Annotated in this window: 58 protein-coding genes, 1 tRNA gene and 1 pseudogene (2 of these 60 cut by a window edge); 26 read left to right on the top strand and 34 right to left on the bottom strand. The window is 69.0% G+C overall.

The window, feature by feature from the left end:
- The 4 genes in view from nadB to PIR02_14485 are tightly spaced (each overlapping or abutting the next) and all read left to right on the top strand, a layout consistent with a single transcriptional unit that may run on beyond the window.
- Positions 1–279, top strand: the 3' portion of a protein-coding gene (gene nadB / locus PIR02_14500; protein WZH35964.1) for an L-aspartate oxidase. Its footprint begins 1,254 nt before the window's first position; only the last 279 of its 1,533 coding nucleotides appear in the window; its start codon lies off the left edge, out of view; it ends in the stop codon at positions 277–279.
- A complete protein-coding gene (gene nadC / locus PIR02_14495) occupies positions 273–1,130 on the top strand; it encodes a carboxylating nicotinate-nucleotide diphosphorylase (protein ID WZH35963.1) in 858 nt (285 codons plus the stop codon). Before nadB ends, nadC begins: the two co-directional genes overlap by 7 nt.
- Positions 1,127–2,257, top strand: a complete 1,131-nt coding sequence (locus PIR02_14490; protein ID WZH35962.1) for a cysteine desulfurase family protein — start codon at positions 1,127–1,129, stop codon at positions 2,255–2,257. Before nadC ends, PIR02_14490 begins: the two co-directional genes overlap by 4 nt.
- Complete coding sequence (locus PIR02_14485; protein WZH35961.1) at positions 2,254–3,150, top strand: glycosyltransferase family 2 protein; 897 nt, start codon at positions 2,254–2,256, stop codon at positions 3,148–3,150. Before PIR02_14490 ends, PIR02_14485 begins: the two co-directional genes overlap by 4 nt.
- A 106-nt stretch (positions 3,151–3,256) precedes the next feature.
- Here the strand turns inward: PIR02_14485 and PIR02_14480 are convergent, their stop codons facing one another.
- Positions 3,257–5,200 (bottom strand): ABC transporter ATP-binding protein, encoded by a 1,944-nt coding sequence (locus tag PIR02_14480; GenBank protein ID WZH35960.1) that lies wholly within the window; start codon positions 5,198–5,200, stop codon positions 3,257–3,259.
- A gap of 201 nt (positions 5,201–5,401) precedes the next feature.
- Between PIR02_14480 and PIR02_14475 the strand changes: the two genes are divergently transcribed.
- Entirely contained in the window at positions 5,402–6,880 is a 1,479-nt protein-coding gene (locus PIR02_14475; GenBank protein WZH35959.1) for an MDR family MFS transporter, read from the top strand.
- Positions 6,881–6,902: 22 nt separating this feature from the next.
- Here PIR02_14475 and PIR02_14470 read toward each other — a convergent pair whose 3' ends face one another.
- Entirely contained in the window at positions 6,903–7,040 is a 138-nt protein-coding gene (locus PIR02_14470) for a hypothetical protein (protein WZH35958.1), read from the bottom strand.
- 141 nt (positions 7,041–7,181) lie between these two features.
- Here PIR02_14470 and PIR02_14465 point away from each other — a divergent pair, with 141 nt between their 5' ends.
- Positions 7,182–7,730, top strand: coding sequence for a type 1 glutamine amidotransferase (locus PIR02_14465; GenBank protein ID WZH35957.1), 549 nt, complete (start codon positions 7,182–7,184; stop codon positions 7,728–7,730).
- Positions 7,731–7,801: 71 nt separating this feature from the next.
- On the opposite strand, the gene PIR02_14460 is transcribed toward PIR02_14465, so the two are convergent.
- Both PIR02_14460 and PIR02_14455 read right to left on the bottom strand, forming a co-directional pair.
- Complete coding sequence (locus PIR02_14460) at positions 7,802–8,632, bottom strand: Fpg/Nei family DNA glycosylase (protein WZH35956.1); 831 nt, start codon at positions 8,630–8,632, stop codon at positions 7,802–7,804.
- 13 nt (positions 8,633–8,645) lie between these two features.
- On the bottom strand, positions 8,646–10,079 hold the full coding sequence (locus PIR02_14455) for an SPFH domain-containing protein (GenBank protein ID WZH35955.1): 1,434 nt from the start codon (positions 10,077–10,079) through the stop codon (positions 8,646–8,648).
- Between the two features lie 172 nt (positions 10,080–10,251).
- Between PIR02_14455 and PIR02_14450 the strand changes: the two genes are divergently transcribed.
- The gene (locus PIR02_14450) at positions 10,252–10,659 is read left to right on the top strand and encodes a glucose-6-phosphate dehydrogenase (protein WZH35954.1); all 408 of its coding nucleotides are present in this window, start codon (positions 10,252–10,254) and stop codon (positions 10,657–10,659) included.
- Between the two features lie 58 nt (positions 10,660–10,717).
- Here the strand turns inward: PIR02_14450 and PIR02_14445 are convergent, their stop codons facing one another.
- Together PIR02_14445 and PIR02_14440 are read right to left on the bottom strand one after the other, a co-directional pair.
- Positions 10,718–11,686, bottom strand: a complete 969-nt coding sequence (locus tag PIR02_14445) for an aldose 1-epimerase family protein (protein WZH35953.1) — start codon at positions 11,684–11,686, stop codon at positions 10,718–10,720.
- A 100-nt stretch (positions 11,687–11,786) separates the two neighbouring features.
- Entirely contained in the window at positions 11,787–11,957 is a 171-nt protein-coding gene (locus PIR02_14440) for a CsbD family protein (GenBank protein ID WZH35952.1), read from the bottom strand.
- A 135-nt stretch (positions 11,958–12,092) separates the two neighbouring features.
- Between PIR02_14440 and PIR02_14435 the strand changes: the two genes are divergently transcribed.
- From PIR02_14435 to PIR02_14425, 3 genes are read left to right on the top strand one after another with little or no spacing between them, the layout of a single operon-like run.
- Positions 12,093–12,746, top strand: a complete 654-nt coding sequence (locus PIR02_14435; protein ID WZH35951.1) for a hypothetical protein — start codon at positions 12,093–12,095, stop codon at positions 12,744–12,746.
- On the top strand, positions 12,743–14,065 hold the full coding sequence (locus tag PIR02_14430; GenBank protein WZH35950.1) for a D-alanyl-D-alanine carboxypeptidase: 1,323 nt from the start codon (positions 12,743–12,745) through the stop codon (positions 14,063–14,065). Before PIR02_14435 ends, PIR02_14430 begins: the two co-directional genes overlap by 4 nt.
- A gap of 52 nt (positions 14,066–14,117) precedes the next feature.
- The gene (locus PIR02_14425) at positions 14,118–15,140 is read left to right on the top strand and encodes an ECF transporter S component (GenBank protein ID WZH35949.1); all 1,023 of its coding nucleotides are present in this window, start codon (positions 14,118–14,120) and stop codon (positions 15,138–15,140) included.
- Here PIR02_14425 and PIR02_14420 read toward each other — a convergent pair.
- Both PIR02_14420 and PIR02_14415 read right to left on the bottom strand, forming a co-directional pair.
- Positions 15,137–15,877 (bottom strand): hypothetical protein, encoded by a 741-nt coding sequence (locus PIR02_14420; GenBank protein ID WZH35948.1) that lies wholly within the window; start codon positions 15,875–15,877, stop codon positions 15,137–15,139. The two genes, PIR02_14425 and PIR02_14420, sit on opposite strands and share 4 nt — an antisense overlap.
- A 48-nt stretch (positions 15,878–15,925) precedes the next feature.
- Positions 15,926–16,207 carry a hypothetical protein gene (locus PIR02_14415; protein ID WZH35947.1) on the bottom strand — a complete coding sequence of 94 codons (282 nt, stop codon included), beginning with the start codon at positions 16,205–16,207 and terminating at the stop codon, positions 15,926–15,928.
- A gap of 79 nt (positions 16,208–16,286) precedes the next feature.
- On the opposite strand from PIR02_14415, the gene PIR02_14410 reads away from it, so the two are divergent.
- A complete protein-coding gene (locus PIR02_14410) occupies positions 16,287–17,252 on the top strand; it encodes an ADP-ribosylglycohydrolase family protein (GenBank protein ID WZH35946.1) in 966 nt (321 codons plus the stop codon).
- A 36-nt stretch (positions 17,253–17,288) separates the two neighbouring features.
- Here the strand turns inward: PIR02_14410 and PIR02_14405 are convergent, their stop codons facing one another.
- Positions 17,289–17,777: a DUF4279 domain-containing protein gene (locus PIR02_14405; protein ID WZH35945.1), complete on the bottom strand. Its 489-nt coding sequence runs from the start codon at positions 17,775–17,777 to the stop codon at positions 17,289–17,291.
- 347 nt (positions 17,778–18,124) lie between these two features.
- Between PIR02_14405 and PIR02_14400 the strand changes: the two genes are divergently transcribed.
- Positions 18,125–20,239 carry an AAA family ATPase gene (locus tag PIR02_14400; GenBank protein ID WZH35944.1) on the top strand — a complete coding sequence of 705 codons (2,115 nt, stop codon included), beginning with the start codon at positions 18,125–18,127 and terminating at the stop codon, positions 20,237–20,239.
- 59 nt (positions 20,240–20,298) lie between these two features.
- On the opposite strand, the gene ychF is transcribed toward PIR02_14400, so the two are convergent.
- Positions 20,299–21,372: a redox-regulated ATPase YchF gene (ychF, locus tag PIR02_14395; protein ID WZH35943.1), complete on the bottom strand. Its 1,074-nt coding sequence runs from the start codon at positions 21,370–21,372 to the stop codon at positions 20,299–20,301.
- Between the two features lie 39 nt (positions 21,373–21,411).
- Positions 21,412–22,161: a class I SAM-dependent methyltransferase gene (locus PIR02_14390; protein WZH35942.1), complete on the bottom strand. Its 750-nt coding sequence runs from the start codon at positions 22,159–22,161 to the stop codon at positions 21,412–21,414.
- Between the two features lie 267 nt (positions 22,162–22,428).
- Between PIR02_14390 and PIR02_14385 the strand changes: the two genes are divergently transcribed.
- Both PIR02_14385 and PIR02_14380 read left to right on the top strand, forming a co-directional pair.
- Positions 22,429–23,025 carry a 3'-5' exonuclease gene (locus tag PIR02_14385; protein ID WZH35941.1) on the top strand — a complete coding sequence of 199 codons (597 nt, stop codon included), beginning with the start codon at positions 22,429–22,431 and terminating at the stop codon, positions 23,023–23,025.
- Between the two features lie 54 nt (positions 23,026–23,079).
- Positions 23,080–24,444, top strand: coding sequence for a DNA recombination protein RmuC (locus PIR02_14380; protein WZH35940.1), 1,365 nt, complete (start codon positions 23,080–23,082; stop codon positions 24,442–24,444).
- Positions 24,445–24,465: 21 nt separating this feature from the next.
- On the opposite strand, the gene PIR02_14375 is transcribed toward PIR02_14380, so the two are convergent.
- Positions 24,466–24,675 carry a UDP-N-acetylmuramyl pentapeptide phosphotransferase gene (locus PIR02_14375; protein ID WZH35939.1) on the bottom strand — a complete coding sequence of 70 codons (210 nt, stop codon included), beginning with the start codon at positions 24,673–24,675 and terminating at the stop codon, positions 24,466–24,468.
- A 368-nt stretch (positions 24,676–25,043) separates the two neighbouring features.
- Positions 25,044–26,033: a class II fructose-bisphosphatase gene (gene glpX / locus PIR02_14370; GenBank protein WZH35938.1), complete on the bottom strand. Its 990-nt coding sequence runs from the start codon at positions 26,031–26,033 to the stop codon at positions 25,044–25,046.
- A 177-nt stretch (positions 26,034–26,210) separates the two neighbouring features.
- Between glpX and fbaA the strand changes: the two genes are divergently transcribed.
- Entirely contained in the window at positions 26,211–27,239 is a 1,029-nt protein-coding gene (fbaA, locus tag PIR02_14365; GenBank protein WZH35937.1) for a class II fructose-bisphosphate aldolase, read from the top strand.
- Between the two features lie 273 nt (positions 27,240–27,512).
- Here the strand turns inward: fbaA and PIR02_14360 are convergent, their stop codons facing one another.
- The 5 genes from PIR02_14360 to PIR02_14340 are packed head-to-tail and all read right to left on the bottom strand — an operon-like array spanning position 27,513 to position 30,947.
- Positions 27,513–28,058, bottom strand: a complete 546-nt coding sequence (locus PIR02_14360; protein WZH35936.1) for an MOSC domain-containing protein — start codon at positions 28,056–28,058, stop codon at positions 27,513–27,515.
- Positions 28,059–28,067: 9 nt separating this feature from the next.
- Entirely contained in the window at positions 28,068–28,769 is a 702-nt protein-coding gene (locus PIR02_14355; protein WZH35935.1) for a zf-HC2 domain-containing protein, read from the bottom strand.
- Entirely contained in the window at positions 28,766–29,272 is a 507-nt protein-coding gene (locus PIR02_14350; GenBank protein WZH35934.1) for a sigma-70 family RNA polymerase sigma factor, read from the bottom strand. The genes PIR02_14355 and PIR02_14350 overlap by 4 nt, the downstream gene beginning before the upstream one ends.
- Positions 29,273–29,325: 53 nt before the next feature.
- Positions 29,326–29,889, bottom strand: a complete 564-nt coding sequence (locus PIR02_14345) for a DUF6264 family protein (GenBank protein ID WZH35933.1) — start codon at positions 29,887–29,889, stop codon at positions 29,326–29,328.
- Positions 29,886–30,947 (bottom strand): 4-hydroxy-3-methylbut-2-enyl diphosphate reductase, encoded by a 1,062-nt coding sequence (locus PIR02_14340; GenBank protein ID WZH35932.1) that lies wholly within the window; start codon positions 30,945–30,947, stop codon positions 29,886–29,888. Before PIR02_14340 ends, PIR02_14345 begins: the two co-directional genes overlap by 4 nt.
- Positions 30,948–31,003: 56 nt before the next feature.
- On the opposite strand from PIR02_14340, the gene xseA reads away from it, so the two are divergent.
- From xseA to PIR02_14305, 7 genes are read left to right on the top strand one after another with little or no spacing between them, the layout of a single operon-like run.
- On the top strand, positions 31,004–32,323 hold the full coding sequence (gene xseA, locus PIR02_14335) for an exodeoxyribonuclease VII large subunit (GenBank protein WZH35931.1): 1,320 nt from the start codon (positions 31,004–31,006) through the stop codon (positions 32,321–32,323).
- Positions 32,324–32,333: 10 nt separating this feature from the next.
- Positions 32,334–32,564 (top strand): exodeoxyribonuclease VII small subunit, encoded by a 231-nt coding sequence (locus PIR02_14330; GenBank protein ID WZH35930.1) that lies wholly within the window; start codon positions 32,334–32,336, stop codon positions 32,562–32,564.
- Positions 32,564–33,196, top strand: coding sequence for a DUF4245 family protein (locus PIR02_14325; protein WZH35929.1), 633 nt, complete (start codon positions 32,564–32,566; stop codon positions 33,194–33,196). Before PIR02_14330 ends, PIR02_14325 begins: the two co-directional genes overlap by 1 nt.
- A gap of 8 nt (positions 33,197–33,204) precedes the next feature.
- Positions 33,205–33,849: a carbonic anhydrase gene (locus PIR02_14320; GenBank protein ID WZH39019.1), complete on the top strand. Its 645-nt coding sequence runs from the start codon at positions 33,205–33,207 to the stop codon at positions 33,847–33,849.
- A 31-nt stretch (positions 33,850–33,880) separates the two neighbouring features.
- Positions 33,881–35,275: a class II fumarate hydratase gene (locus PIR02_14315; GenBank protein WZH35928.1), complete on the top strand. Its 1,395-nt coding sequence runs from the start codon at positions 33,881–33,883 to the stop codon at positions 35,273–35,275.
- A gap of 52 nt (positions 35,276–35,327) precedes the next feature.
- The gene (locus PIR02_14310) at positions 35,328–36,743 is read left to right on the top strand and encodes a HAMP domain-containing sensor histidine kinase (GenBank protein WZH35927.1); all 1,416 of its coding nucleotides are present in this window, start codon (positions 35,328–35,330) and stop codon (positions 36,741–36,743) included.
- Positions 36,740–37,396: a response regulator transcription factor gene (locus PIR02_14305; protein ID WZH35926.1), complete on the top strand. Its 657-nt coding sequence runs from the start codon at positions 36,740–36,742 to the stop codon at positions 37,394–37,396. Before PIR02_14310 ends, PIR02_14305 begins: the two co-directional genes overlap by 4 nt.
- Before the next feature lie 286 nt (positions 37,397–37,682).
- Here the strand turns inward: PIR02_14305 and PIR02_14300 are convergent, their stop codons facing one another.
- On the bottom strand, positions 37,683–39,032 hold the full coding sequence (locus tag PIR02_14300; protein ID WZH35925.1) for a PhoH family protein: 1,350 nt from the start codon (positions 39,030–39,032) through the stop codon (positions 37,683–37,685).
- Between the two features lie 210 nt (positions 39,033–39,242).
- Positions 39,243–40,016 (bottom strand): isoprenyl transferase, encoded by a 774-nt coding sequence (locus tag PIR02_14295; GenBank protein ID WZH35924.1) that lies wholly within the window; start codon positions 40,014–40,016, stop codon positions 39,243–39,245.
- A 163-nt stretch (positions 40,017–40,179) separates the two neighbouring features.
- Here PIR02_14295 and PIR02_14290 point away from each other — a divergent pair, with 163 nt between their 5' ends.
- Positions 40,180–40,872, top strand: coding sequence for a hemolysin III family protein (locus PIR02_14290; protein WZH39018.1), 693 nt, complete (start codon positions 40,180–40,182; stop codon positions 40,870–40,872).
- A 91-nt stretch (positions 40,873–40,963) separates the two neighbouring features.
- Here the strand turns inward: PIR02_14290 and PIR02_14285 are convergent, their stop codons facing one another.
- Positions 40,964–41,221, bottom strand: coding sequence for a hypothetical protein (locus tag PIR02_14285; GenBank protein ID WZH35923.1), 258 nt, complete (start codon positions 41,219–41,221; stop codon positions 40,964–40,966).
- A 63-nt stretch (positions 41,222–41,284) separates the two neighbouring features.
- Between PIR02_14285 and PIR02_14280 the strand changes: the two genes are divergently transcribed.
- Positions 41,285–41,680 (top strand): DUF4307 domain-containing protein, encoded by a 396-nt coding sequence (locus PIR02_14280; protein ID WZH35922.1) that lies wholly within the window; start codon positions 41,285–41,287, stop codon positions 41,678–41,680.
- 102 nt (positions 41,681–41,782) lie between these two features.
- Positions 41,783–42,274, top strand: coding sequence for a transcription elongation factor GreA (greA, locus tag PIR02_14275; GenBank protein ID WZH35921.1), 492 nt, complete (start codon positions 41,783–41,785; stop codon positions 42,272–42,274).
- A gap of 190 nt (positions 42,275–42,464) precedes the next feature.
- On the opposite strand, the gene ilvA is transcribed toward greA, so the two are convergent.
- The gene (gene ilvA, locus PIR02_14270) at positions 42,465–43,694 is read right to left on the bottom strand and encodes a threonine ammonia-lyase (protein ID WZH35920.1); all 1,230 of its coding nucleotides are present in this window, start codon (positions 43,692–43,694) and stop codon (positions 42,465–42,467) included.
- Entirely contained in the window at positions 43,691–44,881 is a 1,191-nt protein-coding gene (locus tag PIR02_14265) for an AI-2E family transporter (GenBank protein ID WZH35919.1), read from the bottom strand. The genes ilvA and PIR02_14265 overlap by 4 nt, the downstream gene beginning before the upstream one ends.
- Positions 44,882–44,951: 70 nt before the next feature.
- Here PIR02_14265 and PIR02_14260 point away from each other — a divergent pair.
- A pseudogene (locus PIR02_14260) lies at positions 44,952–46,229 on the top strand (winged helix DNA-binding domain-containing protein).
- 2 nt (positions 46,230–46,231) lie between these two features.
- Here PIR02_14260 and PIR02_14255 read toward each other — a convergent pair.
- The 11 genes from PIR02_14255 to PIR02_14205 all read right to left on the bottom strand — a co-directional run.
- Positions 46,232–46,801, bottom strand: a complete 570-nt coding sequence (locus PIR02_14255) for a LemA family protein (GenBank protein ID WZH35918.1) — start codon at positions 46,799–46,801, stop codon at positions 46,232–46,234.
- 105 nt (positions 46,802–46,906) lie between these two features.
- Positions 46,907–46,979: transfer RNA gene (locus PIR02_14250), tRNA-Leu, on the bottom strand.
- A gap of 214 nt (positions 46,980–47,193) precedes the next feature.
- Positions 47,194–48,594 (bottom strand): FAD-dependent oxidoreductase, encoded by a 1,401-nt coding sequence (locus PIR02_14245; protein WZH35917.1) that lies wholly within the window; start codon positions 48,592–48,594, stop codon positions 47,194–47,196.
- Positions 48,591–49,892 (bottom strand): S8 family serine peptidase, encoded by a 1,302-nt coding sequence (locus PIR02_14240; protein ID WZH35916.1) that lies wholly within the window; start codon positions 49,890–49,892, stop codon positions 48,591–48,593. The genes PIR02_14245 and PIR02_14240 overlap by 4 nt, the downstream gene beginning before the upstream one ends.
- Positions 49,889–50,407: a DUF501 domain-containing protein gene (locus PIR02_14235; GenBank protein WZH35915.1), complete on the bottom strand. Its 519-nt coding sequence runs from the start codon at positions 50,405–50,407 to the stop codon at positions 49,889–49,891. The genes PIR02_14240 and PIR02_14235 overlap by 4 nt, the downstream gene beginning before the upstream one ends.
- A 59-nt stretch (positions 50,408–50,466) precedes the next feature.
- Positions 50,467–51,153, bottom strand: coding sequence for a septum formation initiator family protein (locus tag PIR02_14230; protein WZH35914.1), 687 nt, complete (start codon positions 51,151–51,153; stop codon positions 50,467–50,469).
- Between the two features lie 168 nt (positions 51,154–51,321).
- Positions 51,322–52,602 (bottom strand): phosphopyruvate hydratase, encoded by a 1,281-nt coding sequence (gene eno, locus PIR02_14225; GenBank protein WZH35913.1) that lies wholly within the window; start codon positions 52,600–52,602, stop codon positions 51,322–51,324.
- A gap of 193 nt (positions 52,603–52,795) precedes the next feature.
- Positions 52,796–53,464 (bottom strand): O-methyltransferase, encoded by a 669-nt coding sequence (locus tag PIR02_14220; protein ID WZH35912.1) that lies wholly within the window; start codon positions 53,462–53,464, stop codon positions 52,796–52,798.
- A gap of 31 nt (positions 53,465–53,495) precedes the next feature.
- The gene (locus PIR02_14215) at positions 53,496–54,287 is read right to left on the bottom strand and encodes a cytochrome c oxidase assembly protein (protein WZH35911.1); all 792 of its coding nucleotides are present in this window, start codon (positions 54,285–54,287) and stop codon (positions 53,496–53,498) included.
- Positions 54,288–54,561: 274 nt separating this feature from the next.
- Complete coding sequence (locus PIR02_14210; protein WZH35910.1) at positions 54,562–55,392, bottom strand: SGNH/GDSL hydrolase family protein; 831 nt, start codon at positions 55,390–55,392, stop codon at positions 54,562–54,564.
- 105 nt (positions 55,393–55,497) lie between these two features.
- Positions 55,498–55,888: the final stretch of an MFS transporter gene (locus tag PIR02_14205; GenBank protein WZH35909.1), read on the bottom strand. It continues 1,091 nt past the right edge of the window; only the last 391 of its 1,482 coding nucleotides appear in the window; its start codon lies off the right edge, out of view; it ends in the stop codon at positions 55,498–55,500.

Below are 55,888 nucleotides of genomic sequence, written 5' to 3'. Positions count from 1 at the left end.
AACGAGGCCGGACTCGTCCGCGACGGAGTCGGACTGGCACGTGCCGCCGGCGTCCTGGCCGCGTGGAGTGACGACCGGTCGCCGCGATCGATCGAAGACGCGAACCTGCTTCTCGTCGCGAGCCACGTCGTCGCGGCAGCGCACGCTCGCACCGGCTCCATCGGTGCGCACTATCGTTCGGACGCTCCGGATGCCGCGGCCCCCGCGCCCCGATTCGACGTGGTCGCCGCTGACACGCCGACATCCGTCCCCGCTCCCCAGGAGGTCCTGGCATGCTGACCCGCGCCACGATCGATCGCGTCGTCACCGCCGCCCTCGAAGAGGACGCCCCGTGGGGCGACCTGACCAGCGAGACCCTCATCCCCGCGGAGGCCACCGCCCACGCCGAGCTCGTCGCCCGCGTCGACGGCGTCTTCAGCGGCGCCGCGGTGTTCGCCGCGGCGTTCACGCTGACGGATCCGTCGATCGTGGTCGAGCAGCTCGTCCGCGACGGCGAGCGGTTCGCCCCGGGCGACACACTGGCCGTGGTGACCGGCGCCGCGCGGGCCGTCCTGACCGCTGAGCGCATCGGACTGAACTTCGTGCAGCGGATGTCCGGGATCGCCACGCTGACCAACCGCTACGTCGCCGAGGTCGCCCACACCGGTGCGCGCATCGTCGACACCCGCAAGACCACGCCGGGTCTGCGCGCCATCGAGCGGCAGGCCGTGCGCGACGGCGGGGGGCACAACCACCGCTTCTCCCTCTCCGATGCGGTGATGGCAAAGGACAACCATCTCGCCGTGCTGACGAAGAGCGGACTGTCCGTGACGCAGGCGCTGGAGAGTGCGATCGCCCGGCTTCCCCACACGACGCACGTCGAGGTGGAGGTCGACCGCCTCGACCAGATCGACGCGGTCCTCGCGGCGGGTGTCGGAACGATCATGCTCGACAACTTCTCGCTCGACGATCTGCGCGTCGGGGTCGCCCGGATCGCGGGGGCGGCGACCGTCGAAGCCTCGGGTGGCGTCACCCTCGAGACCGTCCGGGCGATCGCCGAGACCGGCGTCGACGTCATCTCCGTCGGCGCTCTCACCCACTCGGCGTCCTCGCTGGACCTGGGGCTGGACATCCGCATCGAGACGGCGTGACCCTCTACCTCGACAACGCCGCCACCACGCCCGTGCGGGCGGAGGTGCTCGAGGCGATGGCGCCGTACCTCACCCGCTACTTCGGAAACCCGTCGAGCCATCACGAAGTAGGCGAGGCTGCGGCATCCGCTCTCGACGACGCGCGAGCGCGAGTAGCCGCCGTCCTCGGGGTGCGCGCGGGCGACGTGATGTTCACCTCCGGTGGCACGGAGTCGAACAACGCCGCGATCAAAGGCCTCGTCCTGGCCTCGGGCAAGAAGCACGTCGTCACCACGGCGATCGAGCACGAGTCCGTGCTTGCGTCGATGGACTATCTCGCGCGATTCCACGCGGTCGAGGTCACTCTGGCACCCGTCGACGAGACCGGCACGCTGAGCCCGGCCACCTTGGCCGACGCCCTCCGCGACGACACCGCGCTGATCAGCGTCGGATACGCGAACAACGAGATCGGCACGATTCAGGATGCCGCCGCCCTCGCCGCCACCGCGCACGAGCACGGTGTCCCGCTGCACCTCGACGCCGTGCAAGCGGCCGGCTGGCTGCCACTCGGGGGACGGGGAGCGGATGCCATCACCGTCGCAGGACACAAGATCGGTGCCCCGAAAGGCACCGGCATCCTGGCACTGCGCGGTCGGCTGCCCTTCGAGCCCCTCCTCCATGGCGGCGGTCAGGAACGGGGCCGCCGCTCGGGCACGCCCGACGTCGCCGGTGCGGTCGCCATCGCCCGCGCCCTCGAGCTCGCCGAGGCGGAGCGCACGGACGAAGCGGACCGGGTGTCGGCGCTGCGTGACGCTTTCATCGCGCGAGTGCTCGCCCTCGTCCCCGGTGCGCAGCTCACGGGGCACCCCTCCCGGCGTCTCCCGGGCACGGCGAGCTTCGTCTTCCCCGGGGCCAACGGCGAGACGGTGCTGCTCGAGCTCGAACGTCGGGGCATCGTCTCCTCCAGCGGGTCCGCGTGCGCGGCGGGCAGCGACGAGGCATCGCATGTCCTCCTCGCCCTGGGTGTCGCTCACGACGAAGCGCGCACCGCTGTGCGGTTCACCCTGCCGCACGGGCTCACGGCATCCCTCGATCCGGTTGCGAACGCCGTCGCAGAAGCGGTGACAGCCGTACGATCACGCGGGTGAGCTCCACCCCCATCACGGTCATCGTCCCCGGCTTCGACGTCGTCGAGTACGCGGAGGAGGCTCTCGATTCGCTCCGCGCGCAGACGCACGCGCACTGGACCGCCGTCCTGATCGATGATGCGTCCACCGATGACACGGGGCGGCTCTTCGCCGACGCGGCGGCGGCCGACCCGCGCTTCCGCGTCGTCCGTCATGCCGAGCAACGCGGGCTCGGGGCCGCTCGGAACACCGGCCTCTCCCTCGTCGACACGCCGTACACCGCCTTCCTGGACGCCGACGACCGGATGCGTCCCGATGCCCTGACCGTTCTCGCCGACACGCTCGACCGCACCGGCAGTGACGTCGTCGTCGGGGCATACGTGCGCCTACGGCCGGATGCCGAGGGCCTCGGCTACACCGCGGGAGAGGTGCAACCGTGGGTCACCGCCGCCACCGCGCCCGCGCGCGAGCGGACGTCGCTGGCCGCGCACCCGGCGGCATCCGGGAACATCGTCGCCTGGTCGAAGGTGAGTCGCACGGCGTTCTGGAAGGCGCACGATCTCCGCTTCCCCGAGGGGCGTTACTACGAAGACCAGGTACTCGCGCAACGCATGTACACGCTGGCCGCGACCTTCGACGTGGTGCCCGACGTGATCGTCGAGTGGCGTCAGCGGCGCGACGGCGGATCGATCACCCAGCGCCTGGGCGAGCTGGTCGTCCTGCGCGACTATCTGGAAGCGCTGGGCGAGGGCATCGCCGTCCTCCGCGCCGCCGGCGCCGAGGCCGCGGTCGCGGAGCGGGGGGCCCTGATCCGCACGCTCGACCTTCCCCCGCTGTTGCGCCTCGCCGAAACGCATGCCGACCCCGCGTACCGCATCGCCCTCGAGGCGTTCCTGGAGACGCTGCCCGGCTGAGCGCCGTCGCGGATCCCGCGGCTGACTCGGCGAACCCCGCGGCGGGGTGGCTGAGCCGGTGCGAGGTGGCTGTGCCCGTCGAAGCCACCGACACCGCGAGTGCGGATCACGCAGGCGCTTGATCGGCGCGGCGCGCGGGAAGCGCGGCTCGCGCGAGACCGGCGGCGTCGCGCTCTTCGTCGGCGAGGACGAAGGAGGCCGCGAGTTGCTCGGCGGCGAGACTCGCGTACAGCCCGCCCGCGGCCAGGAGCTCGGCGTGGGTGCCCGATTCGACGATGCGGCCCGCATCGACCACATGGATCTGATCGGCACCGATCACGGTCGACAACCGGTGCGCGATCGACAGTGTCGTCCGTCCGTGGGAGGCCGTCTCAAGAGCCTCTTGCACGATCCGCTCCGACACGGTGTCGAGGGCGCTCGTCGCCTCGTCGAGGAGCAGGACGGGCGGATCCTTCAACAGCACGCGCGCGATGGCGATGCGTTGCTTCTCGCCGCCCGACAGGCGATAGCCGCGCTCGCCCACGACAGTGTCGTAACCGTCCTCGAAGCCCGCGATGACGTGGTGGATGTTGGCGGCGCGACACGCGGCCTCGATCTCGTCGTCGGTGGCGTCGGGCCGCGCGTATCGCAGATTCTCTCGTACGGTCGCGTGGAAGAGATAGGTCTCTTGCGAGACAATCCCGATCTCGTCGATGATCGACGCCCGGTCGAGGCTGCGGACATCGGCGCCGGAGAACAGCACGGCGCCCGCGCTCACCTCGTACATACGGGGCGTGAGATAGAGGATGGTCGTCTTCCCCGCACCCGACGGGCCGACGAATGCCACGTGCTGGCCTGGTTCGACGGTGAAGGACACGCCATCGAGCGTGGGCCGGGCGTGCGCGGGCGCATCGGGATAGCGGAACTCGACGTCGCGGAACTCGATCTGACCGAGCGGGCCTGGAGCCGCAGACACGGGGAGAGCGCCGGGGGCATCCGCGATGGCCGGTCGCAGATCGAGGTACTCAAAGATGCGCGCGAACAGCGCCGACGACGTCTGCACGTCGAGGGCCACGCGCATGAGACCCATGAGCGGCATGAGCAGCCGGGCCTGCACCGTGGTGAACGCCACGATCGTGCCCGCGGTGATCGCACCGGTGCCGCCTGCGATGAGGTAGCCCGACACCAGGTAGATGACCGCGGGCACACTCGACATGATGACCTGCACCACCGCGAAGAAGCCCTGGCCGCTCATCGCGCGTCGCACCTGCAGGTGCACCTGGTTGTCGTTCTCGGCGTCGAAGCGAGCCGACTCGGTGCGTTGCCGATTGAACGATTTCGACAGCAGGATTCCCGACACGCTCAACGTCTCCTGCGTGATGGCGGAGAGCTCCGACAGCGACTCCTGCGTCTCCCCCGCGATGCGCGCGCGTACCTGCCCCACGCGCCGCTGGACGAAGATGAGGAACGGCATGAGGGCGACCGCGATGAGCGTGAGCCGCCAGTCGATGAGGATCATCGCGACCAGCGACGCGATCACGGTGACGGCGTTTCCGAGGATGCTGGTGACGGTGTTCGTGAGCACCCCCGACACCCCGCCGACGTCGTTCTGCAGTCGCGACTGGATCACGCCCGTCTTCGTCCGCGTGAAGAAGCCGAGCTCCATCGCCTGCAGATGCTCGAACAGGCGCGTGCGCAGGTCGCCCGTCACGCGGTTCCCGACCGTCGCGGTGAACCAGGTCTGCCCGACGTTGAGTGCCGCCGACAGGAGGAAGAGCGCGATCATCAGGCTCACCAGCACCGCCAGCAGCGAGAGGTCGGGAGCGGATCCGTCGACCGGGAAGAGCGCGTCGTCGAAGATGCGCTGCACGAGCAGGGGCGGGATGACGCCCACTGCGGCGCCGACGACGACGAGCAGCACGGTCACCGCGATCTTCCCGCGGTACGGGCGGAACAGTTCGACGACCCGGTTCCACAGGTTCGCGACGCGCGGGGCCTCGGCGTTGCGACGGCGCTGCTCGGCCGAATCCACGCCGCGGAACATGCTTCCGCCCACTCCACCCGGGTTCATGCGGGCCAGCCTACGTCCGACTTCCGACACCGGCGCCGCCCTGCGGCGCGTCACCGGCGACGGCTAGAATCGAGGTCCGCTCCCGTCATCCTCGTTCCGAGAATCTGTCGATGTCGGAATATCTCGGCCGCGCGCCCCGTTGTCGCCGAGGAAGTCGCCGCTCTGGCGCCACGAAGCCCCCCGCACGAATAGGACCTCGTCATGGCCGCCACCGGTACCCCCGTCGCCTCTCCGCCCACCACCTCGGGCGTAACGAGCTCCCAGAGCCGCGTCATCTGGCTGCTGTTGACGGCGGCGTTCGTCGCCATCCTCAACGAGACGACGATGAACGTGGCGATCCCGTTCCTCATCCGCGACCTCGGCATCACCGCCGTCGCCGCGCAGTGGCTGACCACGGCGTTCATGCTGACGATGGCGGTCGTCATCCCGATCACGGGCTTCCTGCTGCAGCGCTTCACCACGCGCCAGGTGTTCATCGCGGCGATGACGCTGTTCTCGGCGGGAACGCTCGTCGCCTTCCTGTCCCCCGGCTTCGAGCTCCTCGTCGTCGCCCGCGTCATTCAGGCTTCGGGCACCGCGATCATGATGCCGCTGCTCATGACCACGATCATGACGATCGTCCCGCCGCAGCACCGCGGCCGGATGATGGGCCGCGTCAGCATCGTCATGGCCCTCGCGCCCGCGATCGGACCGACGATGTCGGGGCTCGTGCTGCAGTCGCTCGGTTGGCACTGGATCTTCGGCATCGTCCTGCCCATCGCCCTCGTCGCCCTGTTCGTCGGCGCGCGCTGGATCCAGAACCTCGGCGAGACGCGCACGGCGCCGATCGACGTGGCATCCGTGACCCTGTCGGCACTCGGCTTCGGTGGCCTCGTGTTCGGCCTGAGCCAGATCGGCGGGGGCCACGGAGGAGATGCGGCCGCCGAATCGGCCTCGCTCGTGACCCTGGTCGCGTCCCTCGCGGTCGGCGTGATCGGTCTCGGCGCCTTCATCTGGCGTCAGATCCGTCTTCAGCGCTCGGATTCGGCCTTGCTCGACCTGCGCGTCTTCCGGTCATCGAACTTCACGCTGTCGGTGACCCAGCTCGGTGTGATGTCGATGGCCTTCTTCGGGGCGATCACCCTATTGCCGCTGTACCTGCAGACAGTACTGGAGAAGAGCCCGCTCGAGACCGGCCTGGCCGTCTTGCCGGGCTCGCTGGCGATGGGACTCGCCGGTCCCGTGATCGGACGGATCTACGACCGTTTCGGCACGCAGGTGCTGCTCGTTCCCGGGGCCGTGATCACGAGCGCGACGCTCTGGTTCTACACGACCGTGGGCACCGAAACGTCCTTCGTGCTGCTGATCGTCGTGCAGACCGTGATGATGATCGGTCTCGCGCTCTCATTCACGCCACTGTTCACGGCGTCGCTCGGGTCGCTCGAGCCGCGGTTCTACTCGTACGGCTCGGCGATCGTCGGCACGGTGCAGCAGGTGGCGGGCGCAGCGGGCATCGCCCTGCTCATCACGGTGATGTCGTCCGCCTCAGCCGCCGCGGGCGGGGGGCTGCAAGCGGATGCCACGGGCACGCGCGCCGCTTTCCTGATCGCCGCGATTCTCTCCGTCCCCCTGATCGTGGGGGCCTTCCTGATCCGCAAGCCGGCTGATCAGCTCGACAGGGTAGCCCCCGTCGCGCACTGACGACGCGCGTCCTCATCGGGGCTCAGAGCGAGCAGGACCCGCCGCCGCAGCACTGAGACGCGGGGCGCGAGGACTCCTTCGCCTCCTCGCGGGAGGAGTTCAGGAGCGTGAGGAGCGGCTTCGACGTCGAGGTCGTCTCAGACGTGGTGTCACTGGACATGCGCTCCATGTTACGCCCGCGTTTCGGTGCGGGCACCGGAGCGCGTGATAACGCCGGAGTGCGGCATCCGCAACCCCCGTTTCGGGTGCCGCGGCGGTTCTTAGCGTGGAGACGACCCCGATCGAGAAAGAGAGTCGACCCATGACCGATCTCAGCGGCAAGCGCATCGCATTCCTGCTCACCGACGGCTTCGAAGACAGCGAGTTGACCAGCCCCTGGGAGGCGGTGACCTCAGCGGGCGCGGAGGCCGTGCTCGTCTCCCCGAGCGAGGGCAGCATCACCGGAGAGAAGGGCCACGAACAGAAGGTCGACCTCGCCGTCGCCTCCGCGTCCGCGGGCGATTTCGATGCCCTCGTGCTCCCCGGGGGCGTGCAGAACGCCGACGACATCCGCATCGTGACGGATGCCGTCAGCTTCACCCGTGACTTCTTCCAGCAGCACAAGCCCGTCGCCGTCATCTGTCACGGCGGGTGGATCCTCACCGAGGCCGACGTCCTGAAGGGCCGCACGCTCACCAGCTATCCGACGCTGCAGACCGATCTGCGCAACGCGGGCGCAACCTGGGTCGACGAAGAAGTGCACGTCGACCAGGGTCTCGTCTCGAGCCGCAACCCCGACGACCTGCCGGCGTTCAACGCCAAGCTCGTCGAGGAGGTCGCCGAAGGCGCGCACTCGGGCCAGACCGCCTGAGCCCCCTTTCACCAGCGACGGCCCTCCACGACGGTGGAGGGCCGTCGTTCGTGTGCACGGCGGCGTGCCTGTCACACACCGCCGTGGGGGAGCGTCTGACAGGACGGGCACCACTGACCAGCGCCTTTGGTACCGGGAATGTCTTCGATCGTGCCGTCGCCGTCGGGGCACGGTTGACCGGTGCGCCCGTGCACGCGCATCGCGGCGACCTTCGCAGCCTTCTGCTCCGAGATCGGGACTCCGCGCCGCGCGATGACGGCCGCGGTCAGCGTGTCGTGCAGGGCGAGGTGGAGCCGGGTGATGTCGTCCTCGCTCAGCGCCGCCGCATGCGCGGTGGGCGACAGCCGAGCTGCGAAGAGGATCTCGTCGGAGTAGGCGTTGCCGATCCCCGCGAGTGTCTCCTGCTCCTGCAGGAGCGCTTTGAGCTGCTTGCGTCGGCCGCGGAGCGCCTCCGCGAGCATCGCCCTCGAGTACCCGGGATCGACGGCGTCCGGCCCCAGCTTGGCAACGGCCGGCACGTCATCGGGCGCGTCGACGAGGTGCAGGTGCACCGACAGCCAGTCGCCTGCATCGGTGATGCCCAGAACGCCGTCATCGAAGACGATCCGCGCGATCTCGGGCGCCGACGAAACGGGCGCCGCATCGGCGCGGTCCGTCTCGGTCCAGGTAGCCCACCCGGCCCGACCGAACCCGATCCCGAGGTGGATGCCATCGAGATCGAGGTCGACGTGCTTGCCGTGCCGCGTCACGCCGGTCACTGACCGCCCGAAGAGTTCGCCGGGTGGCCGGGAGCGGGTCTTCCATGACCGACCCTCGACGAGGTCGACCTCGCGCACGACACGACCCGTCAGGCGCTCACGCAGAAACAGCGTGAGCGCCTCGACCTCGGGTGCCTCGGGCATCGGGCCGACCTGTCTACGCGCCCGGCTCGGACGCGGTCGGCGGCGTCGCCGCGGTCGGCACCGAAGCCGGAGAAGACGGCGACGGCGCGGCAGGCGCGCCTTCCCCCGAACGCTGCGCCGTGGCGAACGCGTCCGCGACGGCGCGTCCCTGGATGATCTGCGTCAGATCGATGCCGGTGGCCGCGCGCACGGCCTCGAACGACGAACGCAGACCCGTCGCCGACTCGGTCGCGAGGTGGCCGCTGGCACCCTCGCCGCCGAGCACGGTGATGTTGCCCACGCGGTCGTACCCCTTGGCGAACTCCGCCATCATCGGCACGAGCGACTCGAGCGCACGCTGTGCGAGCAGCGCCTCCTGGTTGTGCGAGAGAGCCTCGGCTTCCGCGCGGATCGCCTCGGCTCGCGCCTCACCGGCCAGGCGCACCGCCTGCGCGTCGGCTTCGGCGCGCACCCGGACGGCGGCAGCTTCCTGCTCCGCGATCTGGGCGCGGGCCTCGGCCGCCTTGATCTGCGCGTACGCCTCGGCGTCGGCGTCCTTCTGACGCTGGTAGAGGTCGGCGTCGGCGACGCGGGCGACCTCAGACTCCAGGCGCGCCTGCGTGTTCTGCGCCTCCTGCTGGAGCACGGCCTGTCGACGCTCGGCGCGCGTAAGCGCCTCGGCCTGCTCGGCCTCGGCGTTGGCACGGCCGACCTCGGCCTTGGCCGCGGCACTGTTCTTGTCGAGCTTGGTCTGCTCGATGAGGTTCGCCTCGTCGGTGGCGATCTGGCGCGCGCGGATCTCGCGGACCGCGTTGATGCGCGCGACCTCGGCCTCGCGCTTCACGCGCTCGACTTCGGTCGCACCCAGGGCCGAGATGTACCCGTTGCTGTCGGTCACGCCCTGGATCTGGAACGAGTCGAGGATCAGCCCCTGCGACGACAGGTCGCCCTTGATCCCCTCGGCGATCTGGTCCGACAGGCGCTGCCGGTCGCGCATGAGCTCCTCGACCGTCAGCGTCGCGACGACACCGCGCAGCGCACCCTCGAGCTGCTCCGTGGTGAACTGTTCGATGGCCTTGTCCTGCGAGGCGAAACGCTCGGCCGCACGACGCACCTGCTCGGGGTCGGAGCCGATCTTCACCAGAGCCACACCGCTGACGTTGACGGTGACGCCGTTGGACGACTGGGCGGTGGGCTCCATCTTGATCTGACGGGCGCGGAGCGAGATCATCTCGCCGCGCTGCGTGAGCGGGTTCACGATGGCTCCGCCACCGGTGATCACGGTGATGCGCGACGACTCACCATCCGCGCTTCTCTGACGCTTACCGACGATCACCAGGGCTTCATCGGCCTTGGCGACGCGGTACCAGCCGCGGATCAAGCCCGCGATGATGAGGAAGACGACGATGACGACGACGAGTGCGATGACCACGACGATGCCGATCGCCCCCAGAGCAGCAAATTCCATGGTTCTCCTTCGACAGGCACCGCCGAAGCGGCGCGGGGGAATTCCTTCCAACCTATCGGCCGACTCCGAGGCGGTGTCCACCCCCTCCGGGTGGAGAAACCGTCACGCGACGCTCCACCGGGGCGTACCGTTAAGAGGCAGGCGGCCCGAACCGCCTCCGGAAGGGTCCCCCATGAAGATCGTCTCCTCGTCCGACTGGCGGGATGCCATCGCCTTCGACGTCCCGGTCCTCGTCGCCGACGTGGTTCCGGGTGAGCCCACGCGATGCGTGGCGTGCGGCACGGACGGTGCGCTGATCGAGCGCACCGAGCTCTGGGCGGTCAAGCATCGCCACCCGAAGCACCACGGGGGCTTCGTCCGTTTCTACTGCGAGGCTCACAAGCCGGCGGCCGCTCCCCCGCCGCCCGCGCCTGTCGAGCTGAAGCGCGCCCGGTCCAGCGCCCCTCGGGCAGAGCGGCGTCCGAGCAGCCCGAAGGCCGTCGCTGTCACCGACCGTCCGATGCGCACGATGTGCCCCGACTGCTTCGTCGAGGTCTCGGCGGGCGGCGACTGCGGGATGTGCGGCGCGCAGGTCGTCTGACCACGCGAAGAACCGCCCCGTCGCGACGTCGGCGGGGCGGTTCTTCGCGTGCGAGGTTTCAGCGGGCCGAGATCGTCCAACCGGCCTCGTGTGAGGCACCGGGTCCCAGGGCGATCACACCGGTGTCGTAGTCGTAGGCGGCGTCGTTGAACGCATCGGGTGCGCAGGTCATCGGCTCGACCGCGAGCCCGGCCCGGTGTCCGGGTGTTCCCGGTCCGGCGGGCAGATCGGCGGTGTGGATCTGCACCCAGGGGCAGGCCTCGTCCCAGCTCATCGCGACACCGGTTCCCGACGGATCGGTGACGACGACGGTCGCGCGAGCGCCGGCATCCCGGATCAGGTCGGTGTAGGCGTGATCGATCTCGACGGCGCCGAGCACGCGCGGGGCACGGTAGTCGAAGCGCTCCGCGTCGACGGAAACGGATGCCGGCGCCACGGGAGCCAGCCGGTCCGGCGTGACCTCGAGCACGGTGTCGGCCGGGAGGGTGAGTGTCCACTCGTCGAGGATCGACGGCCCCGCGACGAGATAAGGGTGAGGTCCGGTTCCCCAGGGAGCCGGAGTCTCGGACAGGTTGGTGGCCCGGACCGTCTGGGTCAGACCGGAGGCATCCACGCGGTACGTCGTGGAGACGACGAGCCACCAGGGATAGCCCGCCTGGGCGGGAACGGTCGCGGTCAGAGTGACGGCGTCGTCGGTCGCGTCGAGGATGTTCCAATTCGCCCACGACAACAGTCCGTGCAGGGCATGTCCGCGGTCGGGCTCGGTGAGGGCGAGCTGGTGTTCGCGCCCGTCGAAACGGTGGATGCCGTCGACGACACGATTCGGCCACGGGGCGAGCGTGGTGCCCCGGTAGGCGGGGCGCATCTCATCCGCGGCGAAGGGCACGACGAGATCACGACCCTCGAACGTCAACGAACGCAGAGAAGCGCCGACGCTGGCGATCGCGGCCTCGTAGCCGTGGGCGCGCAGGACGACAGGGGTACCGGAGACGAGCGTGGGTGTCTCGGTGGGAACGGCATCGGTCATGCCGTCATTATCGCGGGCGCGGGGTCGCCCCTCCCTCATCCTCCGGCCGAAAACGACGAATGCCCCGACCGTGAAGGTCGGGGCATTCAGGGAGGGCGACTTACTTGAAGGCGTCTTTGACGTTCTCGCCGGCCTTCTTGACGTTGGCCTTGGTCTGCTCGGCCTCGCCTTCGGCTTCGAGTCGCTCGTTGTCCGTGGCCTTGCCCCAGGCTTCCTTCGCCTTGCCGGTGAGGTCTTCAGCGGCGTTCTTGATCTTGTCGTCGAGTCCCATGTCGGCTCCTCCCGCGTCATGCTCGGGTCTTTCCCGATTCGTCCACGGTATGTCGCTCGGTGTCGTGCACGAGGGGGCTTGATATTCCGAACCGGGTGAGGAAGAGCGGACCCCTCACCCGCTAGGTTCGAGAGCGTGCGCCCCTCTCGAACCGCTCTCGCCGGCACCGCCGCACTCCTCGCTCTGCTGTTTCCCCTCGTCTCGTGCAGCGCGGCATCGAGTTCTCTCAGTTTCCGCGACGCGCAGGGGCTCCCGACGGCGACATCGAAGACCCTGCCGTCGGTCGAGGTCGTCTCGGCTGCCTCCGTCATCGTCCTCGCCATCGACCATGCGGTCGTGGAGGGCGGATCGGCGCAAGAACCCCTCGCCTACACCTCGGCCGCCGTCGACGGCTGGCGCTCCGCCCTGGGCGCCGACTCGACGAGCTCGAATGTCCTGGCACCGACCGGGTGGGACACGGAGGTCGTCGCACACGACTGGCCCGGTCTCCGCCTGCTCACACCGCCGGACGGCCCGGGGTGGCTGTCGGTCACCGCCACTGAGGTGAACGGCCATCCGGTGCGCACCGCGCACGGGATCGGCGTCGGTTCCACCCGTGCGGACGCCCTCGCCGCAGGCGCCACGGAGGGCTTCTCCGCGGATGAACTCCGGCTCGACGTTCGCCAGGTCGCCGGCACCTCGTCTCTGCAGCACCCGGGCAGCGTGGGTGAGGAGTTCATCTCGCTCGTGATGCAGGGCGACACCGTGGCATCCGTCCTCGTCCCTGCCAACGACTACAGCGACCTGTGAGCGACATCGAGGACCGCAGCCCCTTCGCCGACCTCGTCGACGGCGATGGAGCGATCGATTACCCCCGCGGGAGGGGCGGGCGTGTCGCCCTCATCGTCTTCCTCGTCGTCCTCCTCCTCGTCTTCGGCGGGGGCGGAGGGTATGTGTGGTGGGCCTCCACGGCTCCGGTCGGGCCTCCCACCGTCACGTCCAACGCACCGACCGCCGCCGCGGGAGCGACCGCAGCGATCAAGCTGCCCGTCTCCGGGTCGGCCCTCGTGAGTGTCGAGGGTGGAGAGACCTACCTCGGTCCGGATGCCGCGGGCGGCTGGGTCTCGTCGGGCGGAGACGACGCGCGTCCGATCGCGAGCGTCACGAAGCTCATCACGGCGCTCGTCGTCCTCGACGCGCACCCGCTGACCGACGCGAACGATCCCGGACCGTCCATCTCCTACACCGACGCCGACACCGACCTGTACGACCAGTACTACGTCCGCGGCGCGACGATCGCGCGGATGCCGGACGGGCTCACACTGTCGTTGCACGACTCGCTCGCGACCATGCTCATCCCCTCGGCGAGCAACTACGCGACGGCGATCGCCCGCTGGGCGTACGGGTCGGAGGGCGCCTTCCTCGACGCCGCGCGCTCGTGGTTGAGCGCGAACGGACTGAACTCCACCCGGATCGTGGACGCCACGGGTATCGACGACCGCAACACGAGTACGCCGAGCGACCTCCTCGCCCTCGCGAAGATCGCGGCGGCCAACCCGACGATCGCCGCGATCGCCGCCACGCCGTGGGTCAACCTGCCCGCGGGCCCCGGGAACATCGAGAACACGAACAGCCTCCTCGGCACCGACGGGGTCACGGGACTGAAGACGGGCAACCTCGGCGACGGCACGTTCAACCTGGTCTTCACCTCCGTGCTCGACGTCGGTATCGGCGCGCCCCTGAAGATCACCGGTGTGCGCCTGGGCGGTGAGACCCGGGCAAGCACCAACCAGGATGTCGTCACGATCCTGGACAGCATCCGCGACGGATTCCACACCCTCCAGGTGGGGACGGTCGGTGTCGAGATCGGCGAGATCACGACGGCGTGGGGATCGACCGCCGAGGTGGTCGTGGGTCAGAACGCCTCTCTGATGACGTGGTCGGACACGCCCGTGTCGACGTCACTCGACGTCACCACCCCGGAGACCTACGCCAACGGCGAGAAAGTCGGAACGATCACCTGGACGGCGGGGCCCAACACCGCTTCGGCGGACGTTGAGATCTCCGGGGCGATCGAGGAGCCGACCCTCTGGTGGCGCCTGACGCATCCGAGCGAGCTCGGCCGCTGATCGGCCCCCGTCCGGGGTCGGCTTGAGCACCGTCATATGGCATAAATGGCAGGTGGGGATTTCGGGGGACGACGCGGACGAGCGGAAGAGCGGGGAGGACTCCTTCGATCGGATCGCGGCCGACCTCCAGGCGCTGCGCGACGAAGCCGGCCCGGTCTCCTACGCCGAACTCGTGCGGCTGATCACCGAGCTGCGCCTCGGTCGGGGAATGTCCGCGGCGGCAGCGGCACCTGCGCGCTCCACCGTCTACAACGTCTTTCAACCCGGACGGGCCCGCATGGACCCGCTGCTGGTGCGAGACGTCGTCCGTGCGCTCGGGGCGGACGACGACGCGGCCGACGGGTGGGTGCGCCGGTGCCGTTCGGCGCGCCGAGTCGCCGAAGCGTCCGCTCGCTCCCGTGGGAGCGGTCCTCCGCGGGTCGTCGCGCCCGCGCTGGCTGCTCCTGCGCTCGGTCGCGCGTGGCATCCCGTCTCCGTAGCCGCCCTGCTCGTGTCCTGCGTCGCCGTGAACCTGCTCGGCCTTTTCACGGTCCACGTCTTCAAGCTGTCGATGTACCTCGATATGGTCGGAACCGCCGTCGCGGCCCTCGTGCTCGGCCCCTGGTCGGGTGTCGCCGTCGCGGTCGCCTCCAACGGTCTCGGATTCCTCACGGGCGACCCGTCGACGATTCCGTTCACGCCCGTCAACGTCGTCGGCGCTCTCGTGTGGGGCTACGGCATCCGACGCCTCCGGCTGGGGTCGCGGCTCACCGGCTTCGTCACGCTGAACCTCGCCGCGGCGCTCGCGTGCTCGCTCGTCGCGACTCCGATCGTGATCGCGGTGTTCCACGGCGGAGAAGGTCACGCCTCGGAACTCGCGGTGCTGTCACTGGAGGCCACCCGATTGCCGTTCTTCGTGTCGGTGTTCTCCGCGAACATCGTCACGTCGGTCACCGACAAGCTGCTCACGGGTTTCATCGCCCTCGGTGTCTTCGCGGTGCTGCACAGTCGGTGGGCGGTGCCCGCAGCGCACATGCCGCTCGTCGAGAGGCTGGCGCCCCGAGCCGAGGGACGCCCGCAGCAGGTGGCGGGTTAGCCGCGCGGGGCGACCGTCGTCGGGGCGTAGCCGGCGAATCCGTCGATTCGCTGCTGCGCCAGGGTGGTCCCGAGCTCGCGACGAGCGCCGACGTTCACCCAGTAGAAGTGCAGCGCGGCATACGTCGCCTGCGGGGCGGCATCCAGAGCGAACGGAGCGATGTTCCAGGTGCCCTGCACGCCCTCCGTTCCGTCGCCCGTGTCACGCTCGATCCGCAGCACGGGTGTCTTGATCAGGCGGGCTCGCGACGCTCCCGTCGAGTTCGTCGTCGTCGCCCAGATTGCGGTCACTTCGTTCCACGGGATGTTCACCGCAGCGCCCTGGAACCGCACGGCGATTCCGCTGCGTCCCACGGCCACGCACTGACGGTTGCCCCACGACGCGCGGCTCCTCGACGCCGCGAGGAGATTCAGGAACACGAAGACGGAGAACAGCCCCAGGATGCCGAACATCACGGCGATCACGTACGGCATGGGGCCCTGCATCGACGGCGTCGTTCCCGCCTGGGCGAGCACCGCCCACACGATCCACCCGCTCATCAGCGTGATGAGCGCGAACGCGATCGTCAGGATGAGCGGCGGTTTGCGCAGCGGAGCGACGTGCAACCAATCGTCGGGCGCTCGCTCGAAGGTCCGGTTGAACATCTCGGCGGGGAGCAACCGCAGCCGCTTGCGCGACGCGAAGGGCGTTCCCCAACCGGGCGGGACGAAGGCGGTGCGAGGGTTCGGCGCGTTCACGGCCGACAGTTTACGGATGTCGCGGCAACCGGGCACGACATCGTTCGGTCAGATGACGTGTCCGCGGAAGCCTTCGATCGGACGAGCGTCCCACTCATCGAACGGATCACCGCCGACCTCGTCCATCAAGGCTGGTCTCGCCGCCGCCGCGGCATCCTCGGATTCCCAGAGGGCGATACCCACCAGCCGTCCGCTGCCGTCGTCGACCACGCCCGTCCAGAGGAGTCCCTGCTTCTCTCGAGCGACGCGACTGTACCTCTGCATCGAGTCCACGACCACGTCGCGGTGTTCGGATCGAGGAGAGTGGATCGAGACGACGGCGTAGGTCATGCCTGATCGTGACACGGACCGCGCGCGGTGACCAGCATCGCGCGAGGCAGGGCGAGCAGCCTCCTCGTACGCTGGTGCGATGGCACACCTCTCCCCCGCGCAGATGGACCGCGCTGTCGGAACCGTGATCGTCTCGGCCGTCGGCGACGCCCTGGGCTCCGCCTACGAGTTCGGCCCGTCCCTCCCCGACGAGGTGACGCCTGTGTTCGGCCTGGGACATTTCGGCCACGGACTCGCGGAGTGGACCGACGACACGAGCATGGCCGTCCCCGTGCTCGACGAGCTCGCCGCCGGCCGACGGCTCACCGACCCCGGCGCTCTCGAGCGCATCGTCGCCGCGTGGCAGGGCTGGGCGCGGACCGCCCTCGACGTGGGTGCGCAGACCCGCCACGTCCTCGGCCGGATCCCCGCGCCCGCGGAATTGGGTGCCATCCGCTCCGCCTCTCGCGCGGTCCATGGTGAGACCGGGCGCAGCGGAGGCAACGGCTCGCTCATGCGTACCGGTCCCGTCGCGCTCGGGTACCTCGACCGCCCCGCGGATGAGTTGACAGCCGCCGCAGCCGCCGTCGCCCAGCTCACCCACTGGGAAGACGACAACATCGACGCGTGCGCGCTCTGGTGTGCGGCGATCCGCCACGGCATCCTGACCGGCGATCTCGACATGCGCGGGCAGCTGGAGGTGGTGCCCTCGAGCCGTCGCGATCGCTGGGCTGCGTTCATCGACGACGCTCTCGCTCCGGGCGCGCATCCGCGCGACTTCCGTGAGGCGAACGGCTGGGTCGTGCGGGCCTTCCAGGGCGCGCTGGCCGCTGTCGGCGGCGCCAGCGGACCCCTGGATGCCATCGAGCGGGCGATCCGCGGAGGCAACGACACCGACACGGTCGCCGCGATCGCCGGGTCTCTCGCCGGTGCCGTCTGGGGAGCCGAGGCGCTTCCCGCTTCGTACACGGAGGGACTGCACGGGTGGCCGGGCATCGATGCAGCGAAGCTCGCACACCGGGCGCGGGTCGCGGTGGGGGCGTCGGAGGTGTCGGCTCGGGGCTGAGGTCAGGCCCTGGCCCTATGACCGGCGTCCACCCGATCAGATGTCGGGCTGGAACACCGCCGCGTCACCGTCGCTCGGCGGGTGCTCCGCCTCGTCCCCATCTAGGTATGCGGTCCCGTAGAGGGAGCATCCCAGTGTCGCCAGGCCGCGAATCAGGTCTTCCTCCAGCACGAATCCGCCTTGCGTGCTGTCGGAGTCTCCCGACCACCACAGCACGGTGTCCCCGTCGTGGCGGAGCTCAGCGAGAGCCTCAGCTCTGGGCTCGAGTTTTCTCACCAGCGCCCTCAGCGCAGAAAAGCCGGTCTGATCGTCGGCGCCCGGGTCATAGACGGTCTCGGTGAGCGACCAGAAGGTCCGCTCGTACGTCAGACGCTCCGGTGAAGAACTCCGACCAGCCCGCCCCGCGGGAGTGAGATCTCCTCTGTCACCCCAACGGTCTGGCTGCATCCCCAGCAGGGCGGAGATCTCGCCCACCGTCTTCGTGTCGCTGGAGACGCTGAAGGACGCCCTGTTGCCACGGATCATGGGGATCCCCCGTCGAAACGCTCAGTTGTTGAAGCGGAAGTCCACCACGCTACGCCGTCGATAGGCGCATATGCGCGACGGGTCGCGATGTTCAGCTTGAGAGATACCGCCGATTTGCCCGTGGTCTGGAACCTTCCGCGCTCCGTTGCCTTTCCGGATGTCGGAGGCGTGGCCGCAAGCCCGGACCGTTACCGCCGGCGCCTGAGCCCCGATAGGCGTCAGGTCAACCGCTCCCTGTCTCGCCTGGATCACCGATCAATCATCGCCACCCCGGGCACTTGAATACCGAACTAGGACGGGAGCTGCACGAGTGTCAATCAGGGTCCGTGCCGCAGAAAGTCGCTACCGTGGCAGCACAGAGCGTGAGGGCAATCGTCGAAGGGGAGAACATGCGCTTCAATAGCTTGCTGGTGTCGAATCTTCGGGCGGTCGAACGCTTCGAAGTCGAGGAGCTTTCGAGCTTCGTGATGATCGCGGGGCAAAACGGATCCGGCAAGTCGTGTGTGTTCGATGCGGTTCGACTACTCAAGTCCTTGTACGGCGGGTATTCAGCGAACGAGTACCATCAATGGTTCGGCGAATTCGCCATCAACCTTCAAGACCGACACGCACTCCGAAGAATGTTTCGCGACCCAGATCGCGCTTTGGAGGTGCGCGCACAACTGGAGCTATCAGCGTCAGAGCTTCGGTATATTCAGCAGAACGCTGAGGAACTCGCGTTCCCTCTCGCTTGGCAGGAGGTGACAGGACAGGCAACCGACCATTGGAGTTTTAGCCGAGTCTCCGTTGCAACTCAGATTGCAGCCTTTCAGCCACAACTTGACCAGGTGATCCAGCGTCTCGGTGCGGCAGTTCGCGCTGCAGCCGCTGTCCAGGAGCTTGCGGTGACCATTCGCCCCAGCGGGGATCTCGTACTACAGGACTCCGTCATCGCGCAGCTGGCGTTCCAGACCTATGCACCACATGCGATTGGAACCATCGAGTACCACAGCGCGTCGCGCACTTACACTCGCCAGGACCTCGGTGGCGTAACCCTAGACACGCGGGCGTTTGAAGATCAGCGGCGACAATCTGGTCTTTACAACTGGCAGGCTAAGTATCAGGACATTAAGACCGAGCTCGCGTCCAGCTACATACGCGATCTGATCGCGAGAGAGTCGGGAAACGAGCCAAACGGCGAAAGCGTCAACGACACACTGTCCGAGTTGTTTCGGACATTCTTCCCGGACAAGCGTTACGCAGGCGTGCGCCCACTGGACGGTGGAAGCCTGGAGTTTCCTGTAGAGGTGCCAGGAGGCGGATCACACGATATAGACGATCTCAGTTCCGGGGAGAAGGAAATCCTCTACGGATACCTTCGGCTTCGTAACGCGACCCCTCGTGGTTCGATCATTCTGCTGGATGAACCAGAGTTGCACCTGAATCCAGGACTACTCCATGGGTTTGCTGATTTCTATTACCGACACCTGGGCGTCGCCCAGGACAATCAACTTTGGTTGGTCACTCACTCAGACACGCTCCTGCGTCAGGCCGTAGGCAACGCCAATTACCGCGTTTTTCACATGACGCCCGCGTCGGCTAGCGACAGCAACCAAAACCAGGCTAATCCGATCCACCTGAACGATGAACTCGACCGAGCAGTCATCGATCTCGTCGGCGACCTAGCCGCGTATCGGCCAACGGCGAAGGTCGTCATTCTGGAGGGCGAGTCAGATAGCGGCGACGGATTTGACGTGACGGTCGTGCGACGCCTGTTTCCCGACATAGCTAAGCGGGTGAACCTAGTTAGTGGCGGATCTAAGAGTCGTGTGCGCGGCCTTTATGGACTCTTGGCTAGTGCATCGAGCCAGCTCGGCCAGTCAAACCGCTTCTACAGCGTGACGGACCGTGATCGCGATCCTGAAAGCGATATTAGCCACGTCAAGCAGTGGGACCGGTATCACATCGAGAACTATCTCGTGGAGCCGCTATACATTCGGCAAGCCGTACAGGCCCTGACCGGTAACGACCCATTCGGTAGCGACGAAGGCGCTCTGGAAGCGCTACGCATCGCCGCGCGCGAGATCGTCGATGAGATAGCCCTGCAACTGGTTCGAGCTGACCTCAATGATCGGGCTGTCACCTCTCTGCGTGTTGGAGCCCGTGCAGGCACTACCGCCGCCGAAGATCTAGCGTCGTCCATGCGGGCGAGCGCCGCACGAATCGAAATCTTGACCAATGCGACCACCGTTGGTGCTGTAGAGGCTCAGCTCGATCGGGAAAGGCGTCGTCTACATGAAGCGTGCGAATCAGACGCTTGGCTAGCAGAACTCCCTGGTCGAAACATTCTGAAGCGATTCGTACGCGACAACACCACCGTGAATTATGAAGCGTTCACGAATGTCGTTCTCGACAGGATGGTGCAATCGAGCTTCGAACCAGCCGGGATGAAAGAAACGCTCGAAGCGATTCTCCTCGACTAGACCAGGGGCTGTGTAAGCACGTTCAGCTCGCGTCGCTAGTTCAGCGACCTTCGCGCCATTCAGTTGTTGAAGCGGAACTCCACCACGTCGCCGTCCTGCATGACGTAGTCCTTGCCCTCGAGGCGCGCCTTGCCCTTCGCGCGAGCCTCGGCGACCGAGCCGAGCTCGACGAGGTCGGCGAACGAGATGACCTCCGCCTTGATGAAGCCTTTCTCGAAGTCCGTGTGGATCACACCGGCCGCCTGCGGGGCCTTCGCACCCTGCGGGATCGTCCACGCGCGCGCTTCCTTCGGACCGGCCGTGAGGTAGGTCTGCAGGCCGAGGGTGTCGAAGCCAATGCGGGCGAGCTGGTCGAGGCCCGACTCATCCTGGCCGGTGGAGACGAGCAGCTCGGCGGCATCCTCGGGGTCGAGGTCGATCAGCTCGGACTCGATCTTGGCGTCCAGGAACACGGCCTTCGCGGGCGCGACCAGCGCGGACAGCTCGTCCTTGCGAGACTGGTCGGTGAGCACGGCCTCGTCGACGTTGAACACGAAGATGAACGGCTTGGCCGTGAGCAGGCCGAGTTCGCGGATCGGCGAGAGGTCGAGACCGGATGCCGACAGCAGCACGCCGCGCTGCAGGGCATCTTGCGCGGCCTTCGCGGCGTCGAGCACCGAGGGATCGAGCTTCTTGCCCTTGACCTCTTTCTCGTAGCGCGTGATCGCCTTCTCCAGCGTCTGGAGGTCGGCGAGCTGCAGCTCGGCGTTGATGGTCTCCATGTCGCTCGCCGGGTTCACGGCTCCGTCGACGTGGACCACGTCGTCGTCGGCGAATCCGCGGACGACCTGGGCGATGGCATCCGCCTCACGGATGTTCGCGAGGAACTGGTTGCCGAGACCCTCACCCTCGCTCGCCCCGCGCACGATCCCGGCGATGTCGACGAACGACACCGCGGCGGGCACGAGACGCTCACTGCCGAAGACATCGGCGAGCCGCTGCAGGCGGACATCGGGAAGGTTCACGACCCCGACGTTGGGCTCGATGGTGGCGAACGGGTAGTTCGCCGCGAGCACCGAGTTCTTGGTCAGGGCGTTGAAGAGGGTCGACTTTCCGACGTTGGGAAGGCCGACGATTCCGATGGTAAGAGCCACGGGAGTCCAGGTTACCCGGCCCGCGCGTCGCTCACGGCGTCACGGCCGGCGGGCGCGGAACGCGTGGGTCACATAGGGCAGCGCGATCGACCCGCCGTCGGCGAGTTCAGGGAGGGATGCCACGACTCCGTCGACCGCGGCGTCGATGCCCGCGCGCTTGTCCGGGCTCGCCGTGATGATGTCGCTGCGCGACACGACGAGGTCGCGCAACTGGTCGAGAGTGATCGTCCGTTCCCATCGCCACTCGCGGTGCTCCAGCTCAGCGAACGGATCGGCGACGCGGGGTCCGGTCGTCGCGAGGAGCACCTCGGCATTCGAGCCACCCATCGCCGCGGTGAGCCGCCGCACCCAATCGACGCTGTCGTCGCGGATGTTCCAGATGAGGCCCAGCGCTCCCCCGCTGCGCAGGACGCGAGCGACCTCGCGCGACGCCCGCTCGACATCGACCCAGTGCCACGCCTGACCCATGACCACGGCGTCGAGGCCGGAGTCGGGGAGCGGGAGGCTCTCGGCCGTCCCGACGAACGTGGGCACGCCGGGGACGCCGGCGCGCAGCGTCGCGAGCATGTCGGCATCCGGATCCACGGCCACCACGTCGGCGCCCAGCTCGACGACGGCACGCGTGAGCTTGCCGGTGCCGGCACCCACATCGGCGACGCGCAGCGCGCGCCCCGGCTCGCGGACGGACTCGAGCAGCCACGCCACAGCTTCGTTCGGGTACCCGGGTCGCCCGGATTCGTAGGCGGATGCCGCCTGTCCGAACGACGTCGACTTCTCGCGATCGGTCATGCCCCGACCCTACGCTGCCCGTCCGACACCACCACCGCGCTCCGTCGTGCGGAGTTCCCGCCGCGATCCGGTGTGTCGTCGGTGACGTTCCGGCGTGTCCGGCCCCGGCTCCGCACGACGGCTCGCACTCCTCTCATCCTGCGGAGCGACTCGACACACTGCTTCCCACACATCGATCCGCCTGAACGGTGCCCGCCGCAGCCACGGGATGCCACTCGCCCCGGCGCGCCTCTCCGTGTCGGCGGTTCCGCGGGTGAGGGTGGAGGCGTGGGACTGGACTTCACGGCGATCGACTTCGAGACGGCGAACTCCAGCGGAGCCTCGGCCTGTGCGGTCGGTCTCGCCCGGGTCCGCGACGGCCGCGTCGTCGCCACCGCCGCCTGGCTCATCAAACCGCCTCCGGGCCACGACCATTTCGCCCCGATCAACGTCGGGATTCATGGCATCCAGCCCGCCGACGTCGTGAACGCCCCCGACTGGAGCACGCAGCTCGCGCGGCTCACGGCCTTCGCGGGTGCGGACGTCCTTGTCGCCCACAACGCCGGTTTCGACATGTCGGTCCTTCGTCGCGCGTGCGCCACCACCGGCGACGCCTGCCCGCCCTACCGCTACCTGTGCAGCGTCCAGATGTCGCGCAAGACGTACACCCTCGCCTCGTATCGGCTCCCGCTGGTGGCCGAGGAGGCCGGCTGCTCGCCCTTCGCGCATCACGATGCACTCGCGGATGCCGTTGCCTGCGCGGAGATCACCATCGACTGCGCGCGCCGCGCCGGGGCCGACGACGTGCACGCCCTCGCCGCTCACCTGGGGGTCCGGATCTCGCAGATCGCCGCCGAGCCGGTGGTCGAGCGCGCCGTCGCCTGAGCCTTCCCGGCCCGTCTTTCCGGCGATGTCGGAGGTCTGGTGCATGCTGACCCCATGGATGCCATCGCCCTCGTTCTCGTGATCCTCGCCCTGGCGCTGGGTGCCGTCGGCGGGTGGTTCGTCGGGGCCGCTCGATCCGCAGCGCGTACAACGCTCGAACGCGGTGAGCTGTCGGCGCGGGTGGCCGCCGCCGACGCCGCACGCGCGGGGCTCCAGGCGCAGCTCGACCACCAGATCGGCCTGTACCGCGAGCTGGTCGGGCAGACGCGCAGCGACCAAGCTGCCCGGGAAGAGCGCGAGCGCCGCGACCAGACGGTCCTGCGCGCCCTCGACCCGGTACGAGAGACCCTCGACGCCATGCAGCGCAAGGTCGATGGGCTCGAGCGCGACCGCGTCGAGCAGTATTCGGCACTCGGCGAGCAACTGCGCCAATCCCGTGAGGCCGACGAGGCGTTGCGGGCGACGACCGAGGCGCTGGCGTCGGCGATGCGCTCCGGCAGTACGCGCGGTGTGTGGGGCGAGACCCAGCTGCGCCGCGTCGTCGAGGCGGCGGGGCTCACCCGCTACGTCGATTTCGACCTCCAGGCGTCCGTCTCCTCCGACGCGGGCGCGGGCCGGCCCGACATGGTCGTTCGCCTCCCCGGCGGAAAGGCCCTCGCGGTGGATGCCAAGGTCCCCCTCGACGCCTACCTGCAGGCCAGTGCCATCCCGGTCACCGCGCACGGCGATGAAGGCGCGCGCCGGGCGACGTTGCTCACCCGTCACGCGAAGGCGGTGCGGGCGCACGTCGACGCCCTTGCCCGCAAAACCTATTGGGCGGGACTGGAGAGCAGCCCCGAGTTCGTCGTGTGCTTCATCCCGAGCGAATCGCTCCTGTCCTCGGCCCTCGACGAAGACCCGACCCTGCTCGACTACGCCTTCTCGCGCCGGGTGGCGCTGGCCTCGCCGGTCAACCTGTGGGCGGTGCTGAAGACCGTCGCCTTCACCTGGACCCAGCAGGACGTGTCCGACGAGGCTCGCACCCTCTTCACCCTCGGCACCGAGCTCTACGAACGAGTCGGAACGCTCGCCGGACACGCGACCGACCTCCGGCGCGCGATCGAACGCACCGTCGACAGCTACAACAAGTTCGCGGGGTCCCTGGAGTCGCGTGTCCTGGTCACGGCGAGGAAGTTCCCCGGCATCGACGAAACGAAACTCGATGCCGTCGCCGCCCCCACCGCGCTCGAAGCCACGCCTCGCCGCTGGGCCGCCCCGGAATTCATCGACTCGGGCGCAAGCATCTCCGACGGCAGGGAAGGGGCGCAGTCCGTCCGCACGCAGGACGACGACGCAGAACGCCCCGAGAACCGGCCTCTCGCGGCCGCCGACCTCGGCGACGTGCGGGCTCGGGCGGGGCTCAGCGACGGCGAGCGGTAGCGGTACGCGGCCCGCGCGGGATCACGACCCGCCGGGGACCCAACTCAGGAGGCTGATCACCGCGGCAGACGCACCGACGAATGCGCCGACCATCCACCAGGCGCTCACCTCGTGGCCCTCGTCGCGGCGCACACGCAGAAGGACGTCGGGACGGCGGGCAGGGTCGACGGCGTCGGCGATGACCGCATGCGCCCCCGTCTGGGGCGCGGCTTGGTTCGTCGGAGCTGCCATGGACGATCCCCCTTCGGGTCTCGGAAGAACACAGCGTCGCCGTTGACACTGCAGACGATTCTGCCAGACGACCCCCGCCGGACCGGTCACGCTTGCGTCACGACACGCCCGGCTGTAGGTGTGCATCAGGGCACCACCGGCGAGCCGTTCGCCGGATCCGCTTCTCACGGAGCCGTGGCGTGGCGTACGCCATCCAGCCTCGCCTGCGCGAGGCGACGTTCCGCTCCCGCGGCCCCCGCCGGGTTTCACGCCGTCGAGCGTCCGCGAAACGCCGCAGGAAGCCTGTCCCTTACAGCTTTCCGCGGGCGTTCAACGTCGGCCCGGCTGGAGACGGGTCGTACGCGCGGTGCCGCGCAGGTACTCGCGCGTTACAGCCACTTCGACGTGAGGTGCTCCGACGAGATACGACGCAGAGTGCCCGAAGCGCCGCGCAGCACGACGCTCTCGGTGTACAGGAAGTCGCCCTCGCGGCGAACACCCTGCACGAGCTGGCCATCGGTCACACCGGTGGCGACGAAGATCGTGTTCTTCCCCGTGACCAGTCCGTCGGCCTCGTACACCTCACCGTCGACCTTGAGCCCGGCATCCAGACCCTTCTGCTTCTCGTCGTCGTTGCGCGGCGCGAGGACACCCTGGATGTGCCCACCGAGAGCCTTGATCGCGCACGCCGTCACGATGCCCTCGGGGCTGCCGCCGATACCGACACACATGTCGGTACGGGCATTGTGACGGGCCGCGTTGATCCCGCCGGCGACGTCGCCATCGCTCATCAGGCGGGTCCCGGCGCCCGCTGCGCGGATGTCGGCGATGAGCTGTTCGTGGCGAGGACGGTTCAGCACAGATACGACGATCTCGTCGACCGGCTTGCCGAGGGCCTTCGCGAGAAGGCGGATGTTCTCTCCGATGGGCAGGCGGATGTCGACGACACCGACGCCCGCGGGGCCCGTCACGAGCTTGTCCATGTAGAACACGCTCGACGCGTCCAGCATCGTTCCCTGGTCGGAGACGGCAATGACCGAGAGAGCGTTCTGACGCCCCGCCGCGGTCAGTGACGTGCCGTCGATCGGATCGACGGCGACATCGCACTGCGGCCCCCGGCCGCTGCCGACACGCTCGCCGTTGTAGAGCATGGGCGCGTTGTCTTTCTCGCCCTCTCCGATCACGATCGTGCCGTCGAAGTTGACGGTGCTGAAGAACGCTCGCATCGCGTCGACGGCTGCGCCGTCGGCGGCTTCCTTGTCTCCGCGCCCGATGAAGGGCACGGCGCGAATCGAGGCAGCCTCGGTGGCCCGGACCAGCTCGAGAGCCAGGTTCCGATCGGGGTGCAACGGGCTCATATCGGATGTCAGGCTCACCATGTGGCCCACTGTAGCCAGCGGAGTCGTGACAACCGCCCAATTTGACCCCTCGGCGGATGAAGGAATCGCGATTCTTAACGCCAGCGCATACTCCCACACTTCCTCCGCCTCGACCCTCATCACGATCCGGCGGCTTCGCTAGGCTGGCGGTGTCCCCACACCGACACAAGGAGCACAATGCCCGTCGCCACCCCTGAGCAGTACGCCGACATGCTGGACCGCGCCAAGGCCGGCAGCTTCGCGTACCCCGCGATCAACGTCTCGAGCTCGCAGACCATCAACTCGGTGCTCCAGGGCCTGACCGAGGCCGGCTCCGACGGCATCCTCCAGGTCACCACCGGCGGCGCCGACTACTTCGCCGGCCACACGGTGAAGGCCCGCGCGACCGGCGCTCTCGCTTTCGCGAAGTACGTGACCGAGGTCGCGAAGAACTACCCCATCACGGTGGCTCTGCACACCGACCACTGCCCGAAGGACGCGCTCCCCGGCTTCGTCATCCCCCTGCTCGAGGCCTCTGAAGAAGAGGTCAAGGCGGGTCGCAACCCGATCTTCCAGTCGCACATGTGGGACGGTTCGGCTGTTCCCCTCGACGAGAACATCGACATCGCTGCCGAGCTCCTCCCCCGGCTCAACAACATCCACGCGATCCTCGAGATCGAGGTCGGCGTCGTCGGCGGCGAAGAAGACGGCGTGCAGCACGAGGGTTCCAACGAGGCCCTCTACACGACGGTCGCCGATGTGACCAAGGCCGTCGAGCGTCTCGGCCTCGGCGAGAACGGCCGCTACATCTCGGCCCTCACCTTCGGCAACGTGCACGGTGTGTACAAGCCGGGCGGCGTCAAGCTCCGCCCCGAGCTGCTCGGCGAGATCCAGGAGGGTATCGCCGCGAAGTTCGGCACCGGCCCCAAGCCTCTCGACCTCGTCTTCCACGGCGGCAGCGGCTCGACCGACGAGGAGATCGCCCTCGCGGTCTCCAACGGCGTCGTGAAGATGAACATCGACACCGACACGCAGTACGCCTTCACGCGCTCGATCGCGGGCTACATGTTCTCGAACTACGAGGGTGTGCTGAAGCTCGACGGTGAGGTCGGCAACAAAAAGCAGTACGACCCGCGCGCGTGGGGCAAGGTCGCCGAGTCGGCGATGGCCGTCCGCGTGGTCGAGGCCACGAAGCAGCTCGGCTCCTTCGGCAAGTCGCAGGGCTGATTCGATTCGCCCCTCCGAACGCCCCGGCTCCGACCGGGGCGTTCGTCGTTTCGGGATGCCGCGCCCGCGCCGTCCAGGAGGCGGCACGGTCGTACCCCACACCGACCGAGGACTGGCCCCGTATGCGCGTCGAGCGCGTTCCCGGCGGACGCTTCGCCGAGGTCGACACGGAGCGCGAGCCACCCCCTCGCCGGGACGACGGCGGCGAACCACCGCGTCGCCGGGAGTGCGCGCGAGCGCCCCACGGCGGCGGCGACGCCGGCGGGTGCGGGATCAGCCGCGGTACACCTCGAGAACGGTGGGCGCCCCCTGGGGCGACCGCAGGATCTCGATGGCATCCCCCGCCTGGACGTCGCCCGCACGGCGGACCCGGAGGTAGGCGCCGAGGCGACCGGCATCCGAGAATCTCTTCACCCATCCGCGCGCATCGCGGCCACCCACCCACCGCGCGAACGTGGCGCACGGCGTCCGCGGCATGGTCACCTCGACCTCGACCGTGTCGCCGATGCGCCAGACCTCACCGATGCGCGCCGCGTTCACGTCGATGCCCTCGACGCGGAGGTTCTCACCGAACCACCCGGGACTCAGATCGCGCCCCAGCTCGTTCTGCCAGTACTCGGCGTCGGCCGCCGAGTACGCGTAGACGGCCTTGTCGCGCCCACCGTGATGCTTGCGGCTCGCCTGCACGTCGGCGCGGACGCCGAGAGGGCCCACCCGCACCGGACCCTCCAGCGGTCGCTTGTCGATGGCGGTCACGCCGACCGAACCGGCGTCGGGGTGCAGGCTGTGGACGGCGCAGACGGCGACGAGGCGTGGCATCCGACGATGCTACGGGGTGGAGAAGTCCCGCCGCATGACGACGCGGTCGCCGTCCATCGAGCGGATCTCCACGGACCCGATGCGGGATGCGGCGAGGTCGGTGCCCGCGCTGAGCTCGGTCGTCGAGCCCGGTCCCGCACGCCAGGTCGAGAGCACCGAGGTGGCCCCGGAGTCATCGGTGACCGCGAGCGCATACGGCCAGCCGCCGGGCGGCGCGTCGAGCACCTCACCGGTGTACTGGCAGACCAGGTCGATACGGGTGCCCCACGCCACCGAGGTCAGCTTGACCGAGGCCTCCAGCGGGGCACCGGCGACGTCGTCGAGCGCGTACACCGTGCCCGAGGAGGAGGTCGCGTTCGTCACGGTGATCACGGTGGGCACGGCCACCGCGATCAGGGCGAGGGATGCCGCGAGCGTCCACGCCGTGATCCGGCGGGCGCGCCGTCGCCGTGCGGTGCGCACGACACGGCCACGCAGAGACGGGTCGGGAAGCACCACGGACACAGGGCCACTCGAGGCGTCGATGGCGCGCGCACGCTCCGCCGACAGACGCGACAGCAGGCCGGCGGTCGGCGCGAGTTCGGCCACCGCTTCGCGGCACGCGGCGCAGTCGGCGAGGTGCTCCTCGTACTCCGCGCGATCGGCACCCGACAGGGCGCCGAGCACGTAGGCGCCGTCCCAGCTCGACAGCCGCTCATGATCGGCGCTCATCGCGTCACGCCCCTCTCTTGCAGCGCGAGCCGCAGTGCTCGCACCGCGTAGTGCAGCCGTGATTTCACGGTCCCCGCGGGAATCCCCAGTTCCTCCGCCGACTGTGCGACGCTTCGACCGCCGTAGTACGCGCTGACGATGACGGCGCGGTGGTCCGGCGTCAGCGTCGCGAGCGCCTCCTCGACGAGGAGAGCGTCGAACATGGCATCCGTGTCGTCGTCTCGACCAGACTCCGGCAGTTCCTCGACCGGCAGCTCGTGGCGCCGCCGCGCGCTCCGCGCCTCGTCGATGACGATGTTGCGCGCGACCGTGAACATCCAGGACCGTAACGACCCCGGGTCATCGCTCATGATGCGCGGAGTCCGCCAGGCGCGCAGCAGGGTTTCTTGCACGACGTCGTCGGCGCCGGCGTGATCGCCCGTCAAGCTCACGACGTACCGCCAGACCGGTGCGGCGTGCGCGTCGTACAACGCGGTCAGACGCGCGTGATCATCTCGCACCACGGCCGGCTCCTCCTTCTGTTCTCAGGAGAACACGGGATGCCGGCCTTCGCGGTTCACTTCGCGATGCCGTCCATGAGGGTCGAGAGGTAGGACGGATCGCTCACGAGGGCGATAGCGATGCACGCGCCACCGAGGACCGTGACGACGGCGAAGCCCACCAGGGGCACCCAGAACGAGATGCGCCCCTTCCTCAGCCGTCGCCATGTGACCACGGCTGTGATGAGATACACGACGCCGTAGATGACGGCGGCCACGGCACCCCACACGAAACCCGCTGTGAGGTTCGAGTAGGTCGCATCGATGTTCAAGACCTTGGCCGCCTGCTCGGCGTAGTTCGGGAAGTCGAGCACCTGCGTGATCGTGGTCACCACCGACAACAGCCCGTAGACGAGCAGCATCAGGGTGATCACGCGGTCCACGAGCGGCCCCCGGCCCGCGGCGGGAACGGTGGACGCGGATGCCGGCGGGTTCGGGCTCGACGCGGGAGCCGCCTGCTCGGGCGCGACGCCCGCCTCGAGCGACTCGGTCACCTCCGGGCGCTGGATGCGCGCCTGCTGCTCTTCGGGCGTGGCGTACTCCCCGAACTGCGGGCGGGGCCGCGGGTCGGGATCGCTCACGAACGCCCCCGGCCGCCCAGCGCGCGCTGATCGCGCTGGCCCGTGGCATCCTGTCGCAATTCCTTCGGGAGCGAGAAGATGAGGTCTTCCTCGGCGGTGCGCACCTCTTCGACATCGCGGTAGCCCGCACCGGCGAGTTCTTCCAGCACCTCACTGACGAGGACCTCGGGAACCGAGGCACCGCTGGTGACGCCGACGGTCTCGACGCCGTCGAGCCATTCCTGCTTCACCTCGTCGACGTAGTCCACGCGGTAGGCGGCCTTGGCACCGTGCTCCAGAGCGACCTCGACCAGGCGCACGCTGTTGGAGGAGTTGGCCGAGCCCACGACGATGACCAGATCGGCACCGACCGCCACCTTCTTGATGGCGACCTGACGGTTCTGAGTGGCGTAGCAGATGTCGTCCGACGGCGGGTCCTGCAGGTGCGGGAAACGCAACCGCAGTCGCCGCACGGTCTCCATCGTCTCGTCGACCGAGAGAGTCGTCTGCGACAACCAGACGACCTTCGACGGGTCACGCACCTCGACGGTGTCGGCGTGCTCGGGTGAGTTGACGACCGTGACGTGCTCGGGAGCCTCGCCTGCGGTGCCCTCGACCTCCTCATGACCGTCGTGGCCGATCAGCAGGATCTCGAAGTCGTCGCGCGCGAAGCGCACGGCTTCGCGGTGCACCTTGGTCACGAGGGGGCAGGTCGCGTCGATGGCCTGCAGACCACGGTCGGAGGCGGCAGAGACGACGGCCGGCGACACTCCATGGGCGCTGAAGACGACGTGGGAACCTTCGGGGACCTCGTCGACTTCCTCGACGAAGATCGCGCCCTTCTTCTCGAGCTCGGTGACGACGTGGATGTTGTGCACGATCTGCTTGCGCACGTAGACGGGGGCGCCGTAGCGGTCCAAGGCCTTCTCGACCGCGACCACGGCACGGTCGACACCGGCGCAGTAACCGCGAGGAGCGGCCAGCAGCACCCTCTTCTGTCCCTTGACCGGGATATCCTGGAGCCGGCCACGTCGACCCGGGATCCGGGGAACGGGCAGTTGGACGACAGGTGTGCTCACCCCTCGATTCTACCGGGGCGCCCCTGGACGACGGCCGAACCACCACACAGGAGCTCATGACCTCGTTCCACCCCGAGACGGTGCCCGGCGAGGCCCCTCCCGCCGATTCGGTCCACCCGCGCGATTCGCGCACCGACACTCCGACGTCGGTGTCGCGGCTCAACGACACGATCCGCGGGTTCATCGAACGCTGGGGCTCCGTCTGGGTCGAGGGCGAGATCACCTCGTTCAACCGGCGCGGCGGCAACGTGTTCGGCCGCCTCAAGGATCTGAACAGCGAGTCGACGGTCGCTTTCCGCATCTGGTCGAGCACGCTGGCGCGACTGCCGAAGGACTTCCAGGTCGGCGACCATGTCGTCGCGTGCGTCAAGGCCGACTACTTCCCGCGCACCGGTGACTTCTCCTTCGCGATCTCGGCGATGCGCCATGTCGGTCTGGGCGAGCAGCTCGAGCGTCTCGAGCGTCTGCGGGTGCAGTTGCGCTCGGAGGGTCTCTTCGACCCGGTCCGCAAGAAGAAGCTGCCCTTCCTCCCCCACTGCATCGGCCTCATCACCGGGGAGAACTCGGATGCCGAGAAAGACGTGCACCGCAATGCGGAACTGCGCTGGCCGCGCGTGAACTTCCGGACCACCTACGCCGCGGTACAGGGTGACCGCTGCGTCCCCGAGACCCTGGCCGCGCTGAAGGCGTTGGATGCCGACCCCGAGGTCGACGTCATCATCATCGCCCGAGGCGGCGGCGATCCGCAGACGCTGCTCGGCTTCAGCGACGAGCGTCTCGTGCGCGCGGTGGCGGCGGCATCCACCCCCGTGGTCAGCGCCATCGGGCACGAGAACGATTGGCCTCTTCTCGACGAGGTCGCCGACCTCCGCGCATCGACGCCGACCGACGCGGCCAAGCGCGTCGTCCCCGATGTCGCGGAGCAGCGCGCCCTCGTCGCCCAGTTGCGAGCGAGGTTGACCGGACGCCTCACCCAACGTGTCCTGCACGACATCGCCCAGCTCGAGCAGATCCGCTCACGCCCCTCGCTGCGCACCCCGCACGCGATGCTCACCTCCCGCGCGCAAGAACTGTGGATGCTGTCGAACAGGGGACGCGACATCGTCGATCGTCGCCTCGAGAGCGAGCGTCGACGCACGCAGGAGTTGAGCACCGCGCTCCGTGCCCTGTCGCCCCTGGCGACCCTCGCGCGGGGATACGCCATCGCCCACCTCGACGGCGGCGTGATCGTCCGGGACGCGAGCCAGGCCCCGGCCGGCGCCGCACTGACGGTCACCGTCGCGCGCGGAGCTGTCGCGGCACGCTCGGAGGGCGAGCTCGCGGATCCCATCGACGACGAGGCACCCGGCGACGGGCTGTCCGCGAGGCCCGCCTAGAATGGATGCCATGACCGCGACGACTCCCGGCCCCTCCGCGGACGTCGCGACCCTCTCGTTCGAGCAGGCCCGCGACGAACTGGTGCGGGTCGTGTCCGAACTCGAGCAGGGCGCACCGACCCTCGAAGAGTCGCTGGCTCTCTGGGAGCGCGGCGAGCAGCTCTACGCGCGCTGCGAAGAATGGCTCCTCGGCGCCAAGCGCCGCCTCGATGCGGCTCGCGGCGAGGGCGAGGAGAGCTGATGGGACGCGTCGTCGCCGAACTTGGCCGCCCCGAGACCCCCGAAGAGACCGCGGCCCGCAAAGCCGAGTCTTCGCGGCGATACCGCTCCAGCAAGACGTTCCGCAACCTGATAGCGGCGATGCTGGTGACCGTGGCCGTGGTCTTCGTCATCATCGCCGCCGTTCCTCGTGGGGAGCCGGCGCCGCGGCCCGAGCCGGACGTTCCCGCGTTGGCCGCCGACCTCGCGGGTGACCGCGGTCGACCCGTGCTGTCGCCGTCGCTCGGCGAGGGCTGGCGCGTCAACCAGGCGACCGTCGAGGGTGTCGGCGGCACCGAGGCGTGGACGATGGTCTACGTGAAGTCCGGCGAGTCGGGCTTCCTCCGCGTGGCCCAGGGGTTCGACACCGATGAGGCCTGGGTCGGCCAGGTCCTCGACGGCACCCGCAGCACCGAGACCGTCGACATCGACGGCATCACGTGGGACGTCTACCGCCCGGCGAACCCCTCCGGCACCGGCAACATCGACTACGCCCTGGCCACCGCCGCCGGCCCCGACTACGTGCTCGTCTACGGCGACGCGGCCCCCGAGACCGCTGCTCTCGCGGCCGGTTCCGTCACCACCCAGGTCGAGCAGTTGAGAGAGGTTCCGTGAGCGAGCGCATGTCTCCGCATCAGGTGTGGGAGCAGATGGTCGAGGGCAACCGACGCTTCGTCGCCGGCGAACCCGCCCACCCCCGGCAAGACGTGGAGCGTCGCGCCGAACTCGCCGCCTCGCAGCACCCCAATGCGGCGCTCTTCGGCTGCTCCGACTCTCGTCTGGCCGCCGAGATCATCTTCGACGAAGGTCTCGGCGACCTGTTCGTCGTGCGCAACGCCGGCCAGGTCATCTCCGACTCGGTCATCGGCAGCCTCGAATACGCCGTCGGTGTGCTCGAGGTTCCCCTCATCGTCGTCCTCGCGCACGACGCGTGCGGCGCCGTGGGAGCCGCCATCGAGAGCACCGGTGTCGACGCACCGACCCTCCCCGCCTACATCTGGCGACAGATCGCACCGATCGTGCCCGCCGTGCGGCGCGTGCAGCGCGAGAACGCCGTCGACGGACACCTGCCCGATCACGTCGACCCCGAGCTGGTCGGCCGCGAGCACCTCCGGCACACCGTCGCCGATCTGCTCCGCGCCTCCGAATTGATCAGCGAAGCCGTCGCCGACGGGCGCATCGCGGTCGTGGGAGCCAACTACCGACTCGACGACGGAGAAGCGTTCCCCGTCGTTATTGTGGGCGACGTGGACGATCCGCGCGTCTGAGACAGACCGAACGATCAGGAGGAACGACGACGTGACCGACATCGAGTACCGCATCGAGCACGACACCATGGGTGAAGTGCGCGTGCCGAAGGACGCCCTCTACGCGGCGCAGACCCAGCGCGCGGTCGAGAACTTCCCGATCTCGGGCTCGGGCCTGGAGTCCACGCAGATCGCCGCTCTCGCGCGCATCAAGAAGGCGGCCGCTCTCGCGAACAAGGAGCTCGGCACTCTCGACGCCTCGATCGCGGATGCCATCGCCCAGGCGGCAGATGAGGTCATCGCCGGCACGCACGACGCGCACTTCCCGGTCGACACCTACCAGACCGGCAGCGGCACCTCGTCGAACATGAACATGAACGAGGTCCTGGCGACCCTCGCGACGCGCATCCTCGGGTCGACGGTCCACCCCAACGACCACGTCAACGCGTCGCAGTCGTCGAACGACGTCTTCCCCACCTCCGTGCACATCGCCGTCACGCAGGCCCTCATCACCGACCTCATCCCGGCGCTCGCGCACCTGTCGACGGCGCTCGAGGCCAAGGCCGAGGCGTGGAAGGGCATCGTCAAGTCGGGTCGCACCCACCTGATGGATGCCACCCCCGTCACCCTCGGTCAGGAGTTCGGCGGCTACGCGCGACAGATGCGTCTCGGCATCGAGCGTGTCGAGGCCGTCCTCCCCCGCGTCGGCGAAGTCCCCCTCGGCGGCACCGCCGTCGGAACGGGCATCAACACGCCCCTCGGCTTCCCCCAGAAGGTCATCGAGCTGCTCGCCGCCGAGACGCAGCTCCCGATCACCGAGGCCAAGGACCACTTCGAGGCTCAGGCGAACCGCGACGGCCTCGTCGAGGCATCCGGCGCCCTCCGCACGATCGCGGTGTCGCTGACGAAGATCAACAACGACATCCGCTGGATGGGCTCTGGTCCCAACACGGGCCTCGGCGAACTGCACATCCCCGACCTGCAGCCGGGCTCGTCGATCATGCCCGGCAAGGTCAACCCGGTCGTGCCCGAGGCCACCCTCATGGTGTGCGCCCGCGTGATCGGCAACGACGCCACGGTCGCGTGGGCCGGTGCCTCCGGCTCGTTCGAGCTCAACGTCGCGATTCCGGTCATGGGTACCGCGCTGCTCGAGTCGATCCGCCTGCTGTCCAACGCCATGCGTGTGCTGGCCGACAAGACCATCGACGGCCTCGAGGCCAACGTCGGTCGCGCCGAGGCGTTCGCCGGGATGTCTCCGTCGATCGTGACCCCGCTGAACAAGGTCATCGGATACGAGGCCGCGGCGAAGATCGCCAAGCACTCGGTCGCCAAGGGCATCACGGTGCGCGAGGCCGTCATCGACCTCGGGTACGTCGAGCGCGGCGAGATCACCGAAGAGGTGCTCGACGCCAAGCTCGACCTGCTCTCGATGACGCACCCGGGCTGATCCCGCCGAGACCGACGCAGGAAGTGACGCCGAGGCGCGCCATAATCGAAGGATGAGCCGCACCCCGAGACCCGTCTCGGTGCGTGCGCGACTCCTCGGCTCGATCCTCGGCGTCCTCCTGCTCGGGCTCATCATCGCGGGCGGGGTGACCTTCCTCGTGCAGAGCGAGCGCGTCATCGCCAACGCCGAGCGGCAGCTCGACGGCTTCACAGCCACGGCCTCGACGAGCGGAACGGATGCCGTCGACCTGGTGGCCGCCGCCATCCCCGGTCGCACGGACGGGACGATCGCCCTGGCGGGATCGACCGTCCTCGCCCGCACGCCCTCGCCGCCCGGCCTCGCTCTTGCAGAGGACACGGTCTTCGTGCCCGCCGTCGCCGATGCCATCGCGCGCGGCGACCTGCGGGGTCGCCTCGCCAGCGAGCACGGGGAGGTGCTGTACGCGGCCGTCCCCCTCGGCGATGCGACGCTCGTCCAGGCCATCTCCGTCGATCAGCGCATGGAACTGGTCACGCTGTCAACGACGACGTTCGCGATCGCCGGCACCGTCGTGCTGCTGTCCGTCGCGGTCGCGGGGTGGTTCGTCACCGGCCTGCTCTTCTCCCCCCTTCGTCAGCTGCGTGACACCACGGATGCCATCACCATCGCGGATCTGGGCACGCGCCTTCCGCGCCAAGGGAACGACGAGATCGCCGACCTCACCTCGTCGGTCAATTCGATGCTCGATCGTCTGGCGATGTCGGTCGAGGCGCAACGACAGCTGCTCGACGACGTGCGCCACGAGCTGAAGACACCGATCACGATCGTGCGCGGCCACCTCGAGACGATGGATCCGGACGACGCCCATGACGTCGCCGAGACACGCGACCTGGGCATCGCCGAACTCGACCGTCTTTCGCGACTCGTCGACGACATCGACGCCCTGGCCGTGGTCGAGGCCGGTGCGCTCACGACCGAGGTCATCCATGTCGCCGACCTGACCGATCGCGTCGGCGAGCTCGTCAGCGCCATCCCCCAGCACGGGTGGACCATCGAGTCCCGGGGACGCGGGATCATCCACGGAGACCACGACCGCCTCGTACAGGCCTGGCTGCAACTCGCCGACAACGCCGCGAAGTACACCCCCGCGGGCTCGCCGATCGAGATCGGCAGCAGCACGGACGAAACCCGCGCCGACCTGTGGGTTCGCGACCACGGCCCGGGAATTCCTCCCGCGGCACGGCATCGCGTCTTCCGGCGGTTCGACCGCATCTCCACGCGCCGTGGCGTCGAGGGCTCGGGGCTGGGACTGTCGATCGTGGATGCCATCGCCAAGGCGCACGACGGGTACTGCACCGTCTCGGACACGCCGGGAGGCGGGGCCACGGTGACCCTGCACATCCCCCTCCGCCGCGCCCACTCCCCCGCCGATCTCCCGACGCCCGTGCGCGCGGGAGACGTCGTCATGCAACGAGAGGCCACCGGATGACACGCATCCTCATCGCCGAGGACGAGGAACGCATCGCGGCGTTCGTCGCCAAAGGACTGGAAGCCGCCGGCTACCAGACGACCACCGTCGACGACGGGGCCGACGCGTTGACCACCGCGCTCTCGGGCGATGTCGACCTGGTCCTCCTCGACGTCGGGCTCCCGACGCTCGACGGCTTCGAGGTGCTGCGCAGCCTCCGCGGGCAGGGATCGCCCGTGCCGGTGATCATGCTCACCGCGCGCACCAGCACGCGCGACACCGTGGACGGTCTCGATGCCGGCGCGAACGACTACATGGCCAAGCCGTTCAAGTTCGACGAATTGCTGGCGCGGGTGCGTTCACGCCTGCGGGAACCCATTACGGCGGGCACTGTGTCGATCGCGCACGGCGACGTCACCTTGGACGTCCGCGGGAGACGCGCGAGCATCGACGGCCGCGACGTCGATCTCAGCGCACGCGAGTTCGCCCTGGCCGAGGAGTTCCTGCGTCACGCCGGGCAGGTGTTGAGCCGTGAACAGCTGCTGAGCCGTGTGTGGGGGATGGATTTCGACCCCGGATCGAATGTCGTCGACGTCTACGTGCGATATCTCCGGGCGAAGTTCGGGGCGGCGCGAATAGCCACGGTTCGCGGAGCGGGATACCGCTGGGAATAGCGCCGAGCACCCGAAAGCCCCCGGCGGGGGGACGAACCGGGGGCTGTGGGGAGATCTGCTCGGGGGTCTTCCGACTTACCCGAAATGCGGCGACCGGCCCGTGAAGAGCAGATCTCATGTTTCTACAGGGGGAACCGCCGGGGCGGTGACGAGACTGTTGCCTCGTCGATGACTCAAGTCTGCCGACAGTTTGTGAAAGTCGCAGGAGCTAAAGATGAGAAAGCTCTCATCTTGGACGAAGAGGAGGGCCCGGGCAGACACCCAGGCCCTCCTCTTCTGGCGATCGTCAGGAGAGCTCGCCGGCCTCCAGCAGCTCGGTGACCAGGGCCGCGATCGCCGACCGCTCCGAACGCGTGAGGGTGACATGACCGAAGAGCGAGTGTCCCTTGAGGGTCTCGATCACCGAGGCGACACCGTCGTGACGCCCGACCCGGAGGTTGTCACGCTGGCCGACGTCGTGGGTCAGGACGACGCGGGAGTTCTGACCGATGCGGCTCAGCACCGTCAGCAGGACATTGCGCTCGAGCGACTGGGCCTCGTCGACGATCACGAACGCATCGTGCAGGGAACGACCACGGATGTGCGTCAGCGGAAGAACCTCGAGGAGACCCCGCGCCAGCACCTCCTCGAGCACGTTGCCCGAGACGAGGGAGCCGAGGGTGTCGAACACCGCTTGACCCCAGGGCCCCATCTTCTCGGCCTGGTCGCCGGGAAGGTAGCCGAGTTCCTGTCCACCGACGGCGAACAGGGGCCGGAACACGATGATCTTCTTCTGCTGCTGACGCTCGAGCACCGACTCGAGAGCGGCGCACAGCGCGAGGGCGGACTTACCGGTGCCCGCTCGTCCGCCCAGTGACACGATCCCCACCTCGGGGTCGAGGAGGAGGTCGAGAGCGATGCGCTGCTCGGCCGACCGGCCATGCAGCCCGAAGGCGTCGCGGTCACCGCGGACCAGGCGGAACTCCCCGTCCCCGGTGACACGGCCGAGGGCAGAACCTCGCTCCGAGTGGATGATCAGCCCCGTGTTGACGGGCAGACCGACCACCTGGTCGCTCGTTGCGACCTCGCTCTCGTAGAGGTCGCTGAGATCGTCGCCCGAGATGTCGAGCGAGGCGATGCCGGTCCACCCCGAGTCCATGGCCTGCTCGGCCAGGTATTCCTCGGCCGTCAGACCCAGGGATGCCGCCTTCACGCGCATCGGCAGATCCTTGGAGACGACCGTGACCTCGGCGCCGTCCTTCGCGATGTTCATCGCCACGGCCAGGATGCGGCTGTCGTTGCCACCGGTGCGCATCCCCGATGGCAGGACCATCTGATCGGTGTTGTTCAACTCGACGCGGAGAGTGCCGTCGTTGCCGACCGGGACGGGGAAGTCGAGACGACCGTGCTCGATGCGCAGTTCGTCGAGGTGGCGCAGAGCCTGACGGGCGAAGTACCCGATCTCCGGGTCGTGCCGTTTGCCCTCGAGTTCGGTGATGACGACGACGGGGATCACGACGGAATGCTCCGCGAAGCGGAAGAACGCCCGCGGATCGCTCAGAAGGACGGACGTGTCCAACACGTATGTCCGCAGATCCTGTTCCGAGACGCTGCTCTCGTCGACGTGACGCTGGTCGAATGGTGCTCGTGCAGTCACAACCCACTCCCGACCCGGGTGTCTCACCCGGTTGTCACGAGTCGACCTGTGGTCACGAGTCGCGATCCGATGGCCGACTCGACCGGGCTCCGTGCCCGATGTGATCACCGTACGATGCCTCGGGACGTTCGAGGGTCGTTAACACGCCACGAAAATGACGAGTGTGTGAACAACTCTCACCCTCGCCCTGAGGGTTTCCGGTGCCCCGGCTTACTGACCGAAACGACGGTCGCGGGCACCGAAGTCACGGATCGCCCGCAGGAAGTCGACCTCTCGCAGGTCGGGCCCGAGCGCCTCCACGAAGTAGAACTCCGAGTGCGCCGACTGCCAGAGGAGGAAGTCACTGAGCCGCTGCTCCCCCGATGTGCGGATGACGAGATCGGGGTCGGCCTGCCCGCCGGTGTAGAGGTGCTCCCCGATCTGCTCGGGGGTGAGGCTCGCCGCGAGTTCCTCCATCGAACCGCCCGACGCGTCGTGTTTGGCGATGATGCTGCGGACGGCGTCCACGATCTCACTCCGACCGCCGTAGCCCACCGCGAGGTTCACATGGAGTCCCGTGTGCGACCGCGTGCGCTCGGTGACCTCGCGGAGGACCCCGGCCAGCTCCGGCGGCAGCCCCTCGGCGCGACCCACGTGCTGCACCCGCCAATCGGGCTCGAGAGACAGTTCGCTCGCCAGCTCCGCGATGATCTCCAGCAGGTCACCGAGTTCGCGACTGTCACGCTTGACGAGGTTGTCGTTGGAGAGCAGGTAGAGCGACACCACCTCGATGCCGAGGTCGTCGCACCAGCGGAGGAACTCGTGCATCTTCGCCGCACCGGCCCGATGCCCGTGGGCGGCACTGTCGTAGCCGAGCTGTCTCGCCCACCGCCTGTTTCCGTCGATCATCATGGCGACGTGGTGCGGGACGGTGGCCGGCATCCGGCGTCGCAACCGCGACGCGTACAAACGGTAGAGGGGTCCGCGCCCCTCGTTCCTTCGCATCCGCGCCACCCGCCTACGCTACCGCGCACACCGCTCTCGCCCCATCCGCACAGCGCCGATTCTCCTGGGGAAAAGGTGAGCGTCGTGCCGCGTTCCGACAGCGGCATGGCCGTGCGCGTAGGGTTTTCCTGTGACACGGACGACTCCCGCCGACGGCCCCGATATGCCGCAGCTTCCTCTGCTCGAAGCGTCGGCCGTGGGCGCGCAGGACGAGGTGAAACCGAGCTGGCGGGGCTGGATCCATGCCGGCACGTTCCCCGTCGCGATCGCGGCCGGAATCGTCCTCATCGCGCTCGCTCAGGGCGCCCCCGCCAAGTGGGCCTCGGCGGTGTTCGCGGCATCCTCCCTGCTGCTGTTCGGCAACTCCGCGCTGTACCACCGCTTCATCTGGAAGCCGACGACGAAAGCCGTCCTCAAGCGCATCGACCACGCGAACATCCTGCTGTTGATCGCCGGAACGTACACGCCGCTGGCGGTCCTCGCCCTGCCGACACCCAAGACGGTCCTGCTGCTGTCGATCGTCTGGGGCGGCGCGCTCCTCGGCATCCTGTTCCGCGTGTTCTGGATCAACGCGCCTCGGTGGCTGTACGTGGCGCTGTATCTCGCCCTGGGCTGGGCCGCGGTGATGTACCTGTTCGACCTGCTCGACGCGAACGTCGCGATGATGATCCTGGTGGTCGTCGGCGGTCTGCTCTACACGGCGGGAGCCGTCGTCTACGCGCTCAAGCGTCCGAACCCCTGGCCCGGTCATTTCGGATTCCACGAGATCTTCCACGTGTGCACCGTGCTGGCGTTTCTCTGCCACTGGACCGCGTGCCTGCTGATCGCGCTCGCGCCGGCCTACCACGGCGGCTGACGCGCGGGCACCGTATCCGCCCAGGTGCAGTCGCTCGATCTCTGCTCGCGCGCGCACGAGGCGGCCGGATGCCGAGGCATCCCGGCCGTCGTCAGCTTCGGGGCGTCACGGAACCGCCGTCGTCACCGTCGACGGCGCGCGCCCGCTCCTCGGCGTCGAGCTCGGCGTTGACCTCTTCGCGGTAGCGTCCGCGACGGATACGACGCAGCATGTCCCAGACGAGGAAGAAGACCGCGACACCGATGAAGGCGATCGCGGCGAAGCCGAGCGGCCCGGGCGTGACGATGGACTCGTCGGGAGTGTTGGCCGGGGTGGGCGTTGTCGCGAGAGCGACGAGCACGGGAAGCATGGAGTCCTTCGGTCCGGGCGGAAGCGCGTAGCCTGGAAGTCCAGCCTAAAGCCCGGAGACACCATGACGACGCAGCAGATGCTCGATGAGCGCTACGGCCGCAGCACCTCGCCGCGTCGACGCATCGTGCTGTGGAGCATCGTCGCCGTCGTCGCCCTGACACTCACCGGTCTCCTCGGCTGGACCACGGTGTCGAACAGCATGCGATCCGTCACGGCCACCGACACGGGGTTCACCGTCGTCGACGCGAGCAGCGTCACCATCTCTTTCCAGTTCACCGCGCCCGTCGGCGAGCCCGTGGCCTGCGCGATCGAGGCACAGGACGAAGAGCACGGGACCGTGGGCTGGCGCGTCGTGGAGTACCCGGCATCCGAGGATCACAGCCGCGCCTTCTCGGAGGAGATCCCCACCCTCGCGCTGGCGACCACAGGTTTTGTCAACTCCTGCTGGGTGCCGTAAAATAGCCAGTCACGACGCGCCCCGGCTCGATGCCGGGGCGTTCGACATATCCCCCGGCGGCCACCCCGATGGATGCCGCTCGCCCTCGACGAAGGAGTACCCGTGTCCAACGACGCTCAGGTGACGTTCCTCACGCAAGACGCCTACGACCGCCTCGCCAACGAGCTCGAGCACCTCTCGACCACCGGCCGCGAGGAGATCGCGAAGCGCATCGAGGTCGCGCGCGAAGAGGGCGACCTCAAGGAGAACGGCGGCTACCACGCCGCGAAAGACGAGCAGGGCAAGCAGGAGGCGCGTATCCGCACGCTCCAGCAGCTGCTCAAGGATGCCAAGGTCGGCGAGGCCCCCGAGAGCCACGGCGTCGTCGAGTCGGGCACCGTCGTGACCGCGATCATCGCGGGCGGCGAAGAGGTCTTCCTGCTCGGCAACCGCGAGATCGCGGCCGACTCCGAGCTCGACGTGTACAGCGAGGCGTCGCCGCTCGGCGCCGCGATCCTCGGCCTCAAGGAGGGCGAGAAGAGCTCCTACACGGCACCCAACGGCAAGGAGATCTCGGTCGAGATCGTCAAGGTCGAGACGTACTCGGGCCAGTAAGCCCGCCCGTTTCGCGAGCCGCTCCCCCGCGCGGGGTGAGCGGCTCGCGGCGTTTCCGGCGCTGAGGCTCGTCGCGGCGTCCGGCGCCTCGTGCGGATCGGACGCGTTCGATCGGGGCGCGCGAGCCGTGGCGGAGGCGTGCCCTGGGGATGCGCGTCCGTCGCGGACGCGTGTCCGTCGCCGATACGCGTCAGTCGGGGACGACGGTCGCGATGAACCCGGCATCCTCGAGCGTCCGGATGACCAGAGCCCGGTGCTCGGCACCACGGGTCTCCACGCTCAGCTGCAGGATGACCTCGCTGATCTGCAGACCTTGACCGTGGCGCGTGTGCAGCACCTCGATGACGTTCGCGCCGACCTGGGCGAGGAGCTCCGATACGCGCGCGAGCTGGCCCGGGCGGTCGGGAAGCGGGATGCGCAGCGACATGTAGCGACCGGATGCCGACAGGCCGTGCGCCACGACACGCTGCAGCAGCAGCGGGTCGATGTTGCCACCCGACAGGATCGTGACCGTCGGGCCGGTGGCCTGGACCTTGCCGGCGAGGATGGCCGCGACACCGACGGCACCGGCCGGCTCCACGACCTGCTTCGCGCGCTCCAGGAGGACGAGCAGGGCACGGGCGATGTCGTCTTCGGTGACCGTGACGACCTCGTCGATGTACTCGCGGATGAGCTCGAAGGGGAGGTCACCCGGGCGCGCGACGGCGATGCCGTCGGCGATCGTGGGAGTCGTCTCGACCTGCATCGGATACCCGGCGGCGAGGGACGACGGGTAGGCGGCGGAGTTGTGGGCCTGGACGCCGATGATACGAACCCGCCGCCCCTCGGCCGCTGCCCGAGCCTTGACGGCGGCGGCGACTCCGGCGGCGAGGCCTCCCCCGCCGATGCCGACGATGATCGTGTCGAGGTCGGGCATGTCCTCGACGAGTTCGAGACCGAGGGTGCCCTGACCGACGATGATGTCCCGATGATCGAAGGGGTGGATCAGCACGGCGCCGGTGCGCTCGGCGAACTCGGCCGCGAGCCGGAGGGGCGTCTCCACGGTCTCGCCCTCGAGGATGACCTCGGCGCCGTAGCCGCGCGTGGCGAGGAGCTTGGGCAACGGCACGCCCAGCGGCATGAAGATCGTCGCCGGGATGCCGAGCTGCTGGGCCGCCAGGGCGACGCCCTGCGCGTGGTTGCCCGCGGATGCCGCGACGACGCCGCGGGCGCGCTCCTCGGCGGTCAGCCGGGACAGGCGGTAGGTCGCCCCGCGGATCTTGAACGAACCGGTGCGCTGGAGGTTCTCGAGCTTGAGGTTGACGGGAACGCCGAGCAGTTCGGTGAGGTGCAGGGACTCGTCGAGAGGGGTCCGCGTGATGATGCCGCGCAGAGCCTGCGCGGCATCTTCGAACTCGGCCAGGGTGGGAGTGTCGTTCATGATCTCCTTCCGCGCTCGCGCGGGACGGTCTGCCAGATGAGATCTCGGGATGCCAGCGGCTGGCCCGCGTGCTCCCACGCCTTCGAGCTGAGGTACACCGCGACGACGTTCACGAAAGCCGCGAGGGGGACGGCGAACAGCGCTCCGGCGATCCCGCCGATCATCGCTCCCCCGGCGACGACGAGGACGACGGCGAGCGGGTGCACCTTGACTGCCGAGCCCATGAGGATCGGCTGCAGGATGTGGCTCTCGACCTGCTGCACCCCGAGGACGACGATGAGCATGAACAGGGCGATGAGCGGGCCGTTGTAGACGAGGGCGATGAAGACGGCGAGTGCCCCGGTGGCCACGGCCCCGACGAAGGGAATGAACGCGCCGAGGAAGACGAGGACGCCGATAGGGATGGAGAGGGGCACGCCGAGGAGGAAGGCTCCCAGCCCGATGCCGATCGCGTCGATGGTGGCCACCAGCAGCTGGGTGCGCGCGTAGCTCTTGACGGTGCGCCAGCCGGCGCGGCCCGCTCCATCGACCGCGGGGCGGGAGACGCGGGGGAACAGCCGGGTGGTCCACCGCCAGATGCCGCCGCCGTCGGCGAGCAGACACAACAGGATGAAGAGCGTCAGCAGCACGCCGGTGCCGACGTGACCGAGCGTCGTTCCGATCGCGAGGGCGCCCGTCCACAGCAGCTCGGCCTGCTGCTGCAGGAACGACCCGGCCTGTGTGAGTCCGTCGTCGATCTGCTGGGCGCTGAGGTGCAGGGGCCCGTCGATGAGGTACTGACGGAACTGCTCGACCGCCAAAACCGTGCGGTCTTGAACCGAACCGAACTCGCGGGAGATCTGCCACACGGCGAGCCACACCAGGCCCGAGATGATCGCGATCGTCCCGAGCACGGTGACGACGATCGCCAGCCACTTCGGCCACCCGTGCCGCTGGAGGAACGAGAAGGCGGGCCACACCAGTGCGGTCACCAGGATGGCCACGAGAAGCGGGATCACCAGCAGCTTGAGCTGGATGACGACCCAGATGATCACGCCGAGAGCCGCGGCGATGACGAGCAGTCGCCACGCGTAGGCCGTCGCCTGGCGCAGAGCCGGGGGTACCGGGGGCTGCAGATCGCTGGAGACAGTACGGCGCTTGAGGGCATCGAAGAACGATCCGCGGGGCTCGGGATCGGTTCCGGTCATCCTGTCAGCCTACCGCCGCGCTTCCCGGGTGATCGCTGTGATGTCGGAAGCGGTGGCTACGGTGAGAAGCATGACCACGACGCTCCGTCGCGCCGACGCACGCCGTATCGCTCTGGCCGCCCAGGGCTTCGCCCGACCCCGTCCCGACACGGTCGGCACGCGCCAGATCACAGGCGCCCTGCACCGCATGCGCATCCTCCAGATCGACTCCGTGAACGTCTTCTCCCGTTCGCACTACATGCCGCTGTTCGCGCGTCTCGGCGCGTACGACACCGCGCTGCTCGACAAGCTCGCCTTCGCCCGTCGACCGAGATGGGCGGAGTCCTGGGCGCACGTGGCATCCCTCGTCTAGGTCGACGACTGGCCGTTGCTGCAGTTCCGTCGCGACGCCCTGCGCGCCAAGTACGGAACCGACGCGTGGGCCGACGCCAATCAGCCGCTGCTGCGCTGGCTCCTCGACGAGCTGGCTGGGCGGGGGCCACTCCGACCCGCCGAGATCGATCACGATGCACGCAGCGGTTCGCGCGGATCGTGGTGGGGATGGGACGACGTCAAGAACGGCCTCGAACGGCTCTGGCTGTTCGGCGACGTGGCGATCGCGGGCCGACGGGGGTTCGAGCGGCGGTACGCCCTGGCATCCGATGTGCTGCCGACCTCCGCGCTCGAGACGACCGTGCCCCGGGCAGAGGCGATCGCCGAGCTCGTCCGCCGCGCCGCGGTGGCCTACGGGGTGGCGACAGCGGCAGACCTGGCCGACTACTGGCGTATCCGCGACCGTCCCGCCGTCATGTCGGCCGTCCACGATCTCGTCGACGCCGGGGAGCTGATCCCCGTCCGCGTCGAGGGGTGGGAGGTCGCAGGGCGCCCGGCGAAGGCCTGGCTGCACCGGGATGCCGCTCGCCCTCGGCGCGTCGACGCCGCAGCGATCCTCACGCCGTTCGACCCCGTGGTGTGGTTCCGCGATCGCGCCGAGAGGCTGTTCGACTTCGACTACCGCATCGAGATCTACACCCCCGCGCCGCAGAGGCGCTTCGGCTACTACTCCCTGCCCGTGATCGTCGGCGACGACGTCGTGGGACGCCTCGACCTGAAGGCCGACCGCGCGTCCAGCGCGCTGCGGGTCCAGTCAGCGTGGTGGGAGCGGGGTGCACCCCCGGATGCCGCCGAGCGCGTCGCCGCGGAGCTGCTCACGGCGGCGCGCTGGCAAGGCCTCGAGCGCGTCACGGTCGCCCGGTGGGGCGACGCCGCCGACGCCGTCGCGGGCGCACTGAGCGCCGAACGTCACGAGCACCCCGACGGTCGCGCAAACGGAGACGCGCCCCCTCCGGCGAGCGGAGGGGGCGCGTGACGTCAGAACTGGACGCGCGGTGGTTCCGAGATGGCGGCCCCGTCGACGACCTCGAAGAACTCGCGCTCGCTGAAGCCGAGCTGTCGAGCGAAGAGGTTGTTCGGGAAGACCTTGATCTTGGTGTTCAGCTCCCGCACGCCACCGTTGTAGAACCGGCGCGAGGCCTGGATCTTGTCTTCGGTGTCGACGATCGAGTGCTGGAGCTGCAGGAAGTTCTGGCTCGCCTGCAGCTGCGGATACGCCTCGGCGACCGCGAACAGCGACTTGAGCGCTTGCTGCATGTGCCCTTCGGCGACACCCGCTTCAGCGGGACTCTCAGCCGATAGCGTCTCGGCACGCGCCCGCGTGACGTTCTCGAACACGGCCTTCTCGTGCGCGGCGTAGCCCTTGACCGTCTCGATGAGGTTGGGCAGCAGATCAGCGCGGCGCTTGAGTTGGACCGTGATGTCGCTCCACGCTTCGTCGACGCGCACGTTCAGCGCGACGAGCGAGTTGTACGTGGCCCACAGATAGATGCCGGCGATCACCACGATGCCGACGATCACCAAGACCGGTACGAGCCACTCCCACATAAGTCCCCACACTCCGTTCGGAAGATTGCCCTTCAGTGTAACGGCGGGGTGGGGTGCGAAACGGGCCGGTGGCACGGACTCTCAGGGGATGTGCATGCGGAGGCGTACCCCCGGTGGGACTCGAACCCACACTGAAGCGATTTTAAGTCGCCTGCCTCTGCCGTTGGGCTACGGGGGCCCGGCCTCCACCGTATCGCGGCGCGGCGCGGGCTCACCGTCGTGCGGAGTTCGGGCGGGCCGTCCGGCGGAGTCCGGCGACGACACGCCGGAACGGGACGAAGCTGAACGGCGAGTCGGACCCCGAATCCGCGGCACGGTACAGGGTGCCGCGGCCTCCGGGAACGACGAGACCCCCGCACCCTGACAGGGGCGGGGGTCTCGGAGCGCGAACGTTACTTCGCGGCGACCGGCTCGGGCTTCTTCTCGGCCGCGGGCGCCTCGGCGGCCGGCGGAGCCGCGGGGCGCGGGCGGGCCGCGAACTCCTCGAAGGTGGCGCGAGGCGTCTGCACGGCCTCGAGGTTCACGATCTCGCGACCGTGGACGAAGTTCTGCACCCAGTCGCCGATCACGCGGAACTTACGCTCCCATGTGGGCATGGCCAGACCGTGGTAGCCGCGGTGGGCGAGCCAGGCGATGAAGCCGGTCAGCGCGATCTTGCCGGACTGGAACGCGCCGTTGTAGAGGCCCAGACCGGCGACGGCACCGAGGTTCTTGTGGTTGTACTGCTTGGGCTCTTCGCCGCGCAGCACCGCCACGATGTTCTTCGCCATGAGCTTGCCCTGGCGCACGGCGTGCTGCGCGTTCGGCACGCAGAAGCCGCCGACGCCGCCGCCCGACAGGTCGGGGACGGCCGAGACGTCGCCCGCGGCCCAGGCACCCTCGACGATCTCCTCGTCGGTGCCGACGCGCAGGTCGGGACGGGTGCGGATGCGGCCGCGCTCCTCGACGGGCAGGTCGCTGCCGCGCACGACCGTGGGGTTCGCCATGACACCGGCGGTCCAGATGATCAGGTCGCTGGGCAGCTGCTCACCGGTGGAAAGCTCGATGACGCCGTCGACGGCGCCCTTGACCTGCGTGTCGAGGTGCACGAACGCACCCTTCTTCGCGAGGTCGGCGAGCACCCACTCGCTCGTCTTCTGCGAGACCTCGGGCATGATGCGCCCCATGGCCTCGATGAGGTGGAAGTGCGTGTCGTCGAACGACAGCTGGGGATAGAACTTCAGCAGCGACGAGGCGTAGGCACGCAACTCTGCGAACACCTCGATACCGGCGAAGCCGCCACCGACGACGACGACGGTCAGCAGACGGTCGCGCTCGGGACCGGCCGGGAGGACGGATGCCTTGTCGAAGTTCGACGTCAGACGGTCGCGGATCGCGACGGCCTCTTCGATCGTCTTGAGGCCGATCGCGTTCTCGGCGATACCCGGGATCGGGAAGGTGCGCGAGACGGCACCGGCGGTGACGACGATCTGGTCGTACTCGTGCTGCCACGTCTCGTCGCCCTCGATCGGGGTGATCGTCGCGGTCTTGGTCGCGTGGTTGATCCCCGTGATCTTGCCGGCGATGACGGTGGTGCGCTTGAGGTGGCGACGGAGGCCGACGACGACGTGGCGCGGCTCGATCTCGCCGGCCGCGACCTCGGGGAGGAACGGCTGGTAGGTCATGTACGGCAGCGGGTCGACGATGGTGACCTCGGCCTCGCCGCGGCCGAGCAGCTTCTCAAGCTTCCACGCGGTGTAGAAACCCGCGTATCCTCCGCCGACAATGAGAATCCTGGGCACGGTGCTGGTCACGATGGGAGAGACTCCTGGTTTGTGGTGCGGCTCGGCTCGCGAGAAATGCGCGCCATTCGAATTCGCCGGGCAGCAGCACTGACGCCGAGCGCAATCATTATAGCCGCGAGCGTGGCACCCGCGAGCGGCAGTGACCCGTACAGCACGGTATCGCGCGACGGCAGCAGAGGCGAACTGGCCGACGGCGGCCCGTCGACCGGGGGCAGCGGAGGAATGTCGACCGGGGCGGAACTCGGCGTCGGGCTGGGCTGGCTGTCGGCACGCCGATACACCCGGATCCAGTCCTCGAGGCTGCCCAACGGGTTCTCCGACACCGAGGGCACATCGGCGCTGACGGCCCGGGAGGCGTCGACGAGACCGTAGCCGTACAGAAGGTCCAGTCCGGGTGACGCACCCGGAGCCGCCTTCGCGGTGGAGATCAAGCGGTTGAGCACGTTGTCGGCATCCATCTCCGGATGCGCCGCGCGGACGAGCGCGGCGATGCCGGCCACGATGGGTGCCGCGCCGCTCGTACCGTCCCACCGCACGAGCGTGCCGTCGGCCGAGACGCCGAGCAGCCGCTCGCTGGGGGCGGAGATGCCGATCGTGATGCCCTGGGTCGAGGCGTCGTTGCTCGCGCGCCCCGAGGGATCGACACCGCCGACCGCGAGGACGCCGGGGATGGTGGCCGGGGCCCCCACGCGGTCGGTGCCGCTCCCCCGGTTTCCCGCGGCCACCACGACGACGACGTCGTGGTCGAACGCGTACAGGAACGCGTCGTCCCAGCTCGGGTCCCAGTCGAGGGTGTTGGTCGTGAGCGACAGGTTGATCACCGTGGCGCCCTCGTCGACCGCCCACCGCATCGCCTTGGCGATCTGCTCCGTGAACGGAACGGACGCCGACGCCCCGAAACCGATCGAGATCGACAGCAGATCGGCCTCGGGGGCGACACCGATCATGCCGCGGCCGTTGCCGGTGCCTCGCGACGCGGCAAGAGAGGCGACCCAACTGCCGTGATTGGAGTCCACCGCGCCGACCGGGGTGCGCCCATCGGGCGAGCCGGCGCCCGACACGTCGGTCCCGCCCGCGACCGCCCCGTTGAACTCGACGGGGCCGCGGCCGATGCCGGTGTCGATGATCGCGATCTTCTGCCCGGCACCGCGAGTGGTGTTCCACGCATCGCGGATGCCGTACTGGTCGAGCCAGTACTCCGAGGCACGCACGCTGTCGGTGGGGTCCTCGGGCACGGGAGCGGTCGTCGCACCGCTCAGCATCACCGCGAGGACGAGGGATGCCGCGGCTGCGACGACGCGTCTCATCCGCCGGCTCCGGGGGTCTCGCACGCGCACCGCTCGGGCGACCAGGTCCCGCGCGCCAGGGCACGGTCGCCGATGGGATTGACGCCGGGGCCGGCCGCGAGGGCGTGACCGGCCAGGGCGTGCAGGCACTTCACCCGCGTCGGCATGCCGCCGGCGGAGATCCCGGCGATCTCCTCGGGCTCGCCGTACGCGGCGCGGTCGCGGAGGTACGCCTCGTGCGCAGCGAGGTACGCGGCGCGCAGGTCGTCGTCCTCGGCGAGCTCGTCCTGGAACTCCTTCATCACATGGCCGGCCTCGAGAACCGACATCGCGGCCGTGGCCGCGGGGTGCGTGAGGTAGTAGAACGTCGGGAACGGGCTGCCGTCGTCGAGCCGCGGCGCGGTGGCCACCACGGTGGGGTTGCCGCAGACGCACCGCGCCGCGATCCCCACGACACCACGCGGCACCCGGCCGAGCTGTGCCTGCAGCACGGCGAGGTCGGCGTCGGATGCGGGAGGAAACGGCGTGGTAGTCATCGCTCCCAGGGTACCCGCGACGGTCTCCGTCTCCGCTGCGCGCGACTCCGGGTGGAGGGTCAGGGAGCGGGCGACGCGTCGGGAGCGGGCGTCGGGTCGGGCACACCGATGGTCGGCACGACCACCTGGGCCGCGCCCGCCGAGGTCAGCGAACGCACGAACTGCGCCATCCAGTCGGTGCGGGTCTGGCTGACGTCGCCGCTCACATCGGCCTGCTCCTGCAGAGCCGCCGAGGCGGGCAGATCGTCATCGATGAGGTACACGACCTCGCCCGGCATCGTGTAGTACAGGCGTTCACGGGCCTGGGTCGTGATGTATGCGGGATCCGACCAGCGCTCGCGCTGCGACTGCAGGTCGGCCACCTCGGATTGGCTGAAGGCCACCGCGTTCTCGAGCGCCTGGATCTGCTGGCGCTGGTCCATGTACGTGCCGACCGTGGGAACGAGCACGAACGTGCCGAGCACGACGAGCCCGAGCATGATGACGACGAAGCCCGATACCCGGACCTTGCCGAGCCACTCGCGCACATCGACGCGGCGCGCGGGGGCGACGTCCTGAGGCGGACGCGTCGACCCCGCGGGCTTCGTCGACGCTCGGCCCGCCGTCTTCGTGGTCGCGGGCTTGGCCGACGTCGCGGCGGGCTTCGTCGCGGCCGTCTTCTTCGCCGCGGGCTTGCGCCCGCGGGGCTCGGGAGGTCCGGATGCCGCCCGCGGACGGGGAGGCAGTGTCGGTCGATCCACGCCCATCCCCTCTCGTTCTCGCCCGCGTTTCCGCCACGGGCGGAGCCGAGTCTACGTCGCCTGTCCGTGCGGTCCCGGGGACGCGCCGAGGTCTCGCGAGGGACGTGGACAGACGCGCCGAGAGAACACGAAAGGAGGGGGAGCCGGTGGGCTCCCCCTCCTCACGTCGTGCGATCAGCCCTTGAAGCGGGGGAACGCCGAGCGGCCCGCGAAGACCGCCGCGTCGCCGAGGTCTTCCTCGATGCGCAGCAGCTGGTTGTACTTCGCGACGCGCTCGCTGCGCGCGGGAGCACCGGTCTTGATCTGGCCGGCGTTGACCGCGACGGCGAGGTCGGCGATCGTGGTGTCCTCGGTCTCGCCGGAGCGGTGCGAGAGCATCGAGGTGTAGCCCGAGCGGGTCGCCAGGGCGATGGCATCCAGGGTCTCGGACAGCGTGCCGATCTGGTTGACCTTCACGAGCAGCGAGTTGGCGACACCGAGGTCGATGCCCTGCTGCAGACGCTTCGGGTTGGTGACGAACAGGTCGTCGCCGACGAGCTGAACCTGGGAGCCGATGGCATCCGTCAGCTTCTTCCAGCCGTCCCAGTCGTCTTCGGCGAGCGCATCCTCGATCGTGACGATGGGGAAGTTCGCGACGAGGTCGGCGAAGTAGTCGACGAGCGTGTCGACGCTCCACTCCTTGCCCTCGACCGTGTAGACGCCGTCCTTGTAGAACTCGGTGGCGGCGACGTCGAGGCCGACGGCGATGTCCTTGCCGGGGGTGAAGCCGGCCTTCTCGATCGCGCGGATGAGGAAGTCGAGGCCCTCACGGTTGCTGGGCAGGTCGGGGGCGAAGCCGCCCTCGTCGCCGAGGCCGGTGTTGTAGCCCGCGGACTTCAGCTCGCCCTTGAGGACGTGGTAGACCTCGGTGCCCCAGCGCAGCGACTCGCCGTAGGTGTCGGCACCGATGGGCGCGAGGAAGAACTCCTGGAAGTCGATGCCGTTGTCGGCGTGCTCGCCACCGTTGATGACGTTGAACAGCGGAACGGGCAGGAGGTGCGCGTTCGGTCCGCCGAGGTAGCGGAACAGGGGCAGGTCGGCGCTGTCGGCGGCGGCCTTGGCGACGGCGAGCGAGACGCCGAGGATGGCGTTGGCGCCGGTGCGCGACTTGTTCTCGGTGCCGTCGGTCTCGATGAGGATCTCATCGATGATGCGCTGCTCGCTCGCCTCGACGCCCTCGATCGCGGGGCCGAGCTCATCGACGACCGCGGCGACGGCCTTCAGCACGCCCTTGCCGCTGTAGCGGCTCTTGTCGCCGTCGCGGAGTTCGTAGGCCTCGAAGGCGCCGGTGGAAGCGCCGGAGGGAACGGCGGCGCGCTGGACGATCCCGTCGTCGAGCAGCACCTCCACCTCGACGGTCGGGTTGCCGCGCGAATCCAGGATCTCACGTGCGTTGACAGCCTCGATAAGTGCCACGAAGGACTCCTCGTTGGTTCTTGGGTGAAAGAGGGCGGAGCGTCGTCGGTCCGCGGTCGAGTCTAGTGACCGCGCTCGGTGGGCGTGGGGTCGAGCGCGGATTCGACGGCACGCGAGGGGGCTGAGCCGGTCGCTTCGACACGCTCAGGGACCTCGCGCCAGAGACAGAGAAGCCCCCGCCGCGCCTGTCAGCTCACGAAGCCGTCAGGTCCGTCACGATCGCGAGCGCGATGCCGTCCCAGCCCTTGCGGTCCAGGGTCTGCAGGGCGGTGGCGTCGAAACGGGGGTCCTCGCCCAGCAGGAGCAGTCCTGCGCGGGCTCCCTGCACCTTGGCGTCGAGGGTGTCGGCATCCGCCACCTCTCCCCCGCGGACGACGTTGTCGAGCACGATCACGGTGCCCGGGCGACCGAGGCGCGCAGCCCACTCCAGGTAGATGGTGTTCGACTCCTTGTCGGCGTCGATGAACACGAGGTCGAAGGGCTCGCCGCCCTCGAGACGGGGCAGCACGTCGGCGCCGCGGCCGACGCGCACGTCTACGCGATCGGCGACACCGGCCCGCTCCAGGTTGGTGCGGGCGATGTCGGCGTTCGCGGGTTCGGCTTCGATCGTCGTGACGTGTCCATCCTCGCCGACGGCGCGGGCGAACCAGATCGTCGAGTACCCGCCGAGCGTGCCGATCTCCAGCACGCGGCGGGCGCCCGCGATGCGGGTCAGGAGATGCAGGAACTTCGCGTTCACCGGGGCGACTTCGATCGAGGGAAGCCCGGCATCGTGCTGCGCGCGGAGAGCGGCATCCAGAACGGGGTCGTCACCGACCAGGGTGTCGGTCAGGAAGGCGTCGACGTCGTCGTGAGTGGGCACCCGTCCAGACTGTCGTCGCGGTGCGCGCGGGTCAACGCTCGCCGCGCAGGTGCGCGCGCGTCATCTCGTCGTACTCCTCGTCGGAGAGCTCGTCGAAGCCCTTCGCCTCGACGCGGTCGCTGCGCATCCATCGGATCATCAGGATGACGAGGATCGGCACGTCCGCGAACTCGGCGATGAACCAGATCATGTCGCCCGCGAGGTGCTGATCGTGCAGCGTCGACGGCCACCACGACAGCGCTCGTGTGGCATCCGGGATCAGGTCGAGCACCGTGTCGTTGAGGCGCATCAGCAGACCGGGGACGGAGTCGATGAGCAGTTCCACGAAAGCGAGGAGGAACTCGATCGCGATGAAGGTGCCGGTGTGAAGGGTGCCCAACGCCATCATGGGCAGGACCATCGCGAGCCCGACGAGCGGTACGACGATCCCGAGCGACGCCTCGACCGTCGGGTTCACGCGCAGGATGCCGGCGAGCGGGGTCAGGAAGAGGCAGAACACCGCCGCGATGACCACGGTCGCCACCATGGCGTTGCCGGTGATGCGGGTGATCCGGGAGGCGAGGATCCGCTCTCGCACACCGGCGGGGACGAGGTCGAGAGGACGTCCGACGGCGACCCCGGCCGGCACGGCGAAGATCAGGAGGGCGATGCGGGTCGAGAACGCCCACCGCAGCTCCGAGGAGTACACGCCGAGGAAGCCGAGCTCGATCACCGCGTACGGCAGCAGTCCGAGCGCGAAGAAGCCGATGGTGCGTCGCAGGGGCCACGGCGCACCGCCGCGACGTGCCCGCGCGACACCGACGAGGTACGCCACGGATGCCACGAGCAGCACGCCGAGGGTGACGGGATCGGCGCGCCAGGTGGTGAGGAAGACGTGAAGAGGAGGCGTGGGGGAAACGTACGTCCGCGAGCTATGGGTTGGCCGAGGGGTGTCGGCCCGGCGGGCGGGCGGCGACGGGCGGGCGTCGGGCGGGCGCCGGGCGGGCGCCGGGCGGGCGGCGGGCGGGCTGCGGGCGGGCGAAACTCCTGAATTTCGAGGACGAGCGCGATGCGGGACCGCGCGAATACCCGCGTTCGCGCGGGACGGCCGCAGAACCTCAGGAGTTTCGCTCGGTCGTCGACGGGTTCCGCTCCGTCGCGAGGGCGGCCAGCACCGCCGGGAGGACGGCCTCAGCCGTGCGGCGATAGCCGAGCGCGCTGGGATGGAAGCGATCGATGCTGAACATCTCGTCGGGACGCTCGGCGAACACCGGTCCCACCGCCCGGGCCAGCCCCACCACGCGCGCCCCCGCCCGGTGGGCGGCGCGGGCCTGCGCGGCGGCGAGCTGCCGCGACGACCTCGACGCGAGCGTCCGTAACGGCTGAGGTACCGCGCGCAACGTGCCGAGGTCGGGACAGGTTCCCACGACCACCGGCATCCCCCGCTCGGTCAGGACGCCGATCGCGTCCTCCAACTGCGCCGCCGAGCGGGTCGCGGGGATGCGGTGCGTGACGTCGTTGCCGCCGACGACGATCACGGCGACGTCGGCGATGTAGTCGGGAGGAAGCGTCGCGAGTTGCGCGGTGAGGGCGGAGGTCTCCGATCCCACCACGGCGACGGTCTTCAGGCGTACGGGCCGTCCGGCCTCCCGGGCGATGCCCTTCGCGAGGCGGGCACCGAGCGTGTCACGGCGGTGCCCCGCGCCCAGTCCCGCCGCGATGGAGTCGCCGAGCAGGAGGAGATCCACCGGCTGGCCGGGGTGCTTCTTGCGGCGCCAGACGCGGTCGGCATCCAGAGCCTGCTCCCCCAACGGCTTCCCGATCCGGCGGCGCGCGATGGCCGCCTGACGGGAGATGAGCGTCCGCAGCGCAACCGCGGTGGCGCCCAGCACCGCGACCGACGACGCGGTGGCGACGGTGACGGGCCGTCGGACTCTCGTGCGACGCATGTGCCGATCACACCCCGAGAGCGTGAACGCAGGGTGACCGCGGCGTGGCCGCGGGGCGACGGGCCCTGTGCCCCGCCCCGCGTCCGTCGCGAGCGACCGACCGGCTCAGTCGCTCGCGACGCCCCGCTGAACCTCGTCCGAGCCCGCGACCCGGTTCCCCCGCGCCCGCAGGATCAGCGCCACGACCAGCACGCCCACGGCGAGACCGACATCGAGCAGGAGTCCCGCCGCGAGTTCCGTGCGGCCCGTGATCCTCGTCGCGGTGACGACACCGCCGACGAGGATGACCCCGAACGACAGGGCGAGCTGCTGCGCGGTGCTGAACATCCCGCCCGACAGGCCTGCCGCCTCGACGGGGACCTCCCGCACGACGAGCTGGGTCAGCGGCGAGAAGATGAGTGCTTGGCCCACGCCGAGCAGGACCAGCGCCGGCTGCAGCCAGAGGCCGATGCCCGGGCCCCACGCCAGCGCGATCGTCACCCCCATGGCCACAAGC

The sequence above is a fragment of the Microbacterium enclense genome (genome assembly GCA_038182865.1).
GTDB lineage: Bacteria > Actinomycetota > Actinomycetes > Actinomycetales > Microbacteriaceae > Microbacterium > Microbacterium enclense_B.
The sequence above is the reverse complement of the archived record's forward strand: the minus strand, read 5'-3'. Positions and strand labels throughout refer to the sequence as shown.

Excerpts from the sequence above, each read along its gene's own strand:
- PIR02_14330 (WZH35930.1), top strand. The coding sequence starts at position 32,334 with ATGACCGCGACGACTCCCGGCCCCTCCGCGGACGTCGCGACCCTCTCG.
- PIR02_14455 (WZH35955.1), bottom strand. The coding sequence starts at position 10,079 with ATGGAATTTGCTGCTCTGGGGGCGATCGGCATCGTCGTGGTCATCGCA.
- PIR02_14460 (WZH35956.1), bottom strand. The coding sequence starts at position 8,632 with ATGCCCGAGGCACCCGAGGTCGAGGCGCTCACGCTGTTTCTGCGTGAG.
- PIR02_14240 (WZH35916.1), bottom strand. The coding sequence starts at position 49,892 with ATGAGACGCGTCGTCGCAGCCGCGGCATCCCTCGTCCTCGCGGTGATG.
- PIR02_14305 (WZH35926.1), top strand. The coding sequence starts at position 36,740 with ATGACACGCATCCTCATCGCCGAGGACGAGGAACGCATCGCGGCGTTC.
- nadC (WZH35963.1), top strand. The coding sequence starts at position 273 with ATGCTGACCCGCGCCACGATCGATCGCGTCGTCACCGCCGCCCTCGAA.
- PIR02_14310 (WZH35927.1), top strand. The coding sequence starts at position 35,328 with ATGAGCCGCACCCCGAGACCCGTCTCGGTGCGTGCGCGACTCCTCGGC.
- PIR02_14390 (WZH35942.1), bottom strand. The coding sequence starts at position 22,161 with ATGACCGATCGCGAGAAGTCGACGTCGTTCGGACAGGCGGCATCCGCC.
- PIR02_14475 (WZH35959.1), top strand. The coding sequence starts at position 5,402 with ATGGCCGCCACCGGTACCCCCGTCGCCTCTCCGCCCACCACCTCGGGC.
- PIR02_14255 (WZH35918.1), bottom strand. The coding sequence starts at position 46,801 with ATGTGGGAGTGGCTCGTACCGGTCTTGGTGATCGTCGGCATCGTGGTG.
- PIR02_14295 (WZH35924.1), bottom strand. The coding sequence starts at position 40,016 with ATGCGAAGGAACGAGGGGCGCGGACCCCTCTACCGTTTGTACGCGTCG.
- PIR02_14325 (WZH35929.1), top strand. The coding sequence starts at position 32,564 with ATGGGACGCGTCGTCGCCGAACTTGGCCGCCCCGAGACCCCCGAAGAG.
- PIR02_14440 (WZH35952.1), bottom strand. The coding sequence starts at position 11,957 with ATGGGACTCGACGACAAGATCAAGAACGCCGCTGAAGACCTCACCGGC.
- PIR02_14265 (WZH35919.1), bottom strand. The coding sequence starts at position 44,881 with ATGACCGGAACCGATCCCGAGCCCCGCGGATCGTTCTTCGATGCCCTC.
- PIR02_14235 (WZH35915.1), bottom strand. The coding sequence starts at position 50,407 with ATGACTACCACGCCGTTTCCTCCCGCATCCGACGCCGACCTCGCCGTG.
- PIR02_14230 (WZH35914.1), bottom strand. The coding sequence starts at position 51,153 with ATGGGCGTGGATCGACCGACACTGCCTCCCCGTCCGCGGGCGGCATCC.
- fbaA (WZH35937.1), top strand. The coding sequence starts at position 26,211 with ATGCCCGTCGCCACCCCTGAGCAGTACGCCGACATGCTGGACCGCGCC.
- PIR02_14465 (WZH35957.1), top strand. The coding sequence starts at position 7,182 with ATGACCGATCTCAGCGGCAAGCGCATCGCATTCCTGCTCACCGACGGC.
- PIR02_14375 (WZH35939.1), bottom strand. The coding sequence starts at position 24,675 with ATGGCAGCTCCGACGAACCAAGCCGCGCCCCAGACGGGGGCGCATGCG.
- PIR02_14415 (WZH35947.1), bottom strand. The coding sequence starts at position 16,207 with ATGACCTACGCCGTCGTCTCGATCCACTCTCCTCGATCCGAACACCGC.
- PIR02_14450 (WZH35954.1), top strand. The coding sequence starts at position 10,252 with ATGAAGATCGTCTCCTCGTCCGACTGGCGGGATGCCATCGCCTTCGAC.
- PIR02_14410 (WZH35946.1), top strand. The coding sequence starts at position 16,287 with ATGGCACACCTCTCCCCCGCGCAGATGGACCGCGCTGTCGGAACCGTG.
- PIR02_14290 (WZH39018.1), top strand. The coding sequence starts at position 40,180 with ATGCCGCAGCTTCCTCTGCTCGAAGCGTCGGCCGTGGGCGCGCAGGAC.
- PIR02_14280 (WZH35922.1), top strand. The coding sequence starts at position 41,285 with ATGACGACGCAGCAGATGCTCGATGAGCGCTACGGCCGCAGCACCTCG.
- PIR02_14480 (WZH35960.1), bottom strand. The coding sequence starts at position 5,200 with ATGAACCCGGGTGGAGTGGGCGGAAGCATGTTCCGCGGCGTGGATTCG.
- ilvA (WZH35920.1), bottom strand. The coding sequence starts at position 43,694 with ATGAACGACACTCCCACCCTGGCCGAGTTCGAAGATGCCGCGCAGGCT.
- PIR02_14380 (WZH35940.1), top strand. The coding sequence starts at position 23,080 with ATGGATGCCATCGCCCTCGTTCTCGTGATCCTCGCCCTGGCGCTGGGT.
- PIR02_14470 (WZH35958.1), bottom strand. The coding sequence starts at position 7,040 with ATGTCCAGTGACACCACGTCTGAGACGACCTCGACGTCGAAGCCGCTC.
- PIR02_14285 (WZH35923.1), bottom strand. The coding sequence starts at position 41,221 with ATGCTTCCCGTGCTCGTCGCTCTCGCGACAACGCCCACCCCGGCCAAC.
- PIR02_14210 (WZH35910.1), bottom strand. The coding sequence starts at position 55,392 with ATGCGTCGCACGAGAGTCCGACGGCCCGTCACCGTCGCCACCGCGTCG.
- PIR02_14360 (WZH35936.1), bottom strand. The coding sequence starts at position 28,058 with ATGCCACGCCTCGTCGCCGTCTGCGCCGTCCACAGCCTGCACCCCGAC.
- glpX (WZH35938.1), bottom strand. The coding sequence starts at position 26,033 with ATGGTGAGCCTGACATCCGATATGAGCCCGTTGCACCCCGATCGGAAC.
- xseA (WZH35931.1), top strand. The coding sequence starts at position 31,004 with ATGACCTCGTTCCACCCCGAGACGGTGCCCGGCGAGGCCCCTCCCGCC.
- PIR02_14445 (WZH35953.1), bottom strand. The coding sequence starts at position 11,686 with ATGACCGATGCCGTTCCCACCGAGACACCCACGCTCGTCTCCGGTACC.
- PIR02_14320 (WZH39019.1), top strand. The coding sequence starts at position 33,205 with ATGTCTCCGCATCAGGTGTGGGAGCAGATGGTCGAGGGCAACCGACGC.
- PIR02_14355 (WZH35935.1), bottom strand. The coding sequence starts at position 28,769 with ATGAGCGCCGATCATGAGCGGCTGTCGAGCTGGGACGGCGCCTACGTG.
- PIR02_14405 (WZH35945.1), bottom strand. The coding sequence starts at position 17,777 with ATGATCCGTGGCAACAGGGCGTCCTTCAGCGTCTCCAGCGACACGAAG.